At 68.0% G+C, this 49,715-nt stretch carries 55 protein-coding genes, 1 tRNA gene and 1 pseudogene; 26 read left to right on the top strand and 31 right to left on the bottom strand.

Annotated features, from left to right (window positions below; all coding sequences use genetic code 11):
- Window positions 1–413, top strand: a 413-nt coding sequence (locus tag P0084_RS06885) for an ester cyclase (protein WP_308916079.1), incomplete at its 5' end; no start/stop codon positions are given.
- A gap of 288 nt (window positions 414–701) precedes the next feature.
- Here the strand turns inward: P0084_RS06885 and P0084_RS06880 are convergent.
- Window positions 702–777, bottom strand: a tRNA-Ala gene (locus P0084_RS06880).
- A gap of 71 nt (window positions 778–848) precedes the next feature.
- A complete protein-coding gene (locus tag P0084_RS06875) occupies window positions 849–1,187 on the bottom strand; it encodes a TIGR02300 family protein (RefSeq protein ID WP_308916078.1) in 339 nt (112 codons plus the stop codon).
- 92 nt (window positions 1,188–1,279) lie between these two features.
- On the opposite strand from P0084_RS06875, the gene P0084_RS06870 reads away from it, so the two are divergent.
- Both P0084_RS06870 and P0084_RS06865 read left to right on the top strand, forming a co-directional pair.
- Window positions 1,280–1,960 (top strand): M48 family metallopeptidase, encoded by a 681-nt coding sequence (locus P0084_RS06870; protein WP_374213614.1) that lies wholly within the window; start codon window positions 1,280–1,282, stop codon window positions 1,958–1,960.
- Window positions 1,961–1,991: 31 nt separating this feature from the next.
- Window positions 1,992–2,639 (top strand): GntR family transcriptional regulator, encoded by a 648-nt coding sequence (locus P0084_RS06865; RefSeq protein ID WP_308916077.1) that lies wholly within the window; start codon window positions 1,992–1,994, stop codon window positions 2,637–2,639.
- Window positions 2,640–2,950: 311 nt separating this feature from the next.
- Here the strand turns inward: P0084_RS06865 and lpdA are convergent, their stop codons facing one another.
- The 18 genes from lpdA to P0084_RS06775 all read right to left on the bottom strand — a co-directional run bounded on the left by lpdA (window position 2,951) and on the right by P0084_RS06775 (window position 20,888).
- Window positions 2,951–4,345 carry a dihydrolipoyl dehydrogenase gene (lpdA, locus tag P0084_RS06860; protein ID WP_308916076.1) on the bottom strand — a complete coding sequence of 465 codons (1,395 nt, stop codon included), beginning with the start codon at window positions 4,343–4,345 and terminating at the stop codon, window positions 2,951–2,953.
- Window positions 4,346–4,414: 69 nt separating this feature from the next.
- Window positions 4,415–4,804, bottom strand: a complete 390-nt coding sequence (locus P0084_RS06855; RefSeq protein ID WP_308916075.1) for an MAPEG family protein — start codon at window positions 4,802–4,804, stop codon at window positions 4,415–4,417.
- Entirely contained in the window at window positions 4,801–4,977 is a 177-nt protein-coding gene (locus P0084_RS06850) for a hypothetical protein (protein ID WP_308916074.1), read from the bottom strand. Before P0084_RS06850 ends, P0084_RS06855 begins: the two co-directional genes overlap by 4 nt.
- A complete protein-coding gene (locus tag P0084_RS06845) occupies window positions 4,974–5,213 on the bottom strand; it encodes a DUF3303 domain-containing protein (protein WP_308916073.1) in 240 nt (79 codons plus the stop codon). The genes P0084_RS06850 and P0084_RS06845 overlap by 4 nt, the downstream gene beginning before the upstream one ends.
- A gap of 245 nt (window positions 5,214–5,458) precedes the next feature.
- Window positions 5,459–5,695, bottom strand: a complete 237-nt coding sequence (locus P0084_RS06840; protein WP_308916072.1) for a hypothetical protein — start codon at window positions 5,693–5,695, stop codon at window positions 5,459–5,461.
- Between the two features lie 122 nt (window positions 5,696–5,817).
- Window positions 5,818–6,522, bottom strand: coding sequence for a hypothetical protein (locus P0084_RS06835; protein WP_308916071.1), 705 nt, complete (start codon window positions 6,520–6,522; stop codon window positions 5,818–5,820).
- A 12-nt stretch (window positions 6,523–6,534) separates the two neighbouring features.
- Window positions 6,535–8,172, bottom strand: coding sequence for a 2-oxoglutarate dehydrogenase complex dihydrolipoyllysine-residue succinyltransferase (odhB, locus tag P0084_RS06830; RefSeq protein ID WP_308916070.1), 1,638 nt, complete (start codon window positions 8,170–8,172; stop codon window positions 6,535–6,537).
- Window positions 8,173–8,175: 3 nt separating this feature from the next.
- Window positions 8,176–11,163 (bottom strand): 2-oxoglutarate dehydrogenase E1 component, encoded by a 2,988-nt coding sequence (locus P0084_RS06825; protein WP_308916069.1) that lies wholly within the window; start codon window positions 11,161–11,163, stop codon window positions 8,176–8,178.
- Complete coding sequence (locus P0084_RS06820) at window positions 11,160–11,690, bottom strand: hypothetical protein (protein WP_308916068.1); 531 nt, start codon at window positions 11,688–11,690, stop codon at window positions 11,160–11,162. The genes P0084_RS06825 and P0084_RS06820 overlap by 4 nt, the downstream gene beginning before the upstream one ends.
- Window positions 11,687–12,943, bottom strand: a complete 1,257-nt coding sequence (locus P0084_RS06815; RefSeq protein ID WP_308916067.1) for a glycosyltransferase family 4 protein — start codon at window positions 12,941–12,943, stop codon at window positions 11,687–11,689. The genes P0084_RS06820 and P0084_RS06815 overlap by 4 nt, the downstream gene beginning before the upstream one ends.
- A 3-nt stretch (window positions 12,944–12,946) precedes the next feature.
- Complete coding sequence (sucD, locus tag P0084_RS06810; protein ID WP_308916066.1) at window positions 12,947–13,828, bottom strand: succinate--CoA ligase subunit alpha; 882 nt, start codon at window positions 13,826–13,828, stop codon at window positions 12,947–12,949.
- Window positions 13,829–13,850: 22 nt separating this feature from the next.
- Window positions 13,851–14,438, bottom strand: a complete 588-nt coding sequence (locus P0084_RS06805; protein ID WP_308916065.1) for an aminoacyl-tRNA hydrolase — start codon at window positions 14,436–14,438, stop codon at window positions 13,851–13,853.
- Complete coding sequence (locus P0084_RS06800) at window positions 14,435–15,001, bottom strand: succinyl-CoA synthetase subunit beta (RefSeq protein ID WP_308916064.1); 567 nt, start codon at window positions 14,999–15,001, stop codon at window positions 14,435–14,437. Before P0084_RS06800 ends, P0084_RS06805 begins: the two co-directional genes overlap by 4 nt.
- Before the next feature lie 481 nt (window positions 15,002–15,482).
- Window positions 15,483–16,676 (bottom strand): ADP-forming succinate--CoA ligase subunit beta, encoded by a 1,194-nt coding sequence (sucC, locus tag P0084_RS06795; RefSeq protein WP_308916063.1) that lies wholly within the window; start codon window positions 16,674–16,676, stop codon window positions 15,483–15,485.
- 162 nt (window positions 16,677–16,838) lie between these two features.
- Window positions 16,839–18,275: a Coenzyme F420 hydrogenase/dehydrogenase, beta subunit C-terminal domain gene (locus P0084_RS06790; RefSeq protein WP_308916062.1), complete on the bottom strand. Its 1,437-nt coding sequence runs from the start codon at window positions 18,273–18,275 to the stop codon at window positions 16,839–16,841.
- A gap of 43 nt (window positions 18,276–18,318) precedes the next feature.
- Window positions 18,319–19,467 (bottom strand): polysaccharide pyruvyl transferase family protein, encoded by a 1,149-nt coding sequence (locus tag P0084_RS06785; protein ID WP_308916061.1) that lies wholly within the window; start codon window positions 19,465–19,467, stop codon window positions 18,319–18,321.
- A gap of 34 nt (window positions 19,468–19,501) precedes the next feature.
- On the bottom strand, window positions 19,502–20,464 hold the full coding sequence (gene mdh / locus P0084_RS06780; RefSeq protein ID WP_308916060.1) for a malate dehydrogenase: 963 nt from the start codon (window positions 20,462–20,464) through the stop codon (window positions 19,502–19,504).
- A gap of 94 nt (window positions 20,465–20,558) precedes the next feature.
- Entirely contained in the window at window positions 20,559–20,888 is a 330-nt protein-coding gene (locus P0084_RS06775) for a hypothetical protein (protein ID WP_308916059.1), read from the bottom strand.
- 267 nt (window positions 20,889–21,155) lie between these two features.
- Between P0084_RS06775 and P0084_RS06770 the strand changes: the two genes are divergently transcribed.
- The 3 genes from P0084_RS06770 to P0084_RS06760 are packed head-to-tail and all read left to right on the top strand — an operon-like array spanning window position 21,156 to window position 22,763.
- Window positions 21,156–21,998, top strand: a complete 843-nt coding sequence (locus tag P0084_RS06770; RefSeq protein ID WP_308916058.1) for an HpcH/HpaI aldolase/citrate lyase family protein — start codon at window positions 21,156–21,158, stop codon at window positions 21,996–21,998.
- A 1-nt stretch (window position 21,999) separates the two neighbouring features.
- Window positions 22,000–22,557, top strand: coding sequence for an NnrU family protein (locus P0084_RS06765; RefSeq protein WP_308916057.1), 558 nt, complete (start codon window positions 22,000–22,002; stop codon window positions 22,555–22,557).
- Complete coding sequence (locus P0084_RS06760) at window positions 22,557–22,763, top strand: DUF1737 domain-containing protein (protein WP_308916056.1); 207 nt, start codon at window positions 22,557–22,559, stop codon at window positions 22,761–22,763. Before P0084_RS06765 ends, P0084_RS06760 begins: the two co-directional genes overlap by 1 nt.
- A gap of 210 nt (window positions 22,764–22,973) precedes the next feature.
- Here P0084_RS06760 and P0084_RS06755 read toward each other — a convergent pair whose 3' ends face one another.
- Both P0084_RS06755 and P0084_RS06750 read right to left on the bottom strand, forming a co-directional pair.
- The gene (locus P0084_RS06755; RefSeq protein WP_308916055.1) at window positions 22,974–23,306 is read right to left on the bottom strand and encodes a DUF3140 domain-containing protein; all 333 of its coding nucleotides are present in this window, start codon (window positions 23,304–23,306) and stop codon (window positions 22,974–22,976) included.
- Window positions 23,307–23,363: 57 nt separating this feature from the next.
- Window positions 23,364–24,401 carry a hypothetical protein gene (locus P0084_RS06750; protein WP_308916054.1) on the bottom strand — a complete coding sequence of 346 codons (1,038 nt, stop codon included), beginning with the start codon at window positions 24,399–24,401 and terminating at the stop codon, window positions 23,364–23,366.
- Window positions 24,402–24,563: 162 nt separating this feature from the next.
- Here P0084_RS06750 and sdhC point away from each other — a divergent pair, with 162 nt between their 5' ends.
- From sdhC to P0084_RS06720, 6 genes are read left to right on the top strand one after another with little or no spacing between them, the layout of a single operon-like run.
- Window positions 24,564–24,947, top strand: a complete 384-nt coding sequence (gene sdhC, locus P0084_RS06745; RefSeq protein ID WP_308916053.1) for a succinate dehydrogenase, cytochrome b556 subunit — start codon at window positions 24,564–24,566, stop codon at window positions 24,945–24,947.
- Between the two features lies 1 nt (window position 24,948).
- Window positions 24,949–25,320 carry a succinate dehydrogenase, hydrophobic membrane anchor protein gene (locus P0084_RS06740; RefSeq protein ID WP_308916052.1) on the top strand — a complete coding sequence of 124 codons (372 nt, stop codon included), beginning with the start codon at window positions 24,949–24,951 and terminating at the stop codon, window positions 25,318–25,320.
- 24 nt (window positions 25,321–25,344) lie between these two features.
- Entirely contained in the window at window positions 25,345–27,156 is a 1,812-nt protein-coding gene (sdhA, locus tag P0084_RS06735) for a succinate dehydrogenase flavoprotein subunit (RefSeq protein ID WP_308916051.1), read from the top strand.
- Complete coding sequence (locus P0084_RS06730; RefSeq protein WP_308916050.1) at window positions 27,156–27,347, top strand: hypothetical protein; 192 nt, start codon at window positions 27,156–27,158, stop codon at window positions 27,345–27,347. Before sdhA ends, P0084_RS06730 begins: the two co-directional genes overlap by 1 nt.
- Complete coding sequence (locus P0084_RS06725) at window positions 27,344–27,688, top strand: succinate dehydrogenase (RefSeq protein ID WP_308916049.1); 345 nt, start codon at window positions 27,344–27,346, stop codon at window positions 27,686–27,688. Before P0084_RS06730 ends, P0084_RS06725 begins: the two co-directional genes overlap by 4 nt.
- Before the next feature lie 18 nt (window positions 27,689–27,706).
- Window positions 27,707–28,486 carry a succinate dehydrogenase iron-sulfur subunit gene (locus P0084_RS06720; protein ID WP_308916048.1) on the top strand — a complete coding sequence of 260 codons (780 nt, stop codon included), beginning with the start codon at window positions 27,707–27,709 and terminating at the stop codon, window positions 28,484–28,486.
- Between the two features lie 51 nt (window positions 28,487–28,537).
- Here the strand turns inward: P0084_RS06720 and P0084_RS06715 are convergent, their stop codons facing one another.
- Entirely contained in the window at window positions 28,538–28,990 is a 453-nt protein-coding gene (locus tag P0084_RS06715; protein ID WP_308916047.1) for a protein-tyrosine phosphatase family protein, read from the bottom strand.
- A 132-nt stretch (window positions 28,991–29,122) separates the two neighbouring features.
- Here P0084_RS06715 and P0084_RS06710 point away from each other — a divergent pair, with 132 nt between their 5' ends.
- The gene (locus P0084_RS06710; protein ID WP_308916046.1) at window positions 29,123–29,638 is read left to right on the top strand and encodes a redoxin domain-containing protein; all 516 of its coding nucleotides are present in this window, start codon (window positions 29,123–29,125) and stop codon (window positions 29,636–29,638) included.
- Window positions 29,639–29,675: 37 nt separating this feature from the next.
- Here the strand turns inward: P0084_RS06710 and P0084_RS06705 are convergent, their stop codons facing one another.
- Window positions 29,676–29,822 (bottom strand): hypothetical protein, encoded by a 147-nt coding sequence (locus tag P0084_RS06705; RefSeq protein ID WP_308916045.1) that lies wholly within the window; start codon window positions 29,820–29,822, stop codon window positions 29,676–29,678.
- Between the two features lie 283 nt (window positions 29,823–30,105).
- Between P0084_RS06705 and P0084_RS06700 the strand changes: the two genes are divergently transcribed.
- Window positions 30,106–31,290 carry a type III PLP-dependent enzyme gene (locus tag P0084_RS06700; protein WP_374213611.1) on the top strand — a complete coding sequence of 395 codons (1,185 nt, stop codon included), beginning with the start codon at window positions 30,106–30,108 and terminating at the stop codon, window positions 31,288–31,290.
- An 82-nt stretch (window positions 31,291–31,372) separates the two neighbouring features.
- On the opposite strand, the gene deoD is transcribed toward P0084_RS06700, so the two are convergent.
- From deoD to P0084_RS06680, 4 genes and pseudogenes are all read right to left on the bottom strand, one after another.
- The gene (gene deoD, locus P0084_RS06695; protein ID WP_308916044.1) at window positions 31,373–32,083 is read right to left on the bottom strand and encodes a purine-nucleoside phosphorylase; all 711 of its coding nucleotides are present in this window, start codon (window positions 32,081–32,083) and stop codon (window positions 31,373–31,375) included.
- A gap of 176 nt (window positions 32,084–32,259) precedes the next feature.
- Window positions 32,260–32,604 carry an H-NS histone family protein gene (locus P0084_RS06690; protein WP_308916043.1) on the bottom strand — a complete coding sequence of 115 codons (345 nt, stop codon included), beginning with the start codon at window positions 32,602–32,604 and terminating at the stop codon, window positions 32,260–32,262.
- 58 nt (window positions 32,605–32,662) lie between these two features.
- A complete protein-coding gene (locus P0084_RS06685) occupies window positions 32,663–32,893 on the bottom strand; it encodes a hypothetical protein (protein WP_308916042.1) in 231 nt (76 codons plus the stop codon).
- 112 nt (window positions 32,894–33,005) lie between these two features.
- Window positions 33,006–33,272 (bottom strand): annotated as a pseudogene (locus P0084_RS06680) (methylmalonyl-CoA mutase family protein); the annotation flags it as partial.
- 181 nt (window positions 33,273–33,453) lie between these two features.
- Here P0084_RS06680 and P0084_RS06675 point away from each other — a divergent pair.
- The 5 genes from P0084_RS06675 (at window position 33,454) to P0084_RS06655 (ending at window position 38,482) form a co-directional block, all read left to right on the top strand.
- Window positions 33,454–34,845 carry a 1-acyl-sn-glycerol-3-phosphate acyltransferase gene (locus P0084_RS06675; protein ID WP_308916040.1) on the top strand — a complete coding sequence of 464 codons (1,392 nt, stop codon included), beginning with the start codon at window positions 33,454–33,456 and terminating at the stop codon, window positions 34,843–34,845.
- Between the two features lie 411 nt (window positions 34,846–35,256).
- Window positions 35,257–35,454 (top strand): hypothetical protein, encoded by a 198-nt coding sequence (locus P0084_RS06670; RefSeq protein ID WP_308916039.1) that lies wholly within the window; start codon window positions 35,257–35,259, stop codon window positions 35,452–35,454.
- Complete coding sequence (locus tag P0084_RS06665) at window positions 35,414–36,124, top strand: helix-turn-helix transcriptional regulator (RefSeq protein ID WP_308916038.1); 711 nt, start codon at window positions 35,414–35,416, stop codon at window positions 36,122–36,124. Before P0084_RS06670 ends, P0084_RS06665 begins: the two co-directional genes overlap by 41 nt.
- 170 nt (window positions 36,125–36,294) lie before the next feature.
- Window positions 36,295–36,948 (top strand): acyl-homoserine-lactone synthase, encoded by a 654-nt coding sequence (locus tag P0084_RS06660; protein ID WP_308916037.1) that lies wholly within the window; start codon window positions 36,295–36,297, stop codon window positions 36,946–36,948.
- Between the two features lie 19 nt (window positions 36,949–36,967).
- A complete protein-coding gene (locus P0084_RS06655) occupies window positions 36,968–38,482 on the top strand; it encodes an ATP-dependent DNA helicase (protein WP_308916036.1) in 1,515 nt (504 codons plus the stop codon).
- A 7-nt stretch (window positions 38,483–38,489) separates the two neighbouring features.
- Here P0084_RS06655 and P0084_RS06650 read toward each other — a convergent pair whose 3' ends face one another.
- The 3 genes from P0084_RS06650 to P0084_RS06640 form a co-directional block, all read right to left on the bottom strand.
- Complete coding sequence (locus P0084_RS06650; RefSeq protein ID WP_308916035.1) at window positions 38,490–38,978, bottom strand: GNAT family N-acetyltransferase; 489 nt, start codon at window positions 38,976–38,978, stop codon at window positions 38,490–38,492.
- Window positions 38,971–39,585: an HD family hydrolase gene (locus P0084_RS06645; protein WP_308916034.1), complete on the bottom strand. Its 615-nt coding sequence runs from the start codon at window positions 39,583–39,585 to the stop codon at window positions 38,971–38,973. The genes P0084_RS06650 and P0084_RS06645 overlap by 8 nt, the downstream gene beginning before the upstream one ends.
- A gap of 116 nt (window positions 39,586–39,701) precedes the next feature.
- Window positions 39,702–40,466, bottom strand: a complete 765-nt coding sequence (locus P0084_RS06640) for a VPLPA-CTERM sorting domain-containing protein (RefSeq protein WP_308916033.1) — start codon at window positions 40,464–40,466, stop codon at window positions 39,702–39,704.
- Between the two features lie 155 nt (window positions 40,467–40,621).
- Here P0084_RS06640 and ahcY point away from each other — a divergent pair, with 155 nt between their 5' ends.
- From ahcY to msrQ, 7 genes are all read left to right on the top strand, one after another.
- Window positions 40,622–42,010 carry an adenosylhomocysteinase gene (ahcY, locus tag P0084_RS06635; protein ID WP_308916032.1) on the top strand — a complete coding sequence of 463 codons (1,389 nt, stop codon included), beginning with the start codon at window positions 40,622–40,624 and terminating at the stop codon, window positions 42,008–42,010.
- Between the two features lie 180 nt (window positions 42,011–42,190).
- Window positions 42,191–43,099: a PRC-barrel domain-containing protein gene (locus P0084_RS06630; RefSeq protein ID WP_308916031.1), complete on the top strand. Its 909-nt coding sequence runs from the start codon at window positions 42,191–42,193 to the stop codon at window positions 43,097–43,099.
- Between the two features lie 213 nt (window positions 43,100–43,312).
- Window positions 43,313–44,626 carry a PRC-barrel domain-containing protein gene (locus P0084_RS06625; RefSeq protein ID WP_308916030.1) on the top strand — a complete coding sequence of 438 codons (1,314 nt, stop codon included), beginning with the start codon at window positions 43,313–43,315 and terminating at the stop codon, window positions 44,624–44,626.
- A gap of 142 nt (window positions 44,627–44,768) precedes the next feature.
- Entirely contained in the window at window positions 44,769–45,107 is a 339-nt protein-coding gene (locus P0084_RS06620; protein WP_308916029.1) for a DUF2853 family protein, read from the top strand.
- Between the two features lie 142 nt (window positions 45,108–45,249).
- Window positions 45,250–47,865 carry an ATP-dependent chaperone ClpB gene (gene clpB / locus P0084_RS06615; protein ID WP_308916028.1) on the top strand — a complete coding sequence of 872 codons (2,616 nt, stop codon included), beginning with the start codon at window positions 45,250–45,252 and terminating at the stop codon, window positions 47,863–47,865.
- Between the two features lie 173 nt (window positions 47,866–48,038).
- A complete protein-coding gene (gene msrP, locus P0084_RS06610; protein WP_308916027.1) occupies window positions 48,039–48,932 on the top strand; it encodes a protein-methionine-sulfoxide reductase catalytic subunit MsrP in 894 nt (297 codons plus the stop codon).
- Window positions 48,929–49,543 (top strand): protein-methionine-sulfoxide reductase heme-binding subunit MsrQ, encoded by a 615-nt coding sequence (gene msrQ / locus P0084_RS06605; protein WP_308916085.1) that lies wholly within the window; start codon window positions 48,929–48,931, stop codon window positions 49,541–49,543. Before msrP ends, msrQ begins: the two co-directional genes overlap by 4 nt.
- The last annotated feature ends 172 nt before the right edge of the window (window positions 49,544–49,715 follow it).

Genomic DNA, 49,715 nt, shown 5'->3' with positions numbered 1-49,715 from the left:
CCCCGCTGCTGGGCGAACGCCAAGCCTTCGACATGGTCGAGCGATACTACGACGCACTCAACGCACGCGACGACGACCTGTTCGAGGGCACGGTGTCCGAGGAATGGTTCGTGCACGGCGAGAGCCCGTCACGCCCGACCCGCGACGTGAACGCGTATCTCGAGGAGATCGGCGACTACATGGCCGGCATCCCCGACATCGCGTTCGCCATCGACAGCCTGCACTTCGCCGACGACGTGGTCACCGTGATCGGCACGCTGACGGGCACCCATACGGGCGAGGTGTTCGGCTACGCCCCCACCGGACGCGCGGTCGAGTTCTCCGCCATCGCCGTGCACCGCCTGGAGGACGGCGCCATCGTCGAGAGCTGGCAGATGCCCGACCGGCTGACGCTGGTGGAGCAGATCAGGTGAGCCGCCCGGGGCGCGGAGCATCCCGATCCGCGGGGGTCGCCGGGGTTCCCGGCCCAAGTCGGGCCCCCGATCGGATGACCGCACGTCCGACATGGACGGGAAACGACCGACGCGCGCCTTCGTTACCACGATGCCGGGCGAGGCGACCGGGCGCCGGCGGTCCGCAGTGATGCGGTTCGACGTCCGCGACCGCACTGACGCGGTCGCGTTGACCGGGCACTTCCGCGCGACGGTGCCCGAGCGGGGCCGTTCGATGGCCGGGCCGGGAGCGGTGGTGAGGATGGGGCGTGGTGGAGCCTAGGGGAGTCGAACCCCTGACCTCTTGCATGCCATGCAAGCGCTCTACCAACTGAGCTAAGGCCCCGAATGGGCGGCGGATAAGCCGCCCGGTGCGGGGGTGCAAGGACAAAATGCCCAGGTCCCGCGCCGTCGGACTCAGTCCTCGTCGTCGCCGTCGGAGACGTCGCTGCCGATCTCCTCCAACGAGACGGTGTCCTCCTCGTCGTCGTCCAGCACGGCGTCGTCCGTGGCGGCCGCGTCGTCGTCGAGCTCCTCGTCGTCGTCGTCGAGCAGCAGATCCTCGTCGGCTTCCGCTTCTTCGGTCTTCGCGTCGGCATCGGCCTTGTCGGCCACGAGGACGCGCGTCCTGGTCCCCGTCTCGACCGGCACGACCTCACCGGTATAGGGGCTGACGACGGGGTCGCGGTTCAGGTCGTAGAAGCGCTTGCCGGTGGTCGGGCACACGCGCTTGACGCCCCATTCTTCCTTGGGCATGGCGGGTCCTCCGGATGGGGGTGTTGCCTGGTGAATCGGGGCCGGATGCCACAGCGCATCCCCCGGGGCAAGGGCGTGTTCGGGGGGCTGCATTGGCACTGGACTGGATCATTGGCGGCGTCGTCGTGACCCTGCGACGGTCCGCCCGCGCGCGCCGCATGACGCTGCGGGTGGGGCGGTCGGACGGCCGGGTGACGCTGACGGTGCCGCAGGGCATGGCGGACGCGCAGGCGCGGGCCTTCGCGGACGGGCATGCGGGCTGGATCGCCCGACAGGTCGCCGCCGTCCCGCCCCCGCGGACGGTGCGCGTGGGGGGCACGCTGCCCGTCGCCGGTCGCGAGGTGCCGGTGATCGCGGGCGGGGGCCGGTCCGCCCGCTGGACGGGCGCCGTGGTGTCCGTTCCGGACGACGACCGTGCGGGTCCACGCGTCGCGACCCTGTTGCGGCGCATGGCGCGGGATCGGCTGGTCGAGGCGGCGGGCCGGCACGCGGTGGCACTGGGCCGGACGCATGGCAGGGTGACGCTGCGGGACGCGCGATCGCGTTGGGGGTCGTGCTCCGGCCGGGGGGATCTGATGTTCAGCTGGCGCCTGATCCTCGCGCCGCCGGAGGTGCTGGACTACGTCGCGGCGCACGAGGTGGGGCACCTGGCGCATATGGATCACTCCCCCCGGTTCTGGGCTTGCGTGGAACGCCTGATGCCGGACTATGCGCCCCGCCGGGCCTGGCTGCGCCGCCACGGTGCCGCGCTGCACGCCATCGACTTCGGTTGACGACCGGGACCCGCGGGGGAACGGTGCGCCCATGCTGATGAACCCCCTTCCCGACGGCGCGGGCGCCGCGCACGACCGGCTGTATCGGTCGCTGCGCACGCGGATCATGCACGGCGAGGTGGCGCCCGGGCAGGCGCTGACGCTGCGGGGGATCGGACGCGAGTACGGCGTGTCGATGACGCCCGTGCGCGAGGCGATGCGCCGCCTGGTCGCGGAAGGCGCGTTGTCGCTGTCGGCCTCGGGCCGGGTGACGACGCCGCAACTGTCGCAGGACCGCATCGAGGAGTTGGCCAGCCTGCGGTCGCTGCTGGAGCCGGAACTGGCCATCCGCGCCCTGCCGCGGGCCTATCCCGCCCTGGTCGAGCGGATGGAGCGGATCAACGTCGCCATCGCGGAGCAGATCGCGAAGCGCGACGCGTCAGGCTATATCCGCACGAACCTGGAGTTCCACCGCACGCTGTACCTGCGCGCGCAGGCCCCCGCGATCCTGGCCATGGTGGAGACGGTGTGGCTGCAGTTGGGACCCACGATGCGCGCGCTCTACGGGCGGCTGAACCGGACGGAGCTGCCGCGCAACCACCGCCTGATCGTCGCCGCCCTTCGAGACGGGGACGAACCCGGGTTGCGGGTGGCGGTGCGGGCGGACGTCACCCAGGGGCTGCGGCTGCTGGCGGGCTAGAACGGCCCGTTGCTGCAGTGCGGCGAAAGGGTCCTCGGCGCGAACGGTTCGGGATCATGCCAGCGCCGTCAGTGTGACCGGGAGCAGGGGGCGATGCAAGCCGCCGGATTCTCAACGGGCATTGGGGGACGGCAGGCGCCCGGTACCGACGCTGGCCCAGCCGAACGGCGTTCCGCCGCCTCGGGACGCGGTCTGCATCGTGTCTGCCCCGCGTCTGCGTTCCGCCGGACAAACGGGGGGGTAGCCGGATGCGTCCGCCCCGCGCCGCCGCGTGGTGCGGCGGGGCGCGAGGCCTGGCGCGGACCTGCCGCCTAGGCGTGGATCGCGCCGTCGCCGCAGTCGAGCGCCGCCTCGCGCATCGCTTCGGAATAGGTCGGGTGCGCGTGGCAGGTGCGGGCCAGATCCTCCGCCGCGGCGCCGAACTCCATCGCGACGCAGACCTCGTGGATCAGGTCGCCCGCCATGGGGCCGATGACGTGGCAGCCCAGGATGCGGTCGGTTTCCGCGTCGGCGATGAGCTTGACGAAGCCGTCGGCCGCGAAGTTGGCCTTGGCCCGTCCGTTGCCCATGAAGCTGAACTTGCCGATCTTGATCTTCGTCCCGGCCTCCTCGGCCTGTTCCTGGGTGATGCCGACCGACGCGACCTCGGGATGGGTGTAGATGACGCCGGGGATCACGCCGTAGTTCACGTGCCCGGCCTGGCCCGCCAGGATCTCCGCGATGGCCATGCCCTCGTCCTCGGCCTTGTGGGCCAGCATCGGCCCTTCGATGACGTCGCCGATGGCGTACACCCCCTCGACGCTGGTCTTGTAGTGGTCGTCCACGGCGATCTGGCCGCGGTTCGTCAGCGACACGCCCAGCGCGTCGAGCCCCAATCCGTCCGTGTTGGGCCTTCGCCCCGTGGCGACGAGGACCACGTCGACGTCCAGCGTCTTGGCCGCGTCGTCCTTGCGCATCGCGTAATGCACGGTCGCGCCGTCGTCCGTGCGCTCGACCTTCGACACGGCGGCGCCCGTCACGAAGGAGAGGCCCTGCTTCTTCAGGAGCTTCTGGAACTGCTTCGCGACCTCGGCGTCCTGGCCGGGGGTGATGCCGTCGAGGTACTCGATCACGGTCACGTCGGTGCCCAGGCGGGTATAGACGGATCCCAGCTCCAACCCGATGACGCCGCCGCCGATGACGGCCATGGTCCGGGGGATCTCCGACAGCTCCAACGCGCCGGTGGAGGAGACGACGACCTCCTCGTCCACGGTGACGTCGGCGCCGGGGACGGGGGCGGATTCGCTGCCCGACGCGATGACGACGTGCTTGGCGTCGTGCGTCTCGTCGCCGACCCGGACCTTGCCCGCCGCGGGGATGCTGGCCCAGCCCTTCAGCCAGTCGACCTTGTTCTTCTTGAACAGGAACTCGATGCCCTTGGTGTTCGCCTCGATCGCGTCGCGCTTGTAGTCCAGCATCCTGGACCAATCGACCGACGGGGCGTCGCCGATCAGCCCCATCCTGGCGAAGTTGTGCTGCGCCTCGTGCAGCTGATGGCTGGCGTGCAGCAGGGCCTTGGACGGGATGCAGCCGACGTTCAGGCAGGTGCCGCCCAACGTGTCGCGGCCTTCGACGCAGGCGGTCTTCAAACCCAGCTGCGCGCAGCGGATGGCGCAGACGTAGCCCCCCGGGCCGGAGCCGATGATGATGACGTCGTATTGGGCCATAGTCGAACCTTCTGATTCCGGCATGCACCCCGCGTGCACCCCCTGTGCACCCCCCGTGCAGACGGACGGTCAGATCAGGGTGGAGATAGCAACCGCGACCGTCGCAAGGAACCCCGCGATCCAGAAGACCGACCGCCACGGCGTCCAGCCCCCCGCATAGGCGGGGACATAGAGGACCCGCGCCGCGAGATAGGTCCAGGCGGCGGCGGTCTGGAACGGGGTCGGCACGGTCAGGTGGGCCACCAGCACGGCGGGGGCGAAGAGGACCAGCGCCTCCCCGTGGTTCGCCGCGGCACGCTTCAGCCGCGCGGTGACGGGGCGTTCGGGCGGGGGCGGGCCGTCGCGCGGGCCCGCGTTGTAGCGCAGGCCCCGGTCGAGGTCGGACAGGATCGCGGCCAGGCCCAGCTGCGCGGCCTGCAGGAGGACGGCGAGCGCGAGGACCGTCAGGGGCGGCGTCACCGTCCGCGCCGCAGCAGGATCAGCGTGGTGATCGTGGTCAGCACGGTGTAGCCCGCCGCCAGCCACCACAGGAACGGGTCGGGCCCGCGGATCGCCTGCACCGCGACCACCAGCGCGACCGCGATGGCGACGCGGATGGCCCAGAACAGGATCGCGCGCTGCACGGGCGTCATGCGGTGCGCAGGAACCGGGCGTCGATGGCGGGGCCGGTCGCCGCTTCGCGGTCGATCCAGGCCTGAGCCTTCGCGCGGTCGTTGGCCTCGAACAGCGCGGTGACGCCGGTGCCGTCCGCGTCGTGCCACAATTGCAGGAGGGTGAGGCCCGCGTTCATCCGGTTCTCGGCGTTCCGGTCGAAGTCGGCGCGCCACGCGTCGCGGTCTGCGGGGGTGAGGTGGAGGAGGAGTTGCATGGGGTGGGAGGTAGGGCGGGGGTGCAAGGGGTGAAGGGTGCGTAACCGGCTTGCGCGGGTAGGATCGGATTCACCGCGTCGGGTCCATCGGATACGGGAGCGCCGGTTTGGCGAAAGACCCCTGCGCAGGGCGGGGGCGCGGCGGTTCGTCCAGCGTGTAGGGTGGGTGCAACCCACCATCTCGCCCCCCTCGAAGTCCGGCAGTGGTGGGTTTCACCCACCCTACGCTTGCTACGGTCGTTCGATCACTCGGCGGCGATGTCGGTTCGAGCGATGGAAAGAGCCTCCGCGAGGGGTACGCCGTCGTCGTGGGCCCGCACGAGATACGCCATGACGGCGCGATAGCGGCGTTCCTCGTCCGAAAGGTCTTGCCGAGCGACGGCGACGATCGCGGCTTCCTCGGTGCAGGGAACCGCATTCTCGAAGAAGTCGTCCGGGAGCGGCGGGCTGTCGTCGATCGAGTGCTTCTGTTCGGTGGTCATGGGTGCTTTCGCTATGTTTCGTCCATCCGACATGAAGGGTGGGTACAACCCACCATGGCGAGACGCTTACATGGCAAACGATGGTGGGTTTCACCCACCCTACGTTTGCTACCTCACGGTAGTTAGAGCCCCTCCTCCATATTTGTTCTCTCCTTCAGCGGGAAGGCGGACCGCATCTGGTAACGTTCCCTTTCTGCAAGAACTATCGTGATCAAACCGAAGGCGAGGTATTCCCACGAGCCTGTGGTCAGAAGGAAGCCGGATACAGGACCAAGAATCCGGATATTTGCAAAAAGCTCACCAAATAGTATTATGATACATAATCCACCCACGCCATACAGTAGTTGATAAACCATCTGAAACTGGTGGAAGGCGTAAAGGCTCGATTGATCACCACTTCTTATGAGAGACGATATCATGGGCGTATCATTTCCGAACACACGAGCCTTCCACGAACCCCTGATCTCCTCTGAGGTTAGGCGACGCGCAAATCGGGCTCCAAACTCTCGTATCATTATGGTGCCACGGATCAAAACTTCACCTAGAATGAAGGATATAAATATACCCAGTAAGGTAAAAAATAGAAGTCGGCTTGCCTTGAAGCCTTCATTCCCGAGATCATCGCCAACTCTCCTATCAATAAGCTCGACTTGCAGCACGATCTCACGAAAGCTGCCCGCCATACGATCGCTTACTGAGCGGAAGATTCCCGCGTGCTCATATGATCCATAGATGCTGTAGAACGCGTGGTAATAGGCTATTGCCAATGCACCTATACCGACGTTCGTGAAAACGTTCGACCAACTGGAGGGGAACCGGCCGTTCAAAACCGATCCTCGTCACAAATCCATCAGCAACCGCCGCGGATCCTCCAGCGCCTCCTTCACGCGCACCAGGAACGTCACCGCGCCCTTCCCGTCCACGATGCGGTGGTCGTAGCTGAGCGCCAGGTACATCATCGGGCGGACCACGATCTCGCCTCCGACGACGACGGGGCGGTCCTGGATCTTGTGCATGCCCAGGATGCCGGATTGGGGCGGGTTGAGGATGGGGGAGGACATGAGGCTGCCGTAGACGCCGCCGTTCGATATCGTGAACGTGCCGCCCTGCATCTCGGCCATCGACAGCTTGCCGTCGCGGGCCTTCGCGCCCTTCTCGGCGATGGCCTTCTCGATGGCGGCGAAGGATAGGGTGTCGGCGCCGGGGATGACGGGGACCACGAGGCCCGTGGGCGTGCCTGCGGCGATACCCATGTTGACGTAGTGCTTGTAGACGATGTCGGTGCCGTCGATCTCCGCGTTGACCTCCGGCACCTCCTGCAGGGCGTGGCAGCAGGCCTTCGTGAAGAACGACATGAAGCCCAGCTTCACGCCGTGCTTCTTGAGGAACAGGTCCTTGTATTCCGAACGCAGGTCCATGACCGCCGACATGTCCACCTCGTTGTAGGTGGTCAGCATGGCGGCGGTGTTCTGGGCGTCCTTCAGGCGGCGCGCGATGGTCTGGCGCAGGCGGGTCATCTTGACCCGCTCCTCGCGGTCGGCGTCGGAGGCCTGGACCGGCGCGCTCGCGGGGCGAGATCCCGGCTCTTCGGCCGGGACGGATGCCCGCTGGGCATCCGCCTTCATGATGCGGCCGTCGCGGCCGGTGCCCTGGACCTGCGACGGGTCCAGTCCCTTCTCGGCCATGATCTTGTTCGCGGAGGGCGCGTTCTCGACGTCCGTGCGACCGCCGGCGGCGGCGACGTTGCTCTTCGCCTCCTCGACCTCCGCCTTGCCGGCGTCGGGGTTGGGCTTGGGGTTGTCGGCCTCGGGCGGCTTGACCGAAGCACCCGCGCCGGTGGTCATCTTCGCCAGCACGCCGCCGGCCTGCACGGTGCCGCCCTCGTCCACCAGGATCTCCGACAGGGTGCCGGCCGCGGGGGCCGGCACCTCGACGGAGACCTTGTCGGTCTCCAGCTCGCACAGCATCTCGTCGGCCTCCACGGCGTCGCCGGGCTGCTTGAACCAGGTGGCGACGGTGGCTTCGGTGACGGATTCGCCCAGGGTGGGGACGGAGACGTCGATCGTCTTGCCGTCGCCGTCACCGTCGGAGGCAGCGGCGGCGTCGTTCCCCCCGCCGGCATCGGCGGCGTCGTCGGCATCGGTCCCGCCGCCGCCGCCCGCTTCGGTGGCCGTGCCCTCCTTCGACCCGGGCGCCGCGACCGCGGACGGCGCGGCGGCATAGCCTGCATCGGCGCCCGCGCCTTCCTGGATGGTGGCCAGCAGGGCGTCGACGCCCACGGTGTCGCCTTCGTTGGCCACGATCTCGGCCAGGGTTCCGGTGGCGGGGGACGGCACCTCCACGGTGACCTTGTCGGTCTCCAGCTCGCACAGCATCTCGTCGGTGGCGACGTCGTCGCCGGGCTGCTTGAACCAGGTGGCGACGGTGGCTTCGGTGACGGATTCGCCCAGGGTGGGCACCTTGACGTCGATGGACATGCGTTACTCCAGTCCCAGCGCTTCGTTCACGAGCGCGGCTTGTTGTGCCTTGTGCTGCGAGGCCAGACCCGTCGCGGGCGACGCGCTGGCGGCGCGCCCGGCATAGCGGGGGCGCGTGTTGGCGGCGCCGATGCGGGTCAGCACCCATTCGAGGTTCGGCTCGACGAAGGTCCAGCCGCCCTGGTTCTTGGGCTCCTCCTGGCACCACACGATCTCGGCCTGCTTGAAGCGTTCCAGCTCCTTGACCATGGCGAGCGCCGGGAAGGGATAGAACTGCTCCAGCCGCAGGATGTAGGTGTCGTCCTGCCCGGCCTCGTCGCGCGCCTCCAGCAGGTCGAAATAGACCTTGCCCGAGCAGATCACGACGCGCGCGATCCCGTCGTCGGGCTTGAGCGTCAGATCCGAGTTGCCGTGCTGCGCGTCGTCCCACAGGACGCGGTGGAAGGTGGACCCTTCCAGGAACTCCGCCTTCGTGCTGACGGCCAGCTTGTGCCGCAGCAGCGACTTGGGCGTCATCAGGATCAGGGGCTTGCGGAAGGTCCGGTGCAGCTGACGGCGCAGGATGTGGAAGTAGTTGGCCGGCGTCGTGCAGTTGGCGACGATCCAGTTGTCGGACCCGCACATCTGCAGGAAGCGTTCCAGGCGCGCCGACGAATGCTCCGGCCCCTGACCCTCGTAGCCGTGGGGCAGCAGGCAGACGAGGCCCGACATCCGCAGCCACTTGGATTCGCCCGAGGATATGAACTGGTCGAACATGATCTGCGCCCCGTTGGCGAAGTCGCCGAACTGCGCCTCCCACATGGTCAGGGCGTTGGGCTCGGCCAGCGAATAGCCGTATTCGAAGCCGAGGACGGCGTATTCCGACAGGGCGCTGTCGATGACCTCGTAGTGCTGCTGGCCGTCGCGGACGTGGTTGAGGGGATAGTAGCGGTCTTCCGTTTCCTGGTCGATGAAGGCGGAATGGCGCTGGCTGAACGTGCCGCGCGTGCTGTCCTGGCCGGACAGGCGGACGCGGTAGCCTTCGGTCAGCAGCGATCCGAAGGCCAGCGCCTCCGCCGTGGCCCAGTCGAAGCCGGTCCCCGAGGCGAACATCTTGGCTTTCGCCTCCAGGAGGCGGTCCACGGTCCTGTGCAGGGGGAAGCCGTCGGGGGCCTTCGTGAGCGCGGCGCCCACCTGGTCGAACGTGGCCTCCGCGATCCCGGTGGCGCCGCGGACGTAGTCGCCGTCGCCGCGGCGGTCGATGTTCTTCCACCGCCCGTCCAGCCAGTCGGCCTTGTTGGGCCTGTAGTCCTTTCCGGCCTCGAACGCCTGGGCCATGCGGTCCTGGAAGGCGGCCTTCAGGTCCTCCACCTCGCCCTTGGGGATCAGGCCGTCCTTCTCCAGCCGCTCGGTGTAGAGCGAAAGGGTCGTCTTCTGGCCCTTGATGCGCTTATACATCAGGGGGTTGGTGAACATGGGCTCGTCGCCCTCGTTGTGGCCGAACCTGCGGTAGCAGAAGATGTCGAGCACGACGTCCTTGCGGAACTTCTGGCGGTACTCGGTCGCCACGCGGGCGGCGTGGACCACGGCCTCCGGGTCGTCGCCGTTGACGTGGAAGATGGGCGCCTCGACCACCAGGGCGTTGTCCGTGGGATAGGGGCTGGACCGGCTGAAATGCGGCGCGGTCGTGAAGCCGATCTGGTTGTTCACGACGATGTGGATGGTGCCGCCGGTGCGGTGGCCGCGCAGGCCCGACAGGGCGAAGCATTCGGCCACGACGCCCTGGCCCGCGAAGGCCGCGTCGCCGTGCAGCAGCACGCCCGTGACCTTCGTGCGGTCGGCGTCGCCCAGCTGGTCCTGCTTGGCGCGGACCTTGCCCAGCACGACCGGGTTCACCGCCTCCAGGTGCGAGGGGTTCGCGGTCAGCGACAGGTGGACGGTGTTGCCGTCGAACTCCCGGTCCGAACTGGCGCCCAGGTGGTACTTGACGTCGCCGGACCCGTCGACGTCCTCCGGCTTGAAGCTGCCGCCCTGGAACTCGTTGAAGATCGCCTCGTAGGGCTTGCCCATGACGTTGGCCAGCACGGACAGGCGGCCGCGATGGGGCATGCCGATCACGATGTCGCTGAGGCCCAGCTGGCCGCCGCGCTTGATGATCTGCTCCATGGCGGGGATCAGCGCCTCGCCGCCGTCCAGGCCGAAGCGCTTGGTGCCCATGTACTTGACGTGGAGGTACTTCTCGAAGCCCTCCGCCTCGACCAGCTTGTTCAGAATGGCCTTGCGGCCGTTCTGCGTGAACTCGATCTCCTTGCCCAGACCCTCGATCCGCTCCTTCAGCCAGGCGGACTGCTCGGGGTCGGAGATGTGCATGTATTGCAGGGCGAAGGTGCCGCAGTAGGTGCGGCGCAGGATGGCTATGATCTGGTTCAGGGTCGCCACCTCCAGGCCCAGGACCTGGTCGATGAAGATGGGCCGGTCGAGGTCGGCCTCCGTGAAGCCGTAGGAGCGAGGGTCCAGCTCCGGATGCTCCGTCTGGGCGCGCATCCCCAGGGGGTCCAGGTCGGCGGCCAGGTGGCCCCGGATGCGGTAGGCGCGGATCAGCATCAGCGCGCGGATCGAGTCGGTGACGGCCTGGCGGACCTGCGCGTCCGACACCTCGACGCCCCGCTCGGCGGCCTTGGCCTTGATTTTGTCGCCCGCGGCCTCGGCTTCCGCCGCGCCGGAGGCCCGCGCCTTGCCGCCCGCATCCGCGGGGGGGGCGGGCCACTCGCCGGTCAGCGCGGCGGTCAGGTCGTCGGCGGGCTGCGGCGGCCAGTCGGGCCGCGCCCAGGACGGGCCCTGTTCCGTGGCCCCGCCGCCGTCCTCCATGGCGTTGAAGAAGTCCGCCCAGGACGCGTCGACCGCCGAGGGGTCGTCCGCGTAGCGCGCATAGAGCCGTTCCAGGTAGTCGGCGTTCTGCCCCTGCATGAAGGACGTGGAGCGGAAGACGTCGTTGGGGGATTGGTCGGTCATTCGGAAACCTCCTCCGTCAGGACGGTATGGGTGACGATCAGCGTTCGGGGGGCGTCCGGGATGGCGCTGGCGTCGAAGGCCAGCATGCCGGACGGGGCGTTCGGAAAGGGTGAACCGGCTGCGATCTGGCAGGTGCGCTCGACCCGGTCGGGCATCGTGCGGGTCTGCGTCAGGATCATCGCGCCGCCCGCGCCGTCCGCCAGCAGGCGCGTGCGGGTCGTGTCGGTGTCCACCTTGCGTGCAAGGCCCGGCACGGCACGGCGCTGCAGGGCGTGGATGGCGTCTGGCGTCTCGCCCCCCGTGTCGCCCGCCAGATAGCTGGCCGACAGCGCCCAGGCGAGGGTGTCGGCCTGCGCATCCGTGGGGGTGTCGATGGGGGACCACCCTTCGCCGGCGAGCGCGGACAGGACGGCGTCGAAGGTCGGGGCGGTGGTGCAGGCCCCGGGACCGTCGGCCCGGGCCGGGATGCCGAAGACGGTCGTGGCGGCCACAATCAGCGCCAGGGGAATGTCGCGCGACCCCCTCACGATTGGGTTCCCCGGGCGGCCAGTCCCGCCCGGACGTCGGCGGCGACCTGCGCTTCGGCGGCGCCGCGGGAGGCCTGCGCGGACTGGATGTCGCGCAACGCCGTGCCATCGGATGCCGCCAGGGCGGGGTCCGAGAGATAGGCGATGCAGCGATCGGCGAAGGCGTCGGCCCCGTCGCAGGGACGGATGATGCTGGTCATCGCGTCGCCGAAGCCGGAGCCCGACATCGTGGTGGCCACCACCGGCCGGCCATAGCCGCAAGCCTCGACCACCTTGATCTGCGTGCCCGCCCCTTCGTGGATGGGCGAGATCGCGGCGCGGGCGCGGACGTATTCGGGGCCCACCGCGTCCACCGTGCCGACGATGTGGATGCCGTCCCGGCCGTCGAACCGCGCGCGGATGCTGCCCCAGCCGCCCAGGCCGACGATCCGGACCGTCGCGTCGGGGCGGGCGAGGCGGATGCGAGGCCAGCATTCCGACAGGAACCAGGCCACGCCGTCGCGGTTCGGCTTGTGCTCGTAGGTGCCGACGAACAGCAGGCCATCGCCCTCGTCGGCGGACGGGACGTCGTCCGGCGGATCGTGGAACGGGACGTTCGGCAGGACCGGCTGCGCCGCGCCGATCCCGTCGAAGCGGTCGTCCGGCTTGGCCAACCAGACGACGTCCGCCCCCGACAGGCGCCGCCGCAGCGTCCCCGCGATGCGTCGGGCGACCAGCCGTGCGGCGGCTGCGCCACCGGGCATCCGCAAGCGTCCTTCGATCTGCGTCCGGGTCTTGCGGTCGTCGCGGTCGTCCAGGTCGACCGCCAGGAGGGCGGCATCCGCGCGGGTCAGCCCGGAATGGGTGAACGGCCGGGCGTAGCGGAACGCATAGACCGCATCGGGCGAGCCCAGCGCCTTCAGGCGACGACGCACGTCCGCATCGGCCGCATGGTCCATGTCCGGCAGCAGCAGGCGCGTGCCGACCAGCTTCAGCTTGGCGGCCCGATCCGTCTTCTGGACCATGAAGCTGGGCGTGGTGATCGGAACGAAGTCGGCCGCGCCGGGAAAGAACTCCGCCGCACCGGTGTCGCCTTCCCGCAAGCCCAGGACCGCGACCGTGACGGTCCCCACCCGGCGCAGGCCGTCGAACAGGATGCGGCTGCGCTGGCCGCCGCCCGTCCGAGGGTTCACCGCACCCGACGGCACCACCAGGACGATGGGCCTGGCGGGACCGTCGTCACCGGCGGGGGGAGGGGTCTCGTCCGCCTCCATGCTTTAGCCGATCGCTTCTTTCACGGCCTCGCCCAGGGTGGCGGGGCTGTCGGCGACGACGATGCCGGCTTGCTTCATCGCCTCGATCTTCGATTCCGCGTCGCCCTTGCCGCCCGCAACGATGGCCCCGGCATGGCCCATGCGGCGGCCCGGGGGGGCGGTGCGGCCCGCGATGAACCCGGCGGTGGGCTTCCAGCGGCCCGCGCGGCGCTCGTCCGCGAGGAACTGGGCCGCGTCCTCCTCCGCCGTGCCGCCGATCTCGCCGATCATGATGATGCTCTGCGTTTCGGGATCCGCGAGGAACATCTCCAGGACGTCGATGTGCTCCGTGCCCTTGATCGGGTCGCCGCCGATGCCGACCGCGGTGGACTGGCCCAGGCCCATGTCGGCGGTCTGCTTCACGGCCTCGTAGGTCAGCGTCCCGGACCGGCTGACGACGCCCACGCTGCCGCGCTTGTGGATGTGGCCCGGCATGATCCCGATCTTGCAGGCGTCGGGCGTGATGACGCCCGGGCAGTTGGGGCCGATCAGCCGCGTCTTCGACCCGTCGAGCGCGCGCTTGACCTTCATCATGTCCAGCACGGGGATGCCCTCGGTGATGCAGACCACCAAGGGGATCTCGGCGTCGATCGCCTCCAGGATGCTGTCGGCGGCGAAGGGGGGCGGGACGTAGATCACGGAGGCGTCGGCGCCCGTGCGCTCCACCGCCTCGAAGCAGCTGTCGAAGACGGGCAGGTCCAGATGCGTTTGACCGCCCTTGCCCGGCGTCACGCCGCCCACCATCCGGGTGCCGTAGGCGATGGCCTGTTCCGAGTGGAAGGTCCCCTGCGAGCCGGTGAAGCCCTGGCAGATGACTTTGGTGTTCTCGTCGATGAGGATGGCCATGGGGGCTCCGTTCTCGGGTCGGTCAGTTGTGTACGATCAGGATGACGGGGTGATCGAAGCGGCGGCCCTGCCCGCTGGCGGGGTCGCCGATGATCGTGGTGGCGAAGGGAACGGTGATCGCCAGGTCGTCGAAGAACAGCCCGACCCCCTGACCCGCGTTGCGACCGGCGCCCAGGGGGGCCGACACGGTGCGGTCGCCCTCCACCAGCCGGGGGGCCAGGATCTCGCCCACGATGCGGTTCGTCGCGGTCAGGTCCACGGCGGGCGATCCGACCGAGCAGCCGCTGCCGGTGAACCGCCGTTCCGCCCCCGTGCCGGCGTTCAGTCGCTGTTCGGGCGCGGGGCCCAGGCGCAGGAAGGTCAGCGTGCCCGGGTTGACGAAGTTGATGCCGCCGTCCCGGCGTTCGCGGATCGGAAAGCCCAGCGCGCGGGCGGCCCGATCCTGGGACTGCCGCGACGTGTTGTTCAGGCACACGGCCTCCACCACGAAGCGCATCCGTTGCAGCGCGACCGTCTCGGTCGTCGGGGCGAAACCCGTCGTCGTGGCGGGCATGCAGGCGGACAGGGCCAGAAGCGGCGCCAGCAGCAGGGGCAGGGCGGCGCGGATCATTCGGCGGCCTCCGCGCTGGCCTGGGGGGTCAGCCGCTCGACGGAGGCGAACGTCTCGACCACGTCGTCGGGGCCCATCCGCGTGCCCGCATGGACCACGGCGATGCGGTTCGGGTTCAGATAGCGGGCGGCCAGCAGCAGGGTGCCCGGCAGCGCCGCGTCGGCATGGGTGACGGGCAGGGGCGCGTCGCGGTCGATCCCCTCGTCCGCCAGGGCGGCCAGAACCGTTTCCACCGCGTCGGCCCCGCGGATGCCGTCGAACGACACCTCGCACCGCCGGTCGGTGCCCGGCGTGCGGGGCCTGCCCTGGGTGCCCACGGTGACGAAGGTCGGGTTGGGGGCCGAGAACGGCATCGCGTCGTAGAAGTCGAGCCGCGTGCCGTCCGCGACGATGCGCTCCTGCGCGGTGGTGGCGGTGAGGTGCGGGTCGAAGCAGAAGGCGGCAAAGGCGGACAGGGGGTTGGTGGTTTGGGCGACTGCCGGAAAGCTAAGTATCGAGCAACTCCAGATGGTTGTCGCCCATACTGTTTGGCGTATGAACTTGCGGCTCTTCGTTGGGGGCAAACCGCAACAAGACGGGTTCTTCATTAATACTTCCCCCCATGAGGGAGCCGGACAACTTCGATATTTCGGACCGGTGCTGCCCGAACTTTTCGAGACCCTGCCGATGTCTCAATGCTCAGACCAGCGGACGAACCTGGAAAGACAGCAATTTCAAGGACCCGCCGATCAACTATATCAACTTTGCAAACTAGATGAGCAGCAACTGCGCCTCTGGATAAGTACACCTCTCCCGAGAGAGTGCCGAACTCCTGTACGATTTCCGCGGTCGTCAGCAACTCATACCGATCCAGATCCCGGGATACGGGCGAGAAAACCAGGGGCTCTAAGGGCCGCCACACGATCTCATTAAGCGTAAGATCGAGGCGTAAATCTTGAGCAAAATAAGCGCATGCTTCGCCCTCGCTTGGGTCAGCGAGGAGAGAACCGGGCAAGACAGCCGATAGCAAAATGTATAGCGGCAGCCTTAGCCGGCTCATGATGCTTATCCCTTCACCGCCTTCACGATCTTCTGCGCGCCGTCCTTCAGGTCGTGTGCGGCGATGACGTTCAGGCCGGATCCGTTGATGATCTCCTTGCCCTTCTCGACGTTGGTGCCTTCCAGGCGGACGACCAATGGGACCTCCAACCCGACCTCCTTCACGGCCGCCACCACCCCTTCGGCGATGACGTCGCAGCGCATGATGCCGCCGAAGATGTTGACCAGGATGCCCTTCACGTTCGGATCGGAGGTGATGATCTTGAACGCCTCCGTCACCTTCTCCTTCGTGGCGCCGCCGCCGACGTCGAGGAAGTTGGCGGGTTCGGCGCCGTAGAGCTTGATGATGTCCATGGTCGCCATCGCCAGGCCCGCGCCGTTGACCATGCAGCCGATCTCGCCGTCCAAGGCGATGTAGTTCAGGTCGTACTTGGAGGCCGCCAGCTCCTTTGGGTCCTCCTCCGTCTCGTCGCGCAGCTCGGAGATGTCCTTGTGGCGGTAGAGCGCGTTGCCGTCGAAGCCCATCTTGGCGTCCAGCGCCTTCAGGTCGCCGCTGGACGTGACCACCAGGGGGTTGATCTCGAGCATCTCCATGTCCTTGGACACGAACAGGTCGTAGAGGTTGGCCAGGAGCTTCACGCACTGCTTCACCTGCGCCCCTTCCAGGCCCAGGGCGAAGGCCACGCGGCGCCCGTGATAGGGCTGGTAGCCCGCCGCCGGGTCGATGTCGAAGGACAGGATCTTGGCGGGCGTCTTGGCGGCGACCTCCTCGATGTCCATGCCGCCTTCGGTGGAGCAGACGAAGCCCACGCGGCTGGTGGCGCGGTCCACCAGGATCGCCAGGTACAGCTCGCGCGCGATGTCGCTGCCGTCCTCGATGTAGATGCGGTTGACCTGCTTGCCGGCCGGGCCCGTCTGGTGCGTGACAAGCGTGTTGCCCAGCATGCGCTTGGCCTCCTCCGCCGCCTCCTGGACGGACTTGGCCAGCCGCACGCCGCCCTTGTCCCCGGCATCGGCTTCCTTGAACGACCCCTTGCCGCGCCCGCCCGCGTGGATCTGCGCCTTCACCACCCAGAGCGGCCCATCCAGCTGGCCGGCGGCGTTCTTTGCGTCCGCCGCCTTCGTCACGGCCACGCCGTCGCTGACGGGAACGCCGTGATCGCGCAGCAGCGACTTGGCCTGATACTCGTGGATGTTCATGGCAGCGCGCCCCGTCCGGTTGAGGGTGTCGGTCGCATACGCTGAAACCACGCGCGCCGTCCCACCGCCACCCAAAACGATCGTATCGGAGCCAATCGTCCGATATCGGCGGGTATCGTGATCACGGCCCGGGCGGGTGTGATCACGATCGCGCCCGGCTGCTTATCGCCGGGTCAGGCGGCGCATCCGTTGCAAGGCGATCCGCTTGCCCGACGTGGCGATCTTCAGCGCCAGCATCACGGGGCGCATCCGCCTCCGATAGGCCTCAAAGGTCCCGCCCCGTCCGAGGATGTCGGCCGCGACTCGCGACGAGTTGCGGGCGATCCAGTACCGCATGTCGTATATGAGGCGGCGGGACCGCTCGTCTGCCAGTCGCGGGGCGACCCGCTTGCGGGGATGCCAGTGGCCCTTCGTGTCCAACCGCGCCAGCCGGTGCGCCAGCCCTTCCCGTCGGTGGCGCAAACCCGAACTCTGGCTGAGAGCGACCTGTTCGGGCGTGACATCGTCCATCTCCAGGGCGCCGTCGCGCCGTCCCTCGGCCACGATGGCGTCGATCTCGGCGTTGCGGGTGACGACGACGTTCGACCCGCGCCAATCGCCGACATAGGGGCTGAGCCAGGCGTCCCCGACGGAGATGTCAGCGCATTCGCCAACCACGTCGTCGCAGCATTCGCAGGCAGGATTCTTGAACTGTCCCTCGCCCCAATCGCGCCCGGCCAGGGTACTCATGGGTCGGACCACCTCGTCGTCCGGTGCGTCGCGCCGCCTGTGCGCGAACCCATAGGACGACGCCTGCCGCCCCTCCAGCTTGTGACGGAAGTTGACGGCATGGAGGCGGTCGGCCCCCGTGCCGCCCTGCCAAGCCAGGTATTCGGCGAAGAAGCGGCTCTTCAGATGACCGCAGACCAGACCGATGGTGAAGGGGACCTGTTCGTGCGAGATGCGCCCCGCATCCTGCAACTGACGGATCGCCTTTATGAAGCACGGAACGCCGATCACGAGGAACCGGTCCGTCCCGCCCGCGATCAGGGGCAGGACCTCCGCCATCGTCACTGGGTAGTATCGTGACTTCGCCCCCGCGCGGAGGGTGTCGACGTCGCGCGACAGGGCGAACTGGAACAGCGGCCCGCCGGCGCCATCGCCCGGCACCGCATGGATGTGGGCGACCGCATCGACCATCCCGCGTTCCAGCAACGTCTGCGCCAGCCAGGTGACCAAGCCGCCCGCCGCACCCTCGGCGCGATAACGTCCCTCGGCGACATGCCCCGCCAGGGTCGCCCGATGGCGCCCGATCTCCGGATCGAAGGGAAGGTCGGGATAGAGCGAGGCCCCGATCGCCGTTTCGTCACGGCCCAGGTCGGACATGGGGCACACGGCCTCGTCCCCTGGCCCGTCGGGACGGATCCGGGCGGCGACATAGTGCCCTTCGCGCGTCATCCCGACGTCGAACGCCGCATTCCGGCCGAGGGTGCAGGCGCCGCATCCGATGCAGAAGCCGCCCGCCACAACCCTGTCGATCTGCGATGGGCCGATGACCGTGTCGTGGGCGCCGGGAGTTTCGGCGCGGCGGGGGTGGTCCGATGTCGGGGGGGAGGTCATGATCGGAATCCTGTCAGGACCGGGGATGCTCCCGGATCGAACGTCACAGCCCGGCGTAGTTCCGGGCGCTCATGGCGCGCACCTCCGGCAGGGCAGCCTCGATCCGCGTCCGCAGGTCCGGCGCCCGTTCCGCGAGGTCGTCCAACCTTCCCTGGATGCTGCGCGGGTCCGCCGCCACCCGTTCGGGATCGATCTCGAGCCCGTCCAGCCCGAACAGACCCATCAGCCCCTCGAACTTGCCCATCGAAACGAGCGCCAGGGGCGGTACGCCGTTGCCGAGGCAGGCGATGCCGAAATGCATCCGGCAGAGCAGGACCATGTCGAGATGCCCGGCGAACCCCTTCACGTCCCATGCGTTGATGCCGTCGCGGACATAGTGGAAGCGATCCGGCACCATCCGTCCGACCGCCTCCGCCAAAACGTCACAGGAAGCTTGGTCGCCGATCTGTCCCGGTCGGGAATCGTGCGACACGACCATCGCGGCCATGTCCTCGCGTCCAGCGACCCATTCGGCGACCGCCTCCGCATAGGCTTCGAGCGTTCCGGGTGCGACCTTGGAGAACACCAATCCACTCGCGTTCAATCCCAGGACACGTCGTCCCGCCGCATGCTGAGCTTCCGCGAAGGCGATGGCGTCGTGCGCGGCCGGGGTGGTCGCTTCCGGCCGCAGGAGGAACGCGGAATCGGCCACGAGTTCGACCGGACGTCCCAGAGCCGCCTCCATGCGGGCCTTCGACACCTCCTCCCGGGCCAGGATCTCCAGCCATTCGGCGCGCTTCAGCCATTCGATCACCCTGGGGTTGGGCGCGGTGGAGAAGCTGCAGCCGATCACCCGCACCTTCGCGCCGAACCGATGGGCGATCGCAGCCAGCTTCAGACGGCTCAGGATGGTGTCGGGGTTGTAGCGACCGTCCAGGATGTCGGCGCCGATCACGATCACCCGCCGCGCCCGGGCGACGTTGGCCAGGATCGACAGCTTGCCGCCCACCCCGCCCGCCGCGACGCCTGGAACCCCCAGGCGCGTGGGCGTCGGGTTGGGCAACAGGGTGACGGAGAATCCCGCATCGCTCAGTTGGGTCGCCGCGACGTCGATCATCGCCTGATCGCCCAGGCCGTCCGGCTTGGCCGGCGTGATCACCACCGCGCGCCCGCGCGAGTTCGGCCCGCGGGGGGCGGTCCGTTCGTCCGTCATGCCGTCGTCCTTTCGGTCGAATGGGTGCGGCCGCTCACCCGAGGTTCGCGTCGATGCCCTTGCAGGCCTCGACCAGACCCTTCACGGCGTCGACGGACTTGTCGAACATCACCTGCTCGTCGCGGTTCAGCGTGATGTCAATGACCCGTTCGATCCCATTCGCTCCGATCACGGTGGGCACGCCGACATACATGCCGTCCAGGCCCAGCGCGCCGTCCACCCAGGCGGCGGCGGGCAGGACGCGGCGTTGGTCGTTCAGATAGGCCTGCGCCATCTCGATGGCGGACGAGGCGGGGGCATAGAACGCGCTGCCCGTCTTCAGCAGTCCCACGATCTCGGCGCCGCCGTCGCGGGTGCGCTGCACGATGGCGTCCAGATCCTCCTGCGTGATCCAGCCCATCTGGACCAGATCGGGCAGCGGGATCCCGCCCACGGTGGAATAGCGGGTCAACGGCACCATCGTGTCGCCGTGCCCGCCCAGCACGAAGGCCGACACGTCGCGCATGGACACGTCGAACGCCAGGCTCAGGAAGTGGCGGAAGCGCGCGCTGTCCAGGACGCCGGCCATGCCGACCACCTTCTTGTGGGGCAGGCCGGAATACTCGCGCAGGGCCCACACCATCGCGTCGAGAGGGTTCGTGATGCAGATGACGAAGGCGTCGGGGGCGTTGTCGCGGATCCCCTCGCCCACGGCCTTCATGACCTTCAAGTTGATCGCCAAGAGGTCGTCGCGCGACATGCCCGGCTTGCGCGGCACGCCCGCCGTGACGATGCACACGTCCGCGCCCGCGATGTCGGCATAGTCGTTGGTGCCCTTCAGCGCCGCGTCGAACCCTTCGACCGGCCCGGATTCCGCGATGTCGAGCGCCTTGCCCTGGGGCACGCCCTCGGTGATGTCGAAGAGGACGACGTCCCCCATCTCCTTGATCGCGGCGAGGTGGGCGAGCGTGCCGCCGATCTGTCCCGCGCCGATCAGCGCGATCTTGGGTCGGGTCATATGAGTTCTCCGTCAAGCCGTTGTCCGGTCCGGCGGAGGGGTATCGTGGCGGGGGCGGGGCGCGCAAGGGCGCCGCGCCGGGGCTCGGCCGCGTTCAGGCGTCGGCGTCCTGCAGGTGGCTCAGGTCGTCGGCCCGATCCTCCCAGTTGTCGCCCGACGCAACCAGGCAGGTGCGCCCGTCGGGCAGCGTGACCGTGATCGTCCACGTCCCCGACGCGTCCGCGGCGAAGACCTCCACCACGCGGTTGCGGGATCCCAGGCCGAGGCCGCGGCGGGTCTCGCCGAACTGGTTCGCCAGGCGGTCCACGACGACGTCGCGGGGGCCGCAGGTCTGTCCCTGGGCCTGGGCGTGGGTCCCGGCCAGGGCCGTCACGGCGGCGACGAGCGCGGCGAACCCGAGGTTGAAGCGTTGCGTCTTGGTCATGGCACGGTCCTTTCGGGTTGAGGGACCGGGCCGGACACGAACGGATGCGGGGCGCGCGATCCTCGTGCATGCGGTCCGGCCTGTGCCGGAGCAGGGGCGGGGTATGCCACCGATTCGTTGACGGTCAGTGAACGTGGGGCGCATCCTTCGGTCCGGTCCGCCCCTCGGGGCGTCTCGGGGGCGAACAATCGTGCGGGGGATCCGTTCCGCCTTGCCATCCGTTGCGCGCCCTGCCAGCCATTCGCCGCATCGCAGAAAGGCACGTCCATGGTCCCTCCGGTCCGTTCCGTCCTCTACGTCCCCGGATCGAACGAACGCGCGCTGGACAAGGCGCGCGGCCTGCCGGTCGACGCGATCGTGTTCGACCTGGAGGACGCGGTCGCCCCCGAGGCGAAGGGGGATGCCCGCGACGCACTGCGCGGCGCCCTGTCGCAGGGCGGCTACCGCGCGCGTCTGTTGCTGGTACGGGTCAACGGGGCCGGCACGCCCTGGGGGTCCGACGACCTTTCGGCCTTCGCGCAGGCCGAATGCGACGGGATCCTGTTGCCGAAGGTGGACGGCCCCGACGACGTAGCGGCAGCCGCGGCACGCACGCCCAAGCCGATCTGGGCCATGATGGAGACGCCGCGCGGGATCGTGAACGCGGCCCGGATCGCCGACGCGCCCCGGACGGGCGGCCTGGTGCTGGGCACCAACGACCTCGCCAAGGACCTGGGCTGCGCGCCCGGACCGGACCGGATGCCGTTGATGGGCGCGTTGCAGGCCTGCCTGCTCGCGGCACGTGCTGCGGGGATCCCTTGCATCGACGGCGTGTACAACGCGCTGCGCGACGCGGACGGCCTGCGCGCCGAATGCGAGCAGGGCCGCGCGCTGGGCTTCGACGGCAAGACCCTGATCCATCCCGCGCAGCTGGCGGTCGCCAATGCCGTCTTCGCCCCCTCCCCGGAGGAGGTCGATCACGCCCGCCGGACCATCGCGGCCTTCGACGAGGCGGCGGCCCGCGGGCAGGGCGTGGCCGTGCTGGACGGGCGCATCGTCGAGAACCTGCATGTGGACACGGCCCGCCGGACCCTGGCAAGGGTGGACACGATCGAGGCGGCGGGGGGGTGACATGGGATACGGGCTGATCGTCCTGGGGGTGGGGCTGTGGTCCCTGGCGCATGTCTTCAAGCGCCTGGCCCCCGAACGCCGCGCCGCCTTGGGCGAGCCGGGGAAGGGGCTGGTCACGCTGGGGATCGTCGCGGGCGTGCTGGTGATGATCTTCGGCTATCGGTGGGCGCCGTACGACCTGCTCTATGCGCTCGGGGCGTGGACCTATCCGGTCAACAACCTGCTGGTCCTCGTCGCGTTCTACCTGTTCGCCACGTCGGGCGCGAAGACCCGCGTGGCGCAGGCCGTGCGGCATCCGCAGCTGATCGGCTTCTCGATCTGGGCGGTGGCGCACCTGCTGGTGAACGGGCAGGTCGCGTCGCTGCTCCTGTTCGGCGGCCTGCTCGCCTGGGCCCTGGCGGAACTGGCGATCCTGACCCGCCTGAATGCGACCGCCACGCCCGCCCGTCCCGTTCCGGTCAAGAAGGAGGTGTCGGCCGTGGTCATCGCCATCGTCGCCTATCTGATCGTGTACCTGATCCACGGCTGGATCGGCCCGTCGCCCACGGGGATGGGCTGATGGCGATGCTCTACCGCCTGCTGACCGGTCCGGACGACAGCGCGTTCTGCCACAAGGTCAGCGACGCGCTGGCGAAGGGCTGGGTCCTGCACGGCAGCCCGGCCTATAGCCACGACCCGGACGCGGGCGTCATGCGCTGCGCCCAGGCCGTGACGAAGGCCGTGACGGCGGAGTACTCGCCCGACATGAAGCTCGGGCAGCAGTGACGGCGACGGGAGCGGGGGCCTGGTTCGACGACTGCGCCACGGGGCACGTGGTCGAGCACGCCTGGTCTATGGCGGTTACGTCGTCAGTCTGACCCTCATGTCGCCATTCTGCGGCTTGACCAACCCGCAGGGCATCGCCGCCACCGCCCCGCCAGACCCCGTCGTCATGCGTACCGAAATGGGGCAGCCCGGCGCGGCGCTGCGCGACGGTCACTTGCAGGGGTCGTGGCCCCAGTTCATCAGGCTGTAGCGCCAGTCAGACGTTTCCACGTCGTCGTCCGGCCCGCCTTGCGCCTTGTGCCGCTTCACGTAGCCGACGACGCGGCCCATATGGTCCCAGTCGTCGTCGGACAGGTCGCCCTTGTCCGTGTCCAGTATCTCGACGATCCGTTCGCCGGACTTGTGCCCCTTGGATTCGCCGTCCCCGGAATCCTGGCCCACGGCCTTCGAGTCCTCGGTCTTCAGCCAGTCCCGCAGTTCCGACCGGGTCATGTTCACCAGATCGGTCCATTCGTCCCAGATCTCGTCATGCGACTTCGCCATGTTGGTCCCTTCCTCGTCCGTGGGGGGCGGGACGTCGATACGTCCCGCCCGCCGGTGTCAGGCCCGCGCGGGGCGTCCGAAATACGCCCCGCCCACGGCCGAGGCCAGCCCCAGCAGGGAGGCCAGCGCGGCCAGCCACGCGGCGGACGCGGTCGCATCGGCCGCGGCGTCCGCCGCCTGGATCGCCTGCGTCTGCGCCTCCTCGACCGCCTGGGCGGCTTCCTGCTGCAGGGCTTCGGCGCGCGTCTGCACGTAGTTGACGTACTCCTCCGCCTGTGCGGGCGTCAGGCCGAACCGGTCCTCCATCACGGCGACGGCCTCGGCACGGTCTTCCTCCGACAGGATCCCGCCGCGTCCGAAGGTGCGGTCCAGGAAGTCGTTCACGTCCTCGCGCGCATCGCCGGGCGAGGTCACGATGTCCTGCGCCGCGTTCGTGGCCGATTGGCGCAGGTTCGCCTGTTCCTGTTGGGACACCACGGCGCGGAACGCTTCTCGCGCCTCGGCCTGGAAGTTCTCCGGCGTCAAGCCGTTCTGGCGCAGGGTGGACTGCACCTGCGGGGGCAGGTCGTCCATCGACAGCGAACCCACCGACAGGTCGGGCAAGGAGAAGTCGTCGGGCAGAACCGCCGACGCTGCGCTCGATGCGCCGGACGCCAAGCCCGACACGGCGGAGCCTGCGACGTTGACGATGCCCATGGCGGCCTGCGTGGCCATCCACACGGCAACCAGGGTGGTCAGCGCCCAGACCACGGCGCCGTGCAGCATCGACCCCATCGGGTGCAGCACGCCCGCCAGTCGTCCGGCGGTGTATCCCCCGACCGCCAGCGCGACCAGTTGGCTGACGAACTGCCACACGGCCGTCGTCGTCAGCGATCCGTTCATCGGCGTGCCGTCCGTCGGCTCGAACAGCGACAGCCCCAGGCCCAGGCCCACCAGCGACAAGAGCACGTACAGACCCAGCGCATAGACCGCGCCGGCGAAGATCGCGCCCCAGACGGCGCGGCCATTGCTGTCGTACCGCGTCTCGATGGCGTCGTGCGCGAGGTCGCGGGCATCTCGCACGCCGTCGCGGCGGACGTGGTCGGTGGTGGTCATGGGTGGCCTCCGGGTGTTGCGGGCGACTGATCAAAGTCCTTTGCAACGATTGGTGCCCGTCGCGGTTCCACCTTCGGGTATGCGACCCATAGACCCCGTGACACCGCGCGCCGATTGGGTACAAGGCACGACCGAAGGACGAGCAATCGAAAGGAAGGCCGCATGGCCGACGTGAACCGGGGCAACCGACCCCTCAGCCCGCACATCTCCGTTTATCGTCCGCAGATCACCTCCGTCACCTCGATCCTGACGCGGATCACGGGCAACGCGCTGGTGCTGGGTGGCTTGATGATCACGTGGTGGTTCGTCGCCGCCGCGTCCGGGCCGGGCGCATTCGCGACCGCCGATGCGGTTCTGACGTCGTGGTTCGGCAAGCTGGTGTTCCTCGGGTCGATCTGGGCGCTGTGGTACCACACGCTGGCAGGCATCCGGCACCTGGTCTGGGATACGGGCCACATGCTCGAACTGGAACGCGCCGAACGGTCCGGCTGGGCCATCATCGGCGGCTCCGTCGTCCTGACGATCCTCACGATCCTGGTGGTGTGACATGCCGTTCCTGACCGATCGAAAGCGCGTGATGGGCCTGGGCGCCGCGGGCACGGGCACCGACCATCACTGGCACCAAACCCTTCTGTCCGCCGGGCTGGTCGTGCTGGTCCCGCTGTTCCTGCTGACCTTCGGCCGCATCCTGGGAGCGCCCTGGGAAGCGATCGTCCTCTATTATTCCCAGCCCTTCCCGGCCCTGGTGGCGGTGCTTACCCTTACCGTAGGCTGGATCCACTTCGCCAAGGGCGTCCAGGTCCTGATCGAGGATTACGTCCAGGGCTTCGCACGCAAGGCGCTGATCGTCGTGACGACGTGCCTCGGCTATGCCGCGGCGCTGGCCAGCGTCTATGCCCTGGCCCGCCTGGCCCTGTAAGACACACCATCTGGAGAACGACCGATGGCTGCATACGAATACGAGACGCACGAATACGACGTGGTGGTCGTGGGCGCGGGCGGCGCGGGCCTGCGCGCGACCCTGGGCATGGCCGAACAGGGGCTGCGCACCGCCTGCGTGACCAAGGTGTTCCCGACCCGGTCCCACACCGTCGCGGCCCAGGGCGGCATCGCCGCATCCTTGGGCAACATGGGCGCCGACAACTGGCAATGGCACATGTACGACACCGTGAAGGGGTCGGACTGGCTGGGCGACACCGATGCCATGGAATACCTGGCGCGCGAGGCGCCGAAGGCCGTGTACGAGCTGGAGCATTACGGCGTCCCGTTCTCCCGCACGGAAGACGGCAGGATCTATCAGCGGCCCTTCGGTGGCCACACGACGGAATACGGCGAAGGTCCCCCCGTGCAACGCACCTGTGCCGCTGCCGACCGCACGGGTCATGCGATCCTCCACACGCTCTATGGCCAGTCGCTGAAGCAGAAGGCCAACTTCTTCGTCGAGTACTTCGCCATCGACCTGATCATGTCGGAGGACGGCGAATGCCAGGGCGTGATGTGCTGGAAGCTGGACGACGGCACGCTGCACCTGTTCTCCGCCAAGATGACGGTGCTGGCGACCGGTGGCTATGGCCGGGCCTACTTCTCGGCCACCTCCGCGCACACCTGCACCGGCGACGGCAACGGCATGGTCGCGCGCGCGGGCCTGCCGCTCCAGGACATGGAGTTCGTGCAGTTCCATCCCACCGGCATCTACGGCGCCGGCTGCCTCATCACCGAAGGCGCGCGGGGCGAGGGTGGCTACCTGACCAATTCGGAAGGGGAGCGGTTCATGGAACGCTACGCCCCCACCTACAAGGACCTGGCCAGCCGGGACGTCGTGTCCCGCTGCATGACGCTGGAGATCCGCGAGGGCCGCGGCGTCGGCAAGGACGGCGACCACATCCACCTGAACCTGTCGCACCTGCCGGGCGACGTGCTGGCCGAACGGCTTCCGGGCATCTCGGAATCCGCCCGCATCTTCGCGGGCGTCGACGTCACGAAGGAACCGATCCCCGTCCTGCCCACCGTCCACTACAACATGGGCGGCATCCCCACGAACTATTGGGGCGAGGTGCTGGCGCCGACCGCGGACGATCCCGACCGCGTATCGCCGGGCCTGATGGCGGTGGGCGAGGCGGGCTGCGCGTCCGTGCACGGCGCGAACCGCCTTGGGTCCAACAGCCTCATCGACTTGGTGGTGTTCGGCCGGGCCGCGGCCATCCGCGCGGGCGAGATCGTGGACCCGGACACGACCGGGCCCACCCCCAACACGCGATCGGTCGAGATGGCGCTCGCCCGCTTCGACGGCCTGCGGCACGCGCGGGGCCAGGTCGGCACCGCCGAGCTGCGCTTGCAGATGCAGAAGACCATGCAGCAGGACGCCGCCGTCTTCCGGACCGAGAAGACCCTGAACGAGGGCCGCGAGAAGATGGACGACATCGCCGCCAAGCTGCCCGACGTGTCCGTCACCGACAACACGCTGATCTGGAACTCCGACCTGATGGAGACGCTGGAATTGGCGAACCTGATGCCCAACGCGGTCGCCACCGTGACGGCGGCCGCGGCGCGCAAGGAGTCCCGCGGGGCCCACGCGCACGAGGACTATCCCGACCGCGACGACGAGAACTGGCGCAAGCACAGCCTCGTCTGGTTCCGGGGCGACGAGATGAAGTCCGACATGGGCTATCGCGGGGTCCACGTGAAGCCGCTCACCACCCACAACGAGGGCGGCATCGACCCCAAGAAGATCGCCCCGAAGGCCCGGGTGTATTGATGCGTGCTGCAGCGGTGATCGCCCTGACCCCGGCCCTGGCCGCCTGCATGGCGACGGGGCCCGATGCCCGGCGGGCGGCCTATCTGGACTGCGCCCGCGACGCGGGCTTCGCGGTCCGGGGCGGCACCATCGTCGTGGGGCCGCGCGACGACCTTCGGAACCTGGACGCATGCGAGGCGATCCCGCGATGATCCGACTGCTCTCCCTTCTGGCCTCCGCCGCGATCCTGTCGGGCTGCGCCGCCGCCGTAGGCCCCGCGGCGGGCGTCGCCACGCAGGCCACGCGCGCCGCGGCCAAGGCCACGGTGACGCAGGTGGCCACGCGCCGCTTCCCCGGCGTGCCCGTCGCCCCCATATCGGATTGCGTGATCGACAACGCCACCGTGACCGAGATCGTGACGCTGGCCCGCTTCGCCGCGGGCAGCGTGCCGCCCCAGCCCGCGATCGACACGACGCTCGCCGTCGTCGCGCGGCCCGACACCGTGACCTGCCTGACGGAGCGCGGGCTGCCCCGCGCGCTCGCCCGGCTCTGACGACCGAAAGGGACGACCATGGTCCAGCTGACCCTGCCCAAGAACAGCCGCATCACGACCGGCAAGACCTGGCCCAAGCCTGAAGGGGCGAACCGGCTCAAGACGTTCAAGATCTATCGCTGGAGCCCGGAGGACGGGAACAACCCGCGCGTCGACACCTATTTCGTCGATCTGGACACCTGCGGGCCGATGATGCTGGACGCGATCATCAAGATCAAGAACGAGATCGACCCGACCCTGACCTTCCGCCGGTCCTGCCGGGAAGGTATCTGCGGGTCCTGCGCCATGAACATCGACGGGATCAACGTGCTCGCCTGCACCTATGGCATCGAGGAGGTGTCGGGCGATGTGAGGATCTATCCGTTGCCGCATATGCCGGTGGTCAAGGATTTGATCCCCGACCTGACGCACTTCTATGCCCAGCACGCGTCCGTCATGCCGTGGCTGGAAACGACGACGACCGAGCCCGCGAAGGAATGGAAGCAGTCGATCGAGGATCGCAAGAAGCTCGACGGCCTCTACGAGTGCATCATGTGCGCGTCCTGTTCGACCGCCTGCCCGTCCTATTGGTGGAACGGCGATCGCTTCCTCGGACCGGCGGCGCTGCTGCACGCCTATCGCTGGATCATCGACAGCCGCGACGAAGCGACGGGCGAGCGACTGGATCAGCTGGAGGATCCGTTCAAGCTGTATCGCTGCCACACGATCATGAACTGCGCCAAGACCTGCCCCAAGGGCCTGAACCCCGCCAAGGCGATCCAGTCGATCAAGAAGATGATGGTCGATCGCCGGATCTGACGCCGGTCCGTCCCCGACGGCGCCGCCCCCGGCCTGGGGGCGGCCCCATCCTCAGCCCGCAGCCCAGCGCCGTTGCGCGTCCGTCTCGACCGCGCCCGGCCTGACGGCCCGCAGCCGCCGCAGCGCCACGTCGGGCGATTCGCCCATCGCCACCATCAGGCGCAGGGCGACCATGCCCGACCGCCCCTGGCCGCCGCGGCAATGGACCAGAACGCCTCCGCCCGTCCGCAGCACCGACAGGCACGCCGCCTCCGCCCCGGGCCACGCCGCCGCCGTGGCGCCGTCCGGCCCACCGAAGTCGCGGACGGGCAGGTGCCGCCACGCGATGCCCCGCCCCGCGATCCGGGCCCCTAGCCCCGGCGGCATCTCCGCGGCTTCCGTCATCGACAGGACCAGCGCCGCGCCCCAATCCACGATGGCATCCACCGTGCCCTCGTCGCGGGGCAGGGGTGCGACCCCGATCCGGCCGGGGGGCACGGCCACGGTGGCGATGGGGAACGACATCCGGGCGGCATCGCCCGTCCGCCCCGCTCGCGCAAGCGTGACGTCCCATCGGCGCACAAGGGCCTGCGCGGTGACGGGACGGGTCGGACGGCCTAGACCAGGGGGAACGCATCACCCGAAAGGACCCGTCCCATGCTGAAGACCGACGCCCAGGCCCCCGCCCTCGCCGTGCCCCTTTTGGGAGGCGGCACCTTCGACCTGTCGGCGGAAACGCCGCGGGCCTTCACCCTGGTCTTGTTCTATCGCGGCAAGCACTGTCCCCTGTGCACCAAGCAGATGGAGGAGGACGTGATCCCCAACCTCCCGAACATCGCGGAGGCGGGCCTGTCCGTCGTCGCCGTGTCCATGGACACGGAGGACCGCGCCCGCGACCAGGCGCAGGACTGGGTGGAGGCCGGCCTGCGCGTCGGCCACGGCATGACGGAAGCGCAGGCCCGCGACTGGGGCCTCTATCTGTCGACCGCGCGCAGCGACAAGGAACCCGCGCTCTTCTCGGAGCCGGGCATGACGCTCGTCCGCCCGGACGGCCGGGTCTATGCGCATTGGCAGCAATCGGTGCCCTTCGCCCGGCCCCGGATCGCCGATCTGCTGGGCACGATCGGCTTCATCGTCGACAACGACTATCCGGCCCGCGGCACCGCGGCCTGAGGGGCGGGGGCTCCGCGAAGGGGCCCTCCGTCCGACCCTATCGCACGTCGTCCGTGATCAGGTCGCCGTCCACGTCCTGGTCGGTCGTCGCCTCGATCTCCTGCGGGGTGTCGACGCGGTTGTTTCCGGACGGGACGCAGGCGGCGATCATGGCGATCAACGGCAAGGTCAGGATGGCCTTCATGGCGGTCTCCTCCGCAGGTGCCAGTGGGGAACCCGCCCTCGCGAGGGACGGTTCCGCCGCCACCCGACGGGCCGGCGGACAATCGCGCGCGCCACGGCGATTCCCACTTGACCGAATCGCCCCGCGGACGCACATGCGCGCCACAAGACGCCAACGCACGCGCCTCTGGCACGGCTGACGGTCCCCCCGCGGGCACGGTTATGTAGCGACGGTAACGTCTCCCTTGGAACAGAGCGGTCTGAGCCTGCACGCGCAGGAATGGCCGGGTCTATCGGAGATGACCATGAACGCGATCGTGACCGGCCTGTCGGGCCGCAACGCCCCCATTCACCCCGCAGCCCCCAGCCGTGCCGAGGCGTACATCGCCGCGCACGACTTCGCGCGCCCGACGCTCGTGCTGGATCTCGACGCCGTGGAACGGCAGTTCCGCGCCCTGACCGCCGGCCTGGGTCGCGCCCACGTGCACTATGCCGTGAAGGCCAACCCCGAACCGCGCATCGTGGAACGCCTGGTGGCGCTCGGCTCCGGCTTCGACGCGGCCTCGCGCGGCGAGATCGAGCTGGTCCTGTCCCAGGGCGCGCATCCCGACCACGTGTCGTTCGGCAACACGGTCAAGCGGGCGTCCGACATCGCCTTCGCGCACCAGGCCGGCATCACCCTCTTCGCTGCCGACGCGGAGGAGGAGCTGGACAAGATCGCGGCCCATGCGCCGGGCGCGCGTGTCTACATTCGCCTGTTGGTGGACAACCCCGACGCCGACTGGCCGTTGTCGCGCAAGTTCGGCGTCCCCGCCGACCGCGTCATCCCCCTGCTGGCCCATGCCCGCGCCCGCGGCCTGGTGCCTCACGGCCTGTCCTTCCACGTCGGCAGCCAGACGCGCGAGGCCTGGATGTGGGCCGGCACGCTGGACCGCGTCGCCGCCGTCTGGCACGCCGCGCGCGACGCGGGCTTCGATCTGCACCTGTTGAACGTGGGCGGCGGCTTCCCCGCCTTCTACGGCACGGCCATCGACCACCCGACCGCATACGCCGCTGCCGTGATGGACCTGATCGCCGACCGCTTCGGCGACGTCGCGCAGATCATGGCCGAACCCGGCCGCGGCCTGGTGGCGGAGGCCGGCGCCATCGCGGCGGAGGTGATGCTGGTGGCGCGCAAGTCGGACGACGACCTGCACCGCTGGGTGTACCTGGACATCGGCAAGTTCTCGGGTTTGGCCGAAACGATCGACGAGGCGATCCGCTACCAGTTCGTCACCCTCCGAGACGGCGCGCCGATGGGGCCCTGCATCTTGGCCGGCCCGTCCTGCGACAGCGCCGACGTGCTCTACGAGAAGCGGCCCGTCTCGCTGCCCCTGACGCTGGCCGCGGGCGACAAGGTGATGATCCGCAACTGCGGGGCCTACACCTCGTCCTATGCCTCCATCGGCTTCAACGGCTTCCCGCCGCTTGACGTGGTCGTGCTGGGATAGGTCGCTTCGTCGATCCGCACCGGGTCATTCCCGGGCTCGACCCGGGGACCTCCCCCCGTGATCGAGCCCGAGGGTGGCGGTCCTAGGCGTCCGCGAACGCCGCCTCCAGCGCGATCTCGACCATGTCGCCGAAGGACGACTGCCGGTCCGATGCCGGCAGCGCCTCGTGCGTCATCAGGTGGTCGCTGACCGTCAGCACGGCCAGGGCGCGGCACCCGTGGCGCGCGGCCAGGGTGTACAGCTCCGCCGCCTCCATCTCGACGGCCAGGATCCCGTGGCGCGTCATCTGCTCGGTCAGGTCGGGTCGTTCGTCGTAGAACACGTCCGACGAATAGATTCCGCCGACATGGACCGCCGCGTTCCGCGATCCGGCCGCCGCATGGGCCGCCTGCAGCAGGTCCCAATCGGCGCAGGGGGCGAAGTTCACTTCGCGCAATATCCCGCGCGACGGGGTGGAAAGGGACGTCGCCGTCATGGCCAGGATCACGTCGCGCAATCCGATGCGTTCCTGCATGGCGCCGCACGACCCGATGCGGATCAATGTCCGCGCGCCGTATTCGGCGATCAATTCGTTGGCATAGATCGAAAGGCTGGGCATCCCCATTCCGGATCCGTGGATCGTGACCGGATTGCCGCGCCACGTGCCCGTGAATCCCAGCATGCCGCGAACGTCATTCACCAGCCGGGGGGCATCCAGATAGGTTTCGGCAGCCCATTTCGCTCGCAGCGGGTCGCCCGGCATCAGCACGGTTTCGGCGATGTCGCCCTTCTCGGCGCGGATATGGGGGGTCATGGGTGATCCTTTCCGGAACGGGATTGACCGCCACCTAACCGCACGGAGTCGGGAAAGGTCCAGCGGATCGCCGCCGGGACGTCGTCGCTGTGGATCGCTCCGGGGACGCGGACCGCACCGCCATCCCTACCGAAGGAAAGGGGTCGATCGCCGGTCCGATGCGGCGACCGGGATGGTCAGATCGCCATGTCTTCCGGCGCCTTTCCGGCCGCGATGGCTTCCTTGTACCAGACGGGCTGACGCCCCCGGCCGGACCAGGTCTTTTCGGGATTCTCCGGGTGGCGGTATTTCGCCGGACCCTTCGACCGTCCAGCGGAATTTCGCTTGCCGGTCTTTCCACCGAATACATCGTCGATCGTATAGCCTTCCTTCGCGACCATCGCCTCGATCTCGCCGCGCAATTCCTTCAAGCGGCGACCGTCGTATTCGGACTGCGCCCGCTGAATATCCTTCAACTGCGCTTCCATGTCCTTGCGCGCCTTGTCCAGCTCCTCGCGACTCAACTTTTCCAGTTTTCCCACGGCACCGACCCTCCATCCACATCCGGTGGGTCGAAGCTAGGTCGCGGCCTGGAATGGATCAAGCCGCTATTGCGTGGCCAATTCTGAAAACGCGGCGTAATCGACGATATCTGCGGTGATCCGGTTCAATTCGAAATCCGTTGAGGGTATGGGCGCGCGCCGTTCCCAATCCCCGGTGGCCGTCGGCATCCTCGTCCTGAATGACGCTGCCGACCACCACGGGCAGCGTCGTGCCCGCCCGGATCGATGGACCTATGGCATGCGTCCACTCCGCCCGGGCGGCAGCCATGATGGCCCTTCGCGTGCCGTGGATCCCCGCATGGGCGGCGCACATCCCGCGATCGCGCGCATGCGGTTACCTGCTTGGCCTCGTCGATTTACCCGTCCAGGCCTGGCTCGCCCGTCTGGGACGTGTTCACCCGGTCAAGCGGGATGTCCCAGAACGAGGTTCGCATGTCGCCAAGATGGCATACGGGAATGCCGACCTCGCCCCGCGCCGGCGCGCGCTCGTAACTGTACCCCGCCTGCGTGGAGAGGTCGAACGCGACGGACCGTCCAGTCTGCCCCTCCGCAAGGATCCGACGACACGACGCATTCGACGTTCTCTCGGTCGAATGGCCGGCCCGGGTGTGGAGTGGCCGGGGGCGGTCCTTCTCCACGACCGCGATGACCTTTGAAACGATGTTGCGCCTCGACGGTAGTTGCGGTTTCGGATCGTCCTTATCGGTTCGCCGCGCCGCGGCACGGATCGTGGCGACGGTCGTATGCACGGGGGGTGTACGGGGGGTGCACAGGGGGTGCCCCCCACCGTACGGTGCCCCATGATCATCGCAACGTCCGTTCCGGCCCGTGTTCCATAGCGTCGAGATTCCGCTCTGGGCGCTGGTCCTGCTCGTCGCGTTCGCCGCCGTCACCTTCGCGTCCCACTTCCTGTTTCCGTCGGTTCGCTGGTTCTTCCGCCGCCGCGCCGAACGCGTCGTGGGTCGCCTGAACGCACGCCTGCGCCGCCCCTTGCAGCCCTTCAAGCTGGCCCGCCGCGCCGACACGATCCGGCGGCTGTCCTACGACCCGCAGGTGGCGCAGGCGATCGCGGACCATGCCCGCGACGAGGGCGTGCCCTTCGACGTCGCCTTCGAGACGGCGCAGCGCTACGCCCGCGAGATCGTGCCCGGCTTTTCGGCCACGCTCTACTTCGGAGTGGCCAGCCGCATGGCGAAATGGCTATCGCGCAGCCTCTATCGGGTGCGCGTCGTGCGCGGGGCGCAGGCCCTGAACCGGATCGACCCGGACGCCACTGTAGTCTTCGTGATGAACCACCGCTCCAACATGGACTACGTGCTGGTGACGTGGCTGATGTCGGGTCAGACGTCGCTGGCCTATGCAGTGGGCGAATGGGCCCGACGTTGGCCCCTGCGCCCGCTGATCCGCGCGATGGGGGGCTATTTCGTTCGCCGGCGGGACTTGAACCCCCTGTATCGCAAGGTTCTGGCCCGCTACGTCCAGCTCGCCACCGCCGAGGGCGTGACCCAAGCCGTCTTCCCCGAGGGCCGCCTGTCGCGCGACGGGACGCTACATCCGCCGAAGCTGGGCATCCTGTCCTATGTGCTCGACGGGCACGACCCCGGGGGCCGCGACGTGGTCTTCGTGCCCGTGGCCTTGAACTACGAACGCGTGCTGGAGGACCGCACCCTGATCGCCGCCGCTGCCGCGGGGGACGGCCGTGAGGGCCGCTTCCGCCTGCGGTGGTGGCAGGTCGCGCGGTACCTGTTCCGCCACCTGCAACTGTGGCTGACGGGTCGCCTGCGGCGCTTCGGCTATGCCGCCGTGGCCTATGGCGAGCCTCTGTCCCTGAATCGCTGGCTGGCGGACGCGCCGGGCGACCCCGCGCAGGCGTTGGGCGAGGCCCTGATGCACCGGATCGAGGTCGTGCTGCCCGTCCTGCCTCTGCCGCTCGTCGCCCGCGCCCTGGGGGCGGGGCTCGTGGAGGTCGATGCCATCGCGGACCGGCTATCGGCAGACCTGTCCCTCTACCGTCGCGGGCATCACCCCATCGTGCTGCCCGACCAGCCCCCCCGCGATCTGGTCCTCTCCGCCCTGCGGATGCTCGAGGTGCGCAGGCTCCTTTCGCTCGATGGTACGAAGGCGCGACTCACCCCCGAGGCGGGGCCCATCCTGGACTTCTACGCCGCGACGCTTCCGCGACGGGCCGGATCGCAGGAGATTCCATCGGGGATACGATGATGAGTTGATTATCACCTGCATCCTGCTGGTCTTCCCACGACGCAGCGACACGGCGGGCGACGCATGCCGCAACACGAACGCATCCAATCCATCCCGGTGCAGCCGGGAAGGATCTCCATGCAGAGGGCCAGATGCCGCCCCCTGGACCACGCCCTCGTCCGGATGGACATCCCGCGCACGGGCTGGCACACCCCCAACGACGCGATCGCAGCGGGACCTTTGAGGGGCTGATTGGGGCACCGTACGGTGTGTTCGCATCCTGCTAACCGGTTCAGACCATTGTGGGGGCGTCACTTGCGATGGTGCCCCTCCCCATTTCTGGGGGACCGAAATTAGCGAGTATCGCACCGTGCCCGCACTCCCTTAGGTTTTTGCTTAACCACAGCTTAACCATTGGGAAGGAAGGCTCTCATGCAGAACGAATGGATCATCGAGGTTCTCGGCGACCTGCGGGCCTTCGCGGCCACCAACGACCTGCCCGGCCTGGCGTCCGAACTGGAGGATACCATCGTGGCCGCCACGGTCGAGTTGGCGCAGGACGGCTGGGCCGAAGACGGGGCGGAACGGCATGAGCGCACGACTGGAACAGTTCTTAGGGCGGTTGTCTGACGCCGCGACGGTCGATGATGCCAAGGCGGCGGTCCTATCCGCCGTCTCGGACTTCGGGGTGGAGCACCTCGTCTTCCACGCGGCTCTGCCGAACGGCGAGCAGGTCAGCGCTTTCACCTACCGCCCCGATTGGGTGGAAACCTACGTTGAGCAGGACTTCTTCCGCGTCGATCCGGTGGTGCTGGGCTGCTACGGCGGCTTCGCGCCGTTGGACTGGAAGCGGCTGGACTGGTCCAAGAAGGCGGCACGCGTCGTGATGGCCGAGAGCGTGGCGCACGGCGTAGGTACTCAGGGCTACACGGTGCCGATGCGCGGACCCGGCGGGCAGCACGCGGTTCTGACGATGAACGCCACCATGTCCGACGACGCTTGGGCCCGCTTCACCGGCGAGGTGAAGAACGACATGCTGCTCGCGGCCCATTACGCGAACGAGAAGATCATCGCCCTGACGACGCCGGCCCATGCGGCCTCGCAGGCGCTGTCGCCGCGCGAAAGCGACGCCCTGACCTACTTGGCGAAGGGTCAGAGCCGGGGACAGGCGGCCGAGCAACTCAAGATCTCGGAGCACACGCTGCGCGCCTACATCGAATCGGCACGGTTCAAGCTGGGGGCGGCGAACGTCACGCATGCTGTCGCGAGCGCGCTGTCGCGCGGTCTGATCTGTCCTTGACCGGCCTGTGGTCCCCGTAGTGGCACACGCTTACATGACGCGCCCGCACCCGCCTGCGCGTGCGGCTGAGCAAGGTTCGTTGCGCATTCCTTGTTGGAGCGTGCGGTAACGAACCGTTAACCCGCTCGCCGGGAGCCCTTCCGTCATCAAGACAGGAAGGGACACCCGCCATGATCCGCTACATCTACGCTTCGCAGTTGGACGCCCACGCCGAACTGGCCGCCGAGATGTTCCGCGATCGGGCCGCGCAGTTCCGAGACCGCATGGGCTGGGACGTCACCGTCGACGACCTGGGCTGGGAAACGGATCAGTACGACGCGATCGATCCCCTCTATGTCATCGCGGAGGACGAGGACGGCCACCATGCCGGGTCCGTCCGCTTCCTGCCCACCACGGGTCGCACCATGCTGGGCGAGATCTTCCCCCACCTGATGGGCGGCGCGCCGATCCGGTCCCCCCTGATCTGGGAATGCACACGCTTCTGCCTGTCGCCCAAGGCGGCTTATGGCAAGGATGGCGCGGGCGTCGCGCAGAAGCTGCTGCTGGGCGGCCTGCAACTGGGGCTCGAGATGGGCTGCACCCATTCGCTGGGCGTGTTCGACCGTCCGATGGTCCGCGTCTATCGCCGCCTGGGCTGGTCGCCGGAGGTGCTGGGCAGCCAGGACGGCATCAGCGCCGGCATCTGGGAGCTGTCCGAGGGCGTAGCCGATCACTTCTGCGGCGCGCTGGGCATCGACCGGGCGGAGGCGAAGGGATGGCTGGACGCCTCCCTGTCCACGCTGACGCCTGCCGCCACGCCGGTGGCCCTTCCCGTTCGCGCCTGAACACACCAAAAGGGGCGGCATGGAGCTGCCCCCCCTTTCCGACGATCAGGCCGCGGCCTGGGACCGCATCGCGGCGATCCTGTGCGACAGCGGGATCGACACGGTCCGGGGCGAGGCCGCCGACCGAGAGGACGAGAACGACCGTGTCCTCGCCGTGACGGGCAAAGCGGGATCGGGCAAGACGATGCTGTTGGCCGGTCTGGTCGACGCGGTGCGCGAGGCCGGCGCCGATTTGGTGTCGGGCGACTACGAACGGCGCAAGCGGGATCGCCGGACCCTGGCGGTGCTGGCCCCCACGAACAAGGCGGCCAGCGTGCTGCGGACCCGTGGCGTGCCGGCGACCACGATCCACCGGATCATCTACACCCCCGTCTACGATCCCGAGTACGAACGCATCGCGGAATGGCTGGCAGGCGACGGGGACCGCCCCACCGTCGAGGGGCTGGACGACGCAGCGCTGGACCGCGCCAAGCGGGTCTACGACGAGACGACGTCGGTGCCGGGCGCCCTCGCGGCAGCGGGCCTGCGCGGGTCGGACTTCATTACCGGATGGAAGCGCCGCGAAGCGCCGCTCGACATCGGCTTCGTCGACGAAGCCTCGATGCTGGACGACAAGCAGTACGAGGACCTGCGCGAGATTTTCCCTACCCTGGTCCTGTTCGGCGACCCCGCGCAGCTCGCTCCGGTGAACCAATCGGGGCGCATGATCTTCGACCGCTTCGAAGGTGACGACAAGCTGAACCTGTCGCGCATCCATCGGCAGGAAGCCGACAACCCGATCCTGGACCTGGCGCATGCCCTGTCCGACGATCAGGTCGACTTCTACCGGTTCGAACAGATGATCGAGGATGCCGCGGCGAAGGATCCGCGCGTGGTCATGGCGTCGCGGGTGGACAGCGATCTGATGGCGCGCTCCCCCGTCCTGGTCTGGCGCAACGCGACCCGCATCCGCCTGATCCGCGCGTTCCGGCAGGCCCATGGTGCCGACGAGACGCAGATGATCCCGGGCGAGCCCCTGATCTGCGACGGGCTGGAGCTGCCCTTGAAGCATCGCAAGCGCCGCATCGATCTGGAAGCCCGCGGCCTGATCAAGGGCGCGCAGGTGATCTATCTGGGCCCCGGCAAGAAGCCGGGCTTCAGCCGGTTGCACGTCGTCGGTGCGCCCGATCCGCTGGTCTCCGTCAGCAGCATCGTCAAGATCGAGAGCCCGGACAGCGACGAGCCGTTCCTGCCCTTCGCGGCCCGCATGGGGGCCGCATTCCTGCACGGATCCGCCGTGACGATCCACAAGGCGCAGGGATCCCAATGGGACGACGTTCAGGTCTTCGGTCCCGACCTCTATGCCGCCAGCCGGGCCGGGCGGCTGGAAGCGGGGCAGCCGCTCTGGAAGCGACTGGCCTATGTCGCCGTGACGCGCGCGGTGACCCGGCTGATCTGGGTGCGCCGTTATGCGCTGGGCAAGCCGCAACACCCGTTGGGAACGAACGACCTGACGTCCCAGCCCGCGCCGTTGGAGTTGTCCGGCGAACGCTGAGCGGGCGTCAACGCCGCAGGTCGTATCGCTTCAAGGTCTGCGCCACGCGGCGCCCGTCCGGCAATACCACGCCGTCGCGCCGTCCCGCATCCTCGAACCCTCGGGAACGATAATAGGCGAGGCCGCCTTCGTTGTCCTCCCGGCTCCAGGCGTCGATCGCGGCGAACCCGGCGGTGCGGCAAAGGGTCGACGTCGCGCGGAACAGGGCGGAGCCGATCCCCAGCCCCTGCCGTCCGCGCTGGGCGAAGGTCGCGATGGCGGCCCGGTCCATCCCATCGATGGGCTCGACCCATTGGAACCCGACCACCGTGCCGCCAGCCTCCGCGACGTGCCAGACGGTGCCGGGGGCGGCCATCCATTCGGTCAGGTCCTCCCGCGTGACCGGTTCGGTATAGGCCGTGGTTCCGCCTGCCGCGATGATCGCGTTCAGCAGTGCCGTCATCTCGCGCGCGTCGAGCGTGCCGGCGCGGCGGACGCTGATCGGTTCGTCAGGCATCGCAGGCCTCCATCAGATCGGCGTGCAGGGCGGCGAATGCGTCGCGGGCCTCCGCGGGCGGTCGCGGCGTCAGGTCCAGGCCGGCCAGTAGGGCGGGGGCGGGGCGGCCGAAATAGGTGTCGGCCTCCGCCGCGGTAAACTCGGCCAGGAGCACGGCCTCCAGCCAGGCCGACACGGTATCCGCCTTCTTGATCCGGCGTTTCAGCGGCGCGCGGGTCTTGGCAGGTAGGCCGAACCGGATGTGGATGGCCTGCTGCAAACGATCGTCCAGCGCACCATAGCCTGGGCCGACCGCCGCCTTCACCGGCGAGATCATGTCGCCGATGACGTATTCGGGCGCGTCGTGCAGCAGGGCGGTCAGGCGATCGCGCGGTGTCGCCGCCGGATGCAGCCGGGCCAGGATGTCGACCACGAGCATCGAATGCTCCGCTACGGAAAAGGGCCAGTCGCCGCGCGTCTGCCCGTTCCACCGCGCGACGAAGGCCAGCCCGTGCGCGATGTCGCCGATCTCGACGTCGAGCGGGCTGGGGTCGAGGAGGTCCAGCCGCCGTCCCGACAACATGCGCTGCCAAGCCCGTGGCGTGGGACGCTTGCCCGGTGGGGACATGAGTGCCGTTCCTTCGTCGTTCCTTCGTCCAGGTGGCCATCTAGGGCGGACCCCCGGAACGAAGAAGGCCCGGCGCGGAGCCGGGCCTTCCACGTGACGTGCCACGTCCGCGGAGGTCAGGCGCGGGCCTTGCGGCGCGCGACCCAGCCGAATGCGCCCAGGCCTGCGGCCAACAGGGGCAGACCGGCCGGCAGTGGCACTTCCGACGGCTCCGCGATGGAGGCGGTGATGTCGAACGCCCCCTCGATTGGCCCGACGTCGTTCAGGTCGTTGCCATTGAACATCCGTTCCTGAAAGGTCCCGATATAGATGTCGAACGTGCCCCCGATCGCGTTCGCGGGCAGTCCGCCCGTCGCGCCGTGCGTGACGCGCGTGAAAAGGCCGGGAAGGTTCTGCTGTTCGGTGCCGTCGCCGGCGATGAACTGCGCCACGAGGTTCGAGGCGAACATGTCGAACGGGGCGGGCAGGGCAGCCAACGTGGCGCCGAAGAGGCCGAACGCCTGGTCGAGACGCAGGTCGGGCACGTCGATCGAACCCGCCACGCTGTCCGAGGCCCCGCCGTCGTCGATGTCGACCTGATAGGATGCGCCCAGCGTGAACGTGTAGTCCTTCGCCACCGCGGGCTCGACGTTCGGGTCAAGCGTCCCGCCGTAGCGGCCCGAAAGCGTGATGACCGCTTCCGCGACCTCGCCGCTGGGGTTCTCGCCCATTTGGATCTGACCCAGGATGCGCCCGATGTCGGCGGCGGCCTGCTCGGCATCGCCGAACACGGCGAACCGGCCATCGGTGACGTCGAAGGTCGCGACTTCGACCGCGGCGGACGCGGTGGCGCCGGCGGCCGTGACGGCGACCGCGGCGAGGATGGTGCGGATGGTCTTCATGGCGATGACTTCCTATTCGACTAAAATGCGAGGGAACGGTTGCCCGTTTCGGTTTCGCCTGTCCACTGGTCACGTGGTGGAATGGTTACGTTGCCGGTCCCGGGGCGGGGTGTTAGGGGCGGCGCCGATCGTCGCGCCCAACGGGAGGCCACCGCATGACCCGAGACTACGTCGTGAAGGACATCGGCTTGGCCGAGTTCGGCCGCCGGGAACTGGACATCGCCGAAACGGAGATGCCGGGGCTGATGGCCTGCCGGGCGGAGTACGGCGAGGCCAAGCCGCTGGCCGGCGCCCGGATCGTGGGCAGCCTGCACATGACGATCCAGACCGCCGTCCTGATCGAGACTCTGAACGCGCTGGGGGCCGACGTGCGATGGGCGTCGTGCAACATCTTCTCGACGCAGGACCACGCCGCCGCGGCCATCGCCGCGGGCGGCACGCCGGTCTTCGCGGTCAAGGGCCAGTCCTTGGAGGAGCACTGGGACTATCTGGACCGCAGCTTCCAGTTCGCGGACGGGCCGAACCTGATCCTGGACGATGGCGGCGACGCGACGCTCTACGTCCTGCTGGGTGCGCGGGCCGAGGCGGGGGAGGACGTGATCCCCGTGCCGACGTCGGAGGAGGAGGAGGTGATAAAGGCGCAGATCGCCAAGCGGATGAAGGAATCCCCAGGCTGGTTCACGAAGGTCCGCGACCAGATCGTCGGCGTGTCCGAGGAGACGACGACCGGCGTCCATCGCCTCTATGACTTGCACAAGAAGGGAATGCTGCCGTTCCCCGCAATTAACGTGAACGATTCCGTCACCAAGTCGAAGTTCGACAACAAGTACGGGTGCAAGGAATCCCTCGTCGACGGAATCCGGCGGGCCACCGACACGATGATGGCGGGCAAGGTCGCCGTGGTGCTGGGCTATGGCGACGTCGGCAAGGGTTCGGCCGCGTCGCTGGCCGGCGCGGGCGCGCGCGTCAAGGTGACGGAAGTCGACCCGATCTGCGCGTTGCAGGCCGCAATGGACGGGTTCGAAGTGGTGCTGCTGGAGGACGTGGTCGATTCGGCCGACATCTTCGTCACGACCACCGGCAATCGCGACGTCATCCGGATCGAGCACATGCGCGAGATGAAGGACATGGCCATCGTCGGGAACATCGGCCACTTCGACAACGAGATACAGGTCGCCAACCTGAAGAACCATAAGTGGACGAACATCAAGGAACAGGTCGACATGATCGAGATGCCCTCGGGCAATCGCATCATCCTGCTGTCCGAAGGCCGTCTGCTGAATCTGGGCAACGCGACGGGACACCCGTCCTTCGTGATGTCGGCCAGCTTCACGAACCAGGTGCTGGCGCAGATCGAGTTGTGGACCAAGCACGACGACTATGCCCCCGGCGTCTATCTGCTGCCGAAGCATCTGGACGAGAAGGTGGCGCGCCTGCACTTGGACAGGATCGGCGCGAAGCTGACGCCGCTGGCCAAGGCGCAGGCCGACTACATCGGGGTGCCGCAGGACGGACCCTTCAAGTCGGACCACTACCGCTATTGAAGTCGCGATGTCCGGTCCGTTGGGTGCACGGGCTCGGTACGCAAGCCGCGGCGTCGGCAAGATGGGTTTTGCATGGATGGCGAGGGGCCTCGTGGAACAGGGCATCCCGGGCGCGGCGTTGAGAGGACGATCGGGGCGCAGGATGTGCCCCGCTGACCCTTTCATCCAGGAGAAACGAAGATGACCTTCCGCTCCACGCTTCTGACCACCGCCGCCGCCATCGCCCTCACGAGCGCCGCCCATGCACAGACGGCGACGACCGCCGAAACGGATCCGCTGCTGCTGAAGGATGGCGAGGCCGCCGCCGTCGAAGCCGGCAATGCGGTCGAGGGTGCCGTCCAGGGCGCCGCCGAAACCATGGAGAACGCGGGCGATGCCATCGCCAGCGGTGCCGAGGCGACGGGCGACGCCATCGTCGATGGTGCCCAGACCGCCGGTGACGTCATCGCGGACGGCGCCGAGGCCACGGGCGACGCCATCGAGAACGGCGCGCAGGAACTGGCCGTCGAAGCCGACGATGCGACCGAGCTGGATGCCGATGCGCCGATGACCGCCGAGACCCGGGTCGTCCCGCTGGATGGCGCCGAGACGGACGCGTCCGAGGACGCACTCATCGCCACGGATGCGGCGAACGACGCGATGACCGACGATGCCGTCGTCGAGACGGATGCTGCCGAGGTGGAGGTCACCACCACCGAGACGGAGGTGATCGTTGCCGATGCGGATGCCGACGCGTCCGGTCTCTATGGGACCTTCGGCGACTTCGCCGTGTCCGACCTGGTTGGTCAGAACGTCCTTGTCCGTCAGGACGGGGGGTCGGAGTTCGACGACATCGGTGAGATCGACAACTTGGTTCGCGCGAGCGCCGGGTCGGGTGAGGTCCTGGCCATCGTCGGCGTCGGCGGGTTCCTGGGCTTGGGCGAGCACGACGTCGCCATCCCGCTGAACCGGTTCGAGCAGCTCGACGACGCTTTGGTCCTGCCCGACATGACCGAGGCGGAACTGGATGCGATGCCCGAGTTCGACGGCGAGGCGGAGATCCTGGCGAACGACATGACCGTCAGCGGCGAGCCGATCGTCGTCGAGTGACGCACTGCCGTAGTGCCGTAATTATCTCCGAGGGCCGTCCGTCAGGGCGGCCCTTCGTCGTTTCGGAACGCCGCATCCGGGCCGATTGGCGTAATGCGCGATAACTCCCTTGGGTTCCATCCATAATTATGGATGGGATCTGGAACGAATTGGGGGGGGCGGGGGGTTGTCCGAGTACCTGCAAACGAAAACCTCCAAGGAGGAACAACAGATATGAAGACGCACAAGATTCTTCTGAGCTCCGTCGCCGCCATCGCCCTAACCGCGGGCGCCGCCATGGCTCAGTCCGCCGCCGATTACACCGAGACGGAGATCCGCGACGCCGAGACCCGTCTGACCACCGCGAGCACCGATGCCGATGGCCGCATGATCGACGCCGAAGGCGCGTTCATCGATGCGGAAGGTTTCTATGCCGACGCCGAGGGCGTTCGCCTGGAGAGCGGCGCGCAGCCGATGACGGCGCAGACGATGACGCTGGAGACAGATGCCACCGCGACCGCCGCCATGGGTGGTCAGGTCGTGGTCGAGCAGGCCGAGGCCGACGTGTCGGTGGAAGTTCCGGACCCGGTCGTGACCGTCGATCAGGCGCGTCCCGAAGTGCTGGTCGAGCAGGCCGAACCCCAGATCACCGTGACCGTGGCTGAGCCCACCGTGACGGTCGAGCAGCAGGCGCCGATCATCACGATCGAGCAGGCGCAACCCGAAGTGGTCGTGTCCATCCCCGAGCCGGTCATCACCGTTCGCATGCCCGAGCCCGACGTGAACGTCGCCACGGCGCAGCCCGAGGTGTCGATCCAGCAGCCCGAGCCGGTGGTCCGCTTCGTGCGTCCCGAGCCGCGCATCACCATCCAGGAAGCCGAGCCGCGGGTCGAGGTGTCCTCCGCCGAGCCCGAAATCCGGGTAAACCGTGCCGCGAACGCTGCGATCACGGTCGAGCAGGCGGAAGCCAACGTCTCGGTCGAGCAGGAGGGCGAAGGCCAGGTCCGCGTGTCCGAAGCCGATCCGGTCGTCAACGTCGAGCAGGCCGAAGGCGCTGCGGTGGACGTTCAGCAGGCGGAAGCTCAGGTGAACATCCAGGAGCAGGACGATGCCAACATCATCGTGACCGACCAGCAGAACATGCTGGACACGGAAGCGACGACGCTGGAGACCGAGACGGCGACCGCCGAGGTCGAAGTCGAGCGTGACGCCGAGATCCTGGGCACCGGTGGCCTGTACGCCGCGTTCGCCGATAGCCGGGTCAGCGACTTGGTCGGCATGAACGTCCTGTCCGAGAACGGCAACGACGTCGGCGAGATCGATCGTCTGATCCGTACCGCCGGCGGCGAGTTGGCTGCGGTCGTGGGCGTCGGTGGCTTTCTGGGTCTGGGCGAGCACGACGTGCTGATTCCGCTGGATCGCTTCGCACTGACGGACAATCAGATGATGCTGCAGAACCTGTCCGAGGCCGAGCTGGAGTCGATGCCCGAATGGGATCGCAACGGTGAAGTCATGCCGCTCGGCATGGCGGTCGGCGACGCGTACTGATCACGGTCGCATAGTCACGAGTAGACGGTTGGAGGGGCCCCATTCGGGGCCCCTCGCTTCGTTTCGGATCAACTTTCTCTTTATTTCATGACCGCGGCATCGGATGCTCGGGGCACGGAACACCACGACGGAGGGACCCCGCATGAGCAAACTCGACGAGAAGGTCGGTAAGTACATCCAGGTGGTTAAGGACAAGGGGGTCGACCTTGATACCGACCTGCTGCGCAAGGTCACGCGCGCTTGCGGTCCCTCGATCTATTCGTCCGATGCGGAGACCATCGCGACCAGCCAGCCGGGGGAGATGGAGACGGTCAAAAACAACTTCCTGATCCGCAAGCTTGGATTGAGCGATGGCCCCAAGTTGGACGAGGGAATGGCGAAGGTAGTCGAGACCTATGGCAAGTCCGACACCCGCAAGTACCGCGCCGTCATCTACTACATGCTGACGAAGCATTTTGGGAAGGAGGACGTCTATAAGTGACGTCGTCCGCCCGACGATGCGGTTGGCCGGGATAGGGTTGCAGATCGGCCACACACTTCCCATCTCCTGTACATGAGGCCCGACCGGGTCCGTGCCGTTTCGGGCGGATCGCATCTGGGTGCCAGGAACAGGAGTTACGACGATGGACTTCGAGAAGTTCACCGAACGCGCGCGCGGATTCGTGCAGGCCGCGCAGACGATCGCCACGCGCGAATCCCATCAGCAGTTGATGCCTGAGCATTTGCTCAAGGCCATCATGGACGACCCCGAAGGCATGGCTGCCAACCTAGTCGCGCGCAGTGGCGGCGCGCCCGACCGTGTGCGCGAGGCCGTGGACGCGGCCGTATTGCGTCTGCCGGTCGTGAAGGGTGACGTCGGACAGGTCTATCTGTCCCGGGAGGTCACGCGAGTATTGGACGAGGCGGCGAAGGTCGCCAAGAAGGCGGGCGACAGCTTCGTGCCGGTCGAGCGGGTGCTCATGGCGCTCGCGATGGTGAAGTCGAAGGCGAAGGAGGCCCTTGATGCGGGTGCCGTCTCCGCCCAATCGCTGAACGCGGCGATCAACGACGTTCGCAAGGGCCGGACTGCAGACAGCGCGTCGGCCGAAGATAGCTATGAGGCGCTGAAGAAGTACGCCCGCGACCTGACGGAAGCCGCCCGCGCGGGCAAGATCGACCCCATCATCGGTCGCGACGAGGAGATCCGGCGCGCGATGCAGATTCTGTCGCGGCGCACGAAGAACAACCCCGTGCTGATCGGCGAGCCGGGCACCGGCAAGACCGCCATCGCGGAAGGCCTGGCGCTGCGGATCGTGGATGGCGACGTGCCGGAATCCCTGCGTGACAAGAAGCTGATGTCGCTGGACATGGGTGCGCTGATCGCGGGCGCGAAGTATCGCGGCGAGTTCGAGGAGCGCTTGAAGGCGGTCCTGTCCGAGGTGTCCGCCGCGGCAGGCGAGATCGTCTTGTTCATCGATGAGATGCACACCCTCGTCGGGGCAGGCAAGACGGATGGCGCCATGGACGCGGCCAACCTGATCAAGCCTGCATTGGCGCGGGGCGAGCTGCACTGCATCGGTGCCACCACGCTGGACGAGTACCGGAAGTACGTCGAGAAGGACGCCGCCCTGGCCCGTCGCTTCCAGCCGCTGATGGTGGAGGAACCGACGGTCGCCGACACGGTCAGCATCCTGCGTGGCATCAAGGAGAAGTACGAACTGCACCACGGCGTGCGGATCTCCGACAGCGCGCTGGTCGCTGCGGCGAACCTGTCGAACCGCTACATCACGGACCGCTTCCTGCCGGACAAGGCCATCGATTTGGTGGACGAGGCCGCGAGCCGTCTGCGCATGGAGGTGGACAGCAAGCCCGAGGAGCTGGACGCGCTCGATCGCGACATCCTGCAGAAGCAGATCGAGGTGGAGGCGCTCCGTGTCGAGGACGACGCCGCGTCGAAGGATCGCCTGGCCAATCTGGAGCGTGAACTGGCGGAGCTTCAGCAGCGATCGTCGGAGATGACGGCGCAATGGCAGGCCGAGCGTGACAAGCTTGACTCGGCCCGTGATCTGAAGGAGCGGCTGGACGTCCTGCGTGTCGAGTTGGATCAGGCCAAGCGCGACGGCAACTTCGCCCGCGCCGGCGAGCTGCAATACGGCACCATCCCGGCATTGGAGAAGCAGCTGGCCGAAGCCGAGGACGGCGACAACGACCTGATGGTTGAGGAGGCGGTACGCCCCGAACAGATCGCCGAGGTGGTCGAGCGGTGGACCGGTGTGCCCGTGTCCAAGATGCTGGAAGGCGAGCGCGAGAAGTTGTTGCGCATGGAGGACGAGATCGGACGCCGGGTCATCGGTCAGCGTCAGGCTGTCACCGCCGTGGCCAACGCCGTGCGGCGTGCACGGGCCGGTCTGAACGACGAGGCGCGTCCCCTGGGCAGCTTCCTGTTCCTTGGCCCCACCGGCGTCGGCAAGACGGAGTTGACGAAGGCCCTGGCCGAGTTCCTGTTCGACGATGACGGTGCCATGGTTCGGATCGACATGTCCGAGTTCATGGAGAAGCACGCCGTCGCTCGTCTGATCGGAGCGCCGCCGGGCTATGTCGGTTATGACGAAGGCGGTGTCCTGACGGAAGCCGTGCGGCGCAGGCCGTATCAGGTCGTTCTGTTCGACGAGGTCGAGAAGGCGCATCCGGACGTGTTCAACGTGCTGTTGCAGGTGCTGGACGACGGCGTCCTGACAGACGGGCAGGGCCGGACGGTCGACTTCAAGCAGACGCTGATCATCCTGACGTCGAACCTGGGTGCCCAGGCGTTGTCGCAGTTGCCCGATGGGGCCGATGCCAGTCAGGCCAAGCGGGACGTGATGGACGCGGTGCGTGCCCATTTCCGGCCGGAGTTCCTGAACCGCCTGGATGAGACGATCATCTTCGACCGTCTGGCCCGCGCGGACATGGGCGGTATTGTGGATATCCAGATCGCCCGGCTGGCCCGTCGGCTGGAGGCGCGCAAGCTGAGCCTGTCGCTGGACGACGACGCGCGCGCCTGGTTGGCCGACGAGGGTTACGATCCGGTGTTCGGGGCACGACCGTTGAAGCGGGTGATTCAGCGCAGCCTGCAGAACCCGTTGGCGGAGATGATCCTGGATGGGTCCGTGACGGATGGCACCACCATCCCGGTTACGGCCGGCCCCGATGGCCTGATCATCGGCGACCGGCTGTCACGCAGCGACCGGATGCCGCCCGCCGAGGCGGTCGTTCACTGACGAGGGGCATGCAGCATCGGGGGCGGCCTTCGCGCCGCCCCCATCGCGTCTGGAACCCTTCCGATGACGGGCGACTTACTTTCCCGTGACCCGAACGGGTTTCCCTTTTGTCGATAGGGGTGGGTTGTCGTAGAGACGTCCACGACCGCCGAGCGATGTTGGAAGGAAAGTGTATGCGCGGACCGCGATTGACCCGAGATGACGTGACGCCCGAGCGGCTGTGGCTGAACCGGCGGCAGATCATCGCGGCGATGGGCGCGGGAACCGCGCTGGGGACGGCGGGCCTGCCGGCCCGTGCACAGGCGCTGGAACCGAATACCTGGGAGGAGATCACCACCTATAACAATTACTATGAGTTCGGGACTGGCAAGGACGAACCCGCCGAGAACGCTGGCGCCATGCAGACGAGTCCCTGGACCGTGACCGTCAACGGACTGGTCGACAGGCCGGGCGAGTACGCGTTGGAGGATTTGATCGGAGACCTTCCGACGGAGGAGCGCATTTATCGGTTCCGATGCGTCGAGGCCTGGTCGATGGTGATCCCTTGGAACGGCTTCGAGTTGCGCACCCTCTTGGAAAAGGTCGGCGTGCAGGACGGTGCGCGATACGTCGCATTCGAGACCGCGGCCATTCCCGAAGTGATGCCGGCGCTTGCCTATCCCATCCTGGATTGGCCGTATCGGGAGGGGCTGCGCTTGGACGAGGCCATGCATCCGCTGACCATCATGGCGACCGGGATCTACGGTAAACCGATCCCCAACCAGAACGGGGCACCTATGCGGCTGGTCGTGCCATGGAAGTACGGTTTCAAGTCCATCAAGAGCATCGTCCGGATCAGCCTCGTTGACGAGGAGCCCCATGCCACATGGAAGGTCAGCGGTCCGAGCGAGTACGGGTTCTATGCGAACGTTAACCCGAACGTGGATCACCCCCGCTGGTCGCAGGCCAGCGAGCGGGTCATCGGAGCCGGCCTGTTCGGTGGTCGCCAGGACACGTTGATGTTCAACGGATATGCCGATGAGGTGGCCCACCTCTACGAAGGCATGGACCTGAGTGTGAACTACTGAATGCCGCGACGACATTCGGTCCGCGCATCAGCGGTTGGGCCAGGAAGGTTCCCACCTGGCCGATCTATCTGATCGGGCTCGCTCCAGCGATATGGCTGATTTGGGCCGGGACGACGGGCGGACTGGGGGTCGACCCCGTGAAGGCGATGGAGCATCGCGCCGGCCTGTGGAGCCTGCAACTGCTTCTGGCATCGCTGTGCGTCACGCCCCTGATGCGGTTCGCGCGGATCAATCTGATCAAGTTCCGCAAGCCCCTGGGCCTCCTGGCCTTCGGATACCTAGTGTTGCACTTCCTTATCTGGCTGGTTCTCGACATGGCTTTGCGCTGGGACGAGATTGCCCGCGATCTCGTCAAGCGCCCGTATATCGTCGTAGGGTTCGCGGCATTCGTGATCCTGGTTCCGGTCGCGGCGACCTCCTGGCAGGGGGCGATCCGGCGGATGGGGCAAGTGGCATGGCAACGGTTGCATCGCCTCGTGTACCTCGCCGTACTCCTCGGGGCAGTCCATTTCGTCATGCAGGAGAAGGTCTGGACCGTCGAGGCGATCGCTTATCTTATCGGGACCACACTCCTAGTGGGCATGCGGTTCCTTTGGGTCCGGAGATGGTGACGAACGTTCGCCCGGCGCGCGGGAAACGAGCGACGAGCCAAGCCGGATCTACCCGCGAACCCGTACCTGCTGACCGATCATCTCTGTAAGCGATTGATTCTGAACGGTTTTCGTCGACGATGCGAAAAAAGTGCGCTGCCGACGAAAAAAGCCCTTGCGGGCCCCGGACCCC

This window comes from Jannaschia maritima (assembly GCF_030973515.1).
In the GTDB taxonomy this organism is placed as follows: domain Bacteria; phylum Pseudomonadota; class Alphaproteobacteria; order Rhodobacterales; family Rhodobacteraceae; genus Jannaschia; species Jannaschia maritima.
The sequence above is the reverse complement of the archived record's forward strand: the minus strand, read 5'-3'. Positions and strand labels throughout refer to the sequence as shown.

What these genes read in the sequence shown, in the direction of transcription:
- P0084_RS06700 (WP_374213611.1), top strand. Translation starts at nt 30,106, where the DNA reads ATGAACGCGATCGTGACCGGCCTGTCGGGCCGCAACGCCCCCATTCAC.
- P0084_RS06765 (WP_308916057.1), top strand. Translation starts at nt 22,000, where the DNA reads ATGGGATACGGGCTGATCGTCCTGGGGGTGGGGCTGTGGTCCCTGGCG.
- P0084_RS06785 (WP_308916061.1), bottom strand. Translation starts at nt 19,467, where the DNA reads ATGACGGACGAACGGACCGCCCCCCGCGGGCCGAACTCGCGCGGGCGC.
- sucD (WP_308916066.1), bottom strand. Translation starts at nt 13,828, where the DNA reads ATGGCCATCCTCATCGACGAGAACACCAAAGTCATCTGCCAGGGCTTC.
- P0084_RS06655 (WP_308916036.1), top strand. Translation starts at nt 36,968, where the DNA reads ATGGAGCTGCCCCCCCTTTCCGACGATCAGGCCGCGGCCTGGGACCGC.
- P0084_RS06825 (WP_308916069.1), bottom strand. Translation starts at nt 11,163, where the DNA reads ATGACCGACCAATCCCCCAACGACGTCTTCCGCTCCACGTCCTTCATG.
- P0084_RS06730 (WP_308916050.1), top strand. Translation starts at nt 27,156, where the DNA reads ATGCGTGCTGCAGCGGTGATCGCCCTGACCCCGGCCCTGGCCGCCTGC.
- P0084_RS06715 (WP_308916047.1), bottom strand. Translation starts at nt 28,990, where the DNA reads ATGTCGTTCCCCATCGCCACCGTGGCCGTGCCCCCCGGCCGGATCGGG.
- sdhC (WP_308916053.1), top strand. Translation starts at nt 24,564, where the DNA reads ATGGCCGACGTGAACCGGGGCAACCGACCCCTCAGCCCGCACATCTCC.
- odhB (WP_308916070.1), bottom strand. Translation starts at nt 8,172, where the DNA reads ATGTCCATCGACGTCAAGGTGCCCACCCTGGGCGAATCCGTCACCGAA.
- P0084_RS06875 (WP_308916078.1), bottom strand. Translation starts at nt 1,187, where the DNA reads ATGCCCAAGGAAGAATGGGGCGTCAAGCGCGTGTGCCCGACCACCGGC.
- lpdA (WP_308916076.1), bottom strand. Translation starts at nt 4,345, where the DNA reads ATGGCCCAATACGACGTCATCATCATCGGCTCCGGCCCGGGGGGCTAC.
- P0084_RS06640 (WP_308916033.1), bottom strand. Translation starts at nt 40,466, where the DNA reads ATGAAGACCATCCGCACCATCCTCGCCGCGGTCGCCGTCACGGCCGCC.
- P0084_RS06865 (WP_308916077.1), top strand. Translation starts at nt 1,992, where the DNA reads ATGCTGATGAACCCCCTTCCCGACGGCGCGGGCGCCGCGCACGACCGG.
- P0084_RS06740 (WP_308916052.1), top strand. Translation starts at nt 24,949, where the DNA reads ATGCCGTTCCTGACCGATCGAAAGCGCGTGATGGGCCTGGGCGCCGCG.
- P0084_RS06705 (WP_308916045.1), bottom strand. Translation starts at nt 29,822, where the DNA reads ATGAAGGCCATCCTGACCTTGCCGTTGATCGCCATGATCGCCGCCTGC.
- P0084_RS06670 (WP_308916039.1), top strand. Translation starts at nt 35,257, where the DNA reads ATGCAGAACGAATGGATCATCGAGGTTCTCGGCGACCTGCGGGCCTTC.
- P0084_RS06750 (WP_308916054.1), bottom strand. Translation starts at nt 24,401, where the DNA reads ATGACCACCACCGACCACGTCCGCCGCGACGGCGTGCGAGATGCCCGC.
- deoD (WP_308916044.1), bottom strand. Translation starts at nt 32,083, where the DNA reads ATGACCCCCCATATCCGCGCCGAGAAGGGCGACATCGCCGAAACCGTG.
- P0084_RS06665 (WP_308916038.1), top strand. Translation starts at nt 35,414, where the DNA reads ATGAGCGCACGACTGGAACAGTTCTTAGGGCGGTTGTCTGACGCCGCG.
- mdh (WP_308916060.1), bottom strand. Translation starts at nt 20,464, where the DNA reads ATGACCCGACCCAAGATCGCGCTGATCGGCGCGGGACAGATCGGCGGC.
- P0084_RS06775 (WP_308916059.1), bottom strand. Translation starts at nt 20,888, where the DNA reads ATGACCAAGACGCAACGCTTCAACCTCGGGTTCGCCGCGCTCGTCGCC.
- P0084_RS06805 (WP_308916065.1), bottom strand. Translation starts at nt 14,438, where the DNA reads ATGATCCGCGCCGCCCTGCCCCTGCTGCTGGCGCCGCTTCTGGCCCTG.
- P0084_RS06790 (WP_308916062.1), bottom strand. Translation starts at nt 18,275, where the DNA reads ATGACCTCCCCCCCGACATCGGACCACCCCCGCCGCGCCGAAACTCCC.
- P0084_RS06815 (WP_308916067.1), bottom strand. Translation starts at nt 12,943, where the DNA reads ATGGAGGCGGACGAGACCCCTCCCCCCGCCGGTGACGACGGTCCCGCC.
- P0084_RS06755 (WP_308916055.1), bottom strand. Translation starts at nt 23,306, where the DNA reads ATGGCGAAGTCGCATGACGAGATCTGGGACGAATGGACCGATCTGGTG.
- P0084_RS06650 (WP_308916035.1), bottom strand. Translation starts at nt 38,978, where the DNA reads ATGCCTGACGAACCGATCAGCGTCCGCCGCGCCGGCACGCTCGACGCG.
- P0084_RS06630 (WP_308916031.1), top strand. Translation starts at nt 42,191, where the DNA reads ATGACCTTCCGCTCCACGCTTCTGACCACCGCCGCCGCCATCGCCCTC.
- P0084_RS06620 (WP_308916029.1), top strand. Translation starts at nt 44,769, where the DNA reads ATGAGCAAACTCGACGAGAAGGTCGGTAAGTACATCCAGGTGGTTAAG.
- P0084_RS06760 (WP_308916056.1), top strand. Translation starts at nt 22,557, where the DNA reads ATGGCGATGCTCTACCGCCTGCTGACCGGTCCGGACGACAGCGCGTTC.
- P0084_RS06720 (WP_308916048.1), top strand. Translation starts at nt 27,707, where the DNA reads ATGGTCCAGCTGACCCTGCCCAAGAACAGCCGCATCACGACCGGCAAG.
- P0084_RS06660 (WP_308916037.1), top strand. Translation starts at nt 36,295, where the DNA reads ATGATCCGCTACATCTACGCTTCGCAGTTGGACGCCCACGCCGAACTG.
- P0084_RS06685 (WP_308916042.1), bottom strand. Translation starts at nt 32,893, where the DNA reads ATGGCTGCCGCCCGGGCGGAGTGGACGCATGCCATAGGTCCATCGATC.
- P0084_RS06725 (WP_308916049.1), top strand. Translation starts at nt 27,344, where the DNA reads ATGATCCGACTGCTCTCCCTTCTGGCCTCCGCCGCGATCCTGTCGGGC.
- P0084_RS06770 (WP_308916058.1), top strand. Translation starts at nt 21,156, where the DNA reads ATGGTCCCTCCGGTCCGTTCCGTCCTCTACGTCCCCGGATCGAACGAA.
- msrP (WP_308916027.1), top strand. Translation starts at nt 48,039, where the DNA reads ATGCGCGGACCGCGATTGACCCGAGATGACGTGACGCCCGAGCGGCTG.
- P0084_RS06850 (WP_308916074.1), bottom strand. Translation starts at nt 4,977, where the DNA reads ATGACGCCCGTGCAGCGCGCGATCCTGTTCTGGGCCATCCGCGTCGCC.
- P0084_RS06840 (WP_308916072.1), bottom strand. Translation starts at nt 5,695, where the DNA reads ATGACCACCGAACAGAAGCACTCGATCGACGACAGCCCGCCGCTCCCG.
- clpB (WP_308916028.1), top strand. Translation starts at nt 45,250, where the DNA reads ATGGACTTCGAGAAGTTCACCGAACGCGCGCGCGGATTCGTGCAGGCC.
- P0084_RS06625 (WP_308916030.1), top strand. Translation starts at nt 43,313, where the DNA reads ATGAAGACGCACAAGATTCTTCTGAGCTCCGTCGCCGCCATCGCCCTA.
- sdhA (WP_308916051.1), top strand. Translation starts at nt 25,345, where the DNA reads ATGGCTGCATACGAATACGAGACGCACGAATACGACGTGGTGGTCGTG.
- sucC (WP_308916063.1), bottom strand. Translation starts at nt 16,676, where the DNA reads ATGAACATCCACGAGTATCAGGCCAAGTCGCTGCTGCGCGATCACGGC.
- P0084_RS06845 (WP_308916073.1), bottom strand. Translation starts at nt 5,213, where the DNA reads ATGCAACTCCTCCTCCACCTCACCCCCGCAGACCGCGACGCGTGGCGC.
- ahcY (WP_308916032.1), top strand. Translation starts at nt 40,622, where the DNA reads ATGACCCGAGACTACGTCGTGAAGGACATCGGCTTGGCCGAGTTCGGC.
- P0084_RS06645 (WP_308916034.1), bottom strand. Translation starts at nt 39,585, where the DNA reads ATGTCCCCACCGGGCAAGCGTCCCACGCCACGGGCTTGGCAGCGCATG.
- P0084_RS06710 (WP_308916046.1), top strand. Translation starts at nt 29,123, where the DNA reads ATGCTGAAGACCGACGCCCAGGCCCCCGCCCTCGCCGTGCCCCTTTTG.